Source organism: Roseibium sp. AS2, assembly GCF_038900065.1.
Lineage (GTDB): Bacteria > Pseudomonadota > Alphaproteobacteria > Rhizobiales > Stappiaceae > Roseibium.
Genome location: NZ_JBBMQN010000007.1, coordinates 284,743 through 342,413, shown reverse-complemented (window position 1 = coordinate 342,413; position 57,671 = coordinate 284,743). Strand labels below are relative to the sequence as shown.

Below are 57,671 nucleotides of genomic sequence, written 5' to 3'. Positions count from 1 at the left end.
ACCACAGAACCGGGTTGCGGTGCATCAGCCAGGGCACCACCATGACCAGCGACCCCTTCGGGACCGCTTTGCCGCCGATGGTCGTGTCTCCCGTTGCCTCCCGGGCAAGGATCGGAACCGGCGGGTAGAGGCGCAGGGTCTCTTCGATGACCGCCTTTGTGAAGGGCAGGCTGGCAACGTCCTTGAACGTTGGCGTGCGCCCGCCGAGCACCGTGTCGAGTTCGTCCTGCAACCGCTTGCGCGAGCGGGCGCAGTTGGACAGCAGAAACCAGGCCCAGGCGAGGGTGTTGGCGGTGGTCTCGTGGCCGGCCATGAAGATCACGGCGGCTTCGCTGCGGATCGCATCGCGGCTCAGGGGATTGCCCTCGTCGTCGCGCGCCTCAAGCAGGCCCCCGATCACGGATGCCTCGCCGTTTTCCTTTTGGGCTTCATAGCTGTCGATGATCTCGTCGAGCACGGACATGATACGCTGCACCGGCTGCTTGATGGCACGGCCCCGGATGCGGGGCAGCCATTCGGGCAGTCCGAACAGGGAAAACAGATCGATCTGGTCGATGTGGCGCTGGTATTCGGAGAATCCCTGAACGACTTCGGCGGCGTAATTCTTGCCGAGCTGGCGCCCGAAAATGGTTCTGCAAATGATTTCGGCGGTCAGATGCGCCATGTCGGCGAGTGCGTCGATCTCCGCGCCGTCGCCGAGCGCGGCCCATTCGGCGCGTTTCTCATCGATGGTGTCGATCATGATCGGCGCGAATCCCTTGACGCGCGAGCCGTGAATGATCGGTGCGACCACCTTGCGGCGTTTGGCCCAGGTTTCACTGTCGCTGATAAACAGGCCGTCGCCCAGAAGCGGCTCCAGCGCATGGCGCATTTGCGGGCTCTTGCGCTGAAGGACCTCGTGGTTGGACTGAAACGCCTCGCGGACGACATCCGGCCGGTTGCAGATGATCAACTCGCGCGTGAAAACCCGCTTGCTGCGCAAACGGCTTTGAAAGTCGTCAATTCCCCAGATGGAGAGAAAATTCCGCTTGGCCATGCCGATCAGGGTCCAGACCGGCGGCATTTTCTCGTGGCGAAACGGGTAGGGCGGGACAAAATCCTCGGCCGGGGCGATGTCCATCTCGCCGTCTTGCCGTGTGTCCTCGGGCTGCTGCGTGGGTAAGGTCACCAAAACAATCCAAATTCAGTCAAGTCACGCCGGAAGTATTTCATTTTCAGGCTTTTAATCACTTGGGCCGGACACGTAAAGCACCGATCGCGAGGGTCAGCCAGGACAAGATGACAAGCATGCCGCCGATGGGGGCGGACATGGCGAAAAGACGAGATCCGGCAAACGCGCGCATGAACAGATCGCCGCAGAAAAGGCCGAGGCCAACGGTCAGAAAGACCATGACAAGCGGAAGCAGCAGGACGCGCCGGATCTGCGAGAGAACGGCGAGCCCAAGAAAAAGCGAGGCGTGAAACAGAAGCATCTGGGCTGCTGTTTTCAAGGTGGAAGAGGCGTCCGCATGGGCCGACAGGGCAAGACTGACAACACCGGCCGCTCCGCAGAGCCCTGCGAGGACCATGCCGGCTCGAAGCAATCTTCCGGTCGGCTCGGCGGATGTTTGAATTTTCTTGTCGTACATGGTCATGCGCGGGCCTCGTGGACCGGCCGGCAGGGCCGACCGGCGGGATCAGGCGGCAAAGCCGCGTTTCTTGAGCAGAGCGTTGATTTTCGGTGCCCGGCCCCTGAAGGCGACATAGGCCTCTTCCGGGTCCTGACGGCCTCCCGCGGAATAGATATGCGTCAGAAGGTTCTTCGCCGTCCGGGGATCGAAGATGTCACGGGCTTCCTCGAACGCCTCGAACGCGTCGGCGTCCATCACCTCCGACCACATGTAGCTGTAGTAGCCGGCCGAATAGCCGTCGCCTGAAAACACATGCTGGAAATGCGGGATGCGGTGGCGCATGGTGATCGCCTCCGGCATGCCGATCCTGGAGAGGGCCTTCTTTTCGAAGTCGGCAACATCCAGGCTGCCGGGATCCTCCAGAAGATGCAGTTCCAGGTCGATCAACGCGGACGCGGTGTATTCGACCGTCGAGAACCCCTGATTGAAGTTCGCTGCGGCCAGGAGCTTGTCCAACAGATCGGTGGGCATCTGGGCACCGGTCTTGTAGTGGACGGCAAACTCGGACAGGATTTCAGGCTGAGACAGCCAGTGCTCGTAGAGCTGCGAGGGCAGTTCGACGAAATCGCGCGCAACGCTTGTTCCCGAAATCATCGGATAGGTCACGTCCGACAGAAGGCCGTGCAGCCCGTGCCCGAATTCATGGAACAGGGTCCTGGCATCGTCAAAGGTCAGCAAGGTCGCCTCACCGGGCGCACCCCTGGAGAAATTCATGACGTTGACGATAATCGGAGAGACATTGCCATCCAGCTTGTGCTGTGAGCGGAAGGCACTCATCCAGGCGCCTGAGCGTTTCGACGGGCGGGCAAAATAGTCCCCCAGAAACAGGCCGATATGCGTGCCGGACCGGTCGAGGGCCTCGAACACCCGGACATCGGGATGATACACCGGCATCCCTTCCAGTTCGCGGAAGGAAACACCGAACAGGCGCCCGGCGGTGTCGAACGCCGCCTTGATGATGTTCTCCAGCTGGAGATACGGTTTGAGTTCCGTCTCGTCGAGGTCGTGCTCGGCCTTGCGGACTTTTTCCGAGTAATGCCGCCAGTCCCACGCTTCGATGGGATGGTTTTCACCGCCGCTGCGCGCCATTTCGGCGAGCCTGGCCTCTTCCTCGCGGGCCTGGGCAACGGCTGGCTCCCAGACGGTCGTCAGGAGGTCGCGCACGTTGTCCGGAGTTTTCGCCATGGTGTCGTCGAGTTTGAACTCGGCGAATGTCTTGAAGCCGAGCAGGCGGGATTTTTCTGCGCGCAGCGCCAGCGTTTCCTGAATAATCGCGCGGTTATCAGTCTCTCCGCCGGTCTCGCCGCGTGACGTCCAGGCCCTGAAGGCTTCTTCGCGCAAAGCCCTGTTGGTCGAGAACTGCAGGAACGGCTCGATGGAGGAACGGGACAGCGTGATCACATGCTTGCCGTCCAGACCGCGTTCCCTGGCGGCTTCGGCTGCCGCCGTCAGAAGGAAGTCCGGCAGGCCGGCGCGGTCCTCTTCCGTTTCAAGAACGAGCTGGAAATCCGATTCGTCCTTCAGGACATGCTGGGAGAAATCCGTGCCCAACGTCGCCAGGCGTTGCGAAATCTCCGCCATGCGCGCCTTGCCCGCCGCGTCGAGGGAGGCTCCGGCACGCTGGAACATCTTGTGATAGCGCTCCAGCACGCGGGCCTCCTCGTCATTCAGGCCAAGCGTGTCCCGCTTGTCCCACAGGGCGGCGATCCTGTCGGAGAGACTTGCGTTCAAGAGGGTGTCCGAACCGTGCTTTGCAAGTTTCGGCGCCACGGCACGTTCTGTTTTCTGCAGGGCCTCACTGGTATGAGCTCCCGTGAGGTTGAAAAAAGTACGGGCCACGCGTGTGAGGGCTTCCCCGGACCGTTCCATGGCCACCACGGTGTTCTCGAACGTGGCCTCATCGTCCTGCGCGGCAATCAGGTCGATGTCCCGACGGGCCTGTGCCATCGCCACATCGAAGGCTTCTTCGAAATGGGCGGGCTCGATCTGTGCGAACGGTGGCAGTTGAAACGACGTGTCCCAGTCGGCAAGAAGCGGATTGGTTGTCATGGTGTCCTCGGCGGGAATGAATTGATCTGAGACAGATATGGCCCTAATTCCGGATGCTTCCAAGGCCGTTTCCTGAAATCGACCGGCAAACGGCGATCAGAAAAAGCGCAGTCGGGTTCCGGCGCCCGACGAATCCCGGGCGGGAAAGGGCGCGCCGCACCTGCTGTTTTCTACCACATCGAGGTTTTTGCGCGTTCCGGCCAGTCCTGATCATAGGACCGACCGTCGAAACCGTCCTCGATCTCCTGCATGATGTCACCTGGTGTCGGCAAGTCGCCGCTGGCGGTCTGCTGCTGCGCATTCCACAGATCCGCCCGCATGATTGCCCGGGCGCACTGAAAATAGATCGTGCCTGTGGTGATGACGATGACGCTGCGCGGAGGCTTCCCTTCCTTTTCAAAGGAAGCGAGCAGGTCGGGATCGACGGACAGGGCGGCTTCGCCGTTTATTCTGAGCACGTTGTTCCAGCCGGGCACCATGAACATGAGCGAAACCCGCGGGTCTCTCACGATATTGCGCAGGGAATCGATCCGGTTGTTGCCGCGCCTGTCGGGCAGGAGCAGGGTGCGTTCGTCGCGGATCCTGACGACGGCCTCGTCGTCTCCCCGGGGGGAGCAGTCCAGGCCTTCCGGGCCGCATGTGGACAGGGCGCAAAAGCGGGAGGTTTCGACGATCTTGCGATAGGCAGGGGTCAGGTGGGCGCTTTCCTTGATCAGGGAAGCCTTTCCCGGGGTTCCGTAGTGCGCGTGCAGCGCATCCAGCGTTGTCAGCAGGCTCATGAGTCGATGTCCGGATGTCGTGGTAAGGGCGTGGCCAATGCGAGGACTTTAGCTGTCGTGCCGGCTCATCGTCAATTTCCAGCTCACCGTCAGTTTAATGGCGAATCGCACACTTTGAAGGGTCTTGCACTTTGGTCTAAGATCTTGAAAGCCTATCGGTTTCTACCATTACGTAAACGGAACTTCGCAGTAGCGAAGCAAAGAATTATAAGTGTATGGAAACGAACGCGAAAGTTAATGGTGCGATGCGGTATCGAATAGTTTTCGCGGATTGAATTTAGCCGTGATTACTTCGAAAGTATAAGGACATGGCCAGGGGAGACGATCCGATAGTCGTATTGCTGATGTGCAGGTGAGTTTTTTACAGTCGGTACAGCTTGCAGTTTTGGAACAGAGGAGCCGGTCTTCCGGACGGGGTAAGGGCCAGAATTGCTTGCCGCTGTACAGCTACTGGCAGGTGGATCCAAGGTGGGTCCGCCATGCTTTTCTGGGAGGAAAGTATGAGCTTAATTCGCAAACCCCTTAATCGTCGTTCCATTCTGCGCGCAGGCGCAATGGGTGGCGCTGCACTGGCAACGCCGACGATTTTCACAAGCCGGGCATGGTCCGCAGGCTACCTGAACGAGCCGACCGGCGGTGAAGTGGTCCTGGGTTTCAACGTGCCGCAGACCGGCGCATACGCCGATGAAGGCGCCGACGAACTGCGCGCCTATCAGCTCGCCGTGAAACACATCAACGGTGAAGGCGACGGCGGCATGCTGAACACCTTCTCTTCCAAGGCCCTTGGCGGCAATGGTGTGAACGGCAAGAAGGTCGCTTTCGTGACCGGTGACACGCAGACCAAGTCCGATGCGGCCCGTGCATCCGCAAAGCGCATGATCGAAAAAGACGGTGCCGTGATGATCACCGGCGGTTCGTCCTCCGGCGTGGCAATCGCGGTTCAGTCGCTCTGCCAGGAAGCCGGCGTGATCTTCATGGCCGGTCTGACCCACTCCAACGACACCACCGGCAAGGACAAGCGCAAGAACGGCTTCCGTCACTTCTTCAACACGGAAATGTCCGGCGCGGCTCTGGCTCCGGTGCTCAAGAACGCCTTCGGAACCGACCGGACCGCGTATCACCTGACAGCGGACTACACCTGGGGCTGGTCCCAGGAAGGGTCCATCAAGAAGTACACCGAGAACATGGGCTGGAACACGGCTGCCGCCGTGCGCACGCCGCTCGGCGCAGGCGACTTCTCGCAGTACATCACACCGGTGCTGAACTCCGGTGCCGACGTGCTTGTCCTGAACCACTACGGCAAGGACATGGTCAACTCCCTGACCCAGGCGGTCCAGTTCGGTCTGCGCGACAAGCAGGTCAACGGCAAGGACTTCGCCATCGTCGTTCCGCTTTACTCCCGCCTGATGGCGCAGGGTGCCGGCGAAAACGTCAAGGGCATCTTCGGCTCCACCAACTGGCACTGGTCGCTGCAGGACGAAGGCTCCAAGGCCTTCGTGAAATCCTTCGGCCAGGAATACGGCTTCCCGCCGAGCCAGGCAGCGCACACCTGCTACGTGCAGACTCTGCTTTATGCGGATGCGGCGCAGCGTGCCGGTACCTTCGAACCCTGTGCCCTCGCAGCATCGCTGGAAGGCTTCGAGTTCGACGGCATGGGCAATGGTCCGACCCTCTATCGTGCAGACGATCACCAGTGCTTCAAGGATGTTCTGGTCGTGAAGGGTAAGGAAAATCCGAGCTCCCAGTTCGACGTTCTTGAAGTCGTCGAAGTCACCCCGCGCGCTCAGGTCGAATATCCGGCCGATTTGCTCGGCGGTGATCTCGGGGCGTGCAACAACGGCGTTTAAGGCCTTGAAAATCGCAGCCGCCGGGGCTTCAGGCTCCGGCGGCTGCTTTCGATCAAGAGGCACTTGGGCTTAGCAAAACAAGCGGCAAGACAATGGATGTGATAGTTCTACAATTGCTCAACGGGCTGGACAAGGGTGGCGCCTATGCGCTGATCGCCCTGGGACTGACCCTGATCTTCGGCACGCTCGGGGTCGTCAACTTCGCTCACGGTGCGTTGTTCATGCTCGGTGCGTTCTGTGCCGTGTCCTTCAACGCGTTGCTAAGCCTGGAAATTGTCGCGCTCGATCCGGACAAGACCACGGCCTGGGGCACGCCGCTCGAAATTCGCACGCCTTATATCGAGGCCTATTTCGGCGACTTCGGCGCCTGGATCCTCAATTATTCCGTGCCTGCATCCATCCTGCTTGCCATTCCGGTCATGCTGATCATCGGGTTCGTCATGGAACGGGGCCTGATCAAGCACTTCTATAACCGTCCGCATGCGGATCAGATCCTCGTGACGTTCGGCCTCGCGATCGTCCTGCAGGAGATCATCAAATCCATTTTCGGTGCCAATCCGATCCCCCAGGCCGCCCCCCAGGCGGTGCGTGGCGCGGCCGATATCGGCGCCGTGTTCGGCTTCGATCCCGGGGTGATTGTCTATCCCTACTGGCGCATGGTCTATCTCGGTTTTGCCGGAGCCATCATCGCTGCCGTCTTTGCGTTTCTTCAATTCACCACCTTCGGCATGGTCGTACGGGCGGGCATGGCGGACCGTCATACCGTCGGGCTGCTCGGCATCAACATCGAACGCCGGTTTACTGTGGTCTTCGCGCTCGCCGCGGTCGTTGCCGGGCTTGCCGGTGTCATGTACACGCCGATCCTGCCGCCGGATTATCACATGGGCATGGATTTCCTGGTGCTCAGCTTCGTGGTCGTCGTGGTCGGCGGCATGGGGTCGCTTCCGGGCGCTGTCGCCGCGGGCTTCCTGCTTGGCATCCTGCAGTCCTTCGCCTCCATGAACGAGGTCAAGGCAATTCTTCCGGGCATTGACCAGATCATCATCTACCTCGTTGCAGTGGTTATCCTCCTCGTGCGTCCGCGCGGGCTGATGGGCCGCAAAGGCGTCATGGAGAACTAAAATGAGTACAAGAATGTCTCCTGCACGCGACCTGATGTTTTTCGGTATCTTCGCCGTCGCAATCCTCACCATGCCGATATGGCTGGCGCCGGTCGGCGCGGGCTATCCGGATCTCCTGCAGAAATTCGCGATCTTCGGACTGTTCGCAACCGGCTTCAACCTGCTGTTCGGCCTGACCGGCTACCTGTCGTTCGGCCATGCCGCCTTCCTCGGGGTCGGGTCCTATACGGCCGTCTGGTCCTTCAAGCTGCTCGGCATGAACCCGGTTCCTGCCGCCGTGCTTGCGGTGGTCACGTCGGGCGTGTTCGCCCTGGGGATCGGCTATGTGTCGCTGCGCCGCTCAGGCATCTATTTCTCGATCCTGACGCTTGCCTTCGCGCAGATGTCCTACAACCTCGCCTATTCGGTGCTGACGCCGATCACGAACGGGGAGACCGGCCTGCGGGTCCTGCAATCCGATCCACGCATTTTCGACAGCTCGACAGCAAGCGACGGACCGCTGATCGCCAACCTGTTCGGAATTGAAATGACGGGATGGGGCGGGTTCTACTTCTGTGCCGTGGTGCTGCTGATCGGTTTCTTCATTGCGCAGCGGATCTTCCGTTCACCCTTCGGCATCATGCTGCGGGCCGTGAAGACCAACCAGAACCGGATGACGTATACCGGGCTCAATCCGCGCCCCTATACGCTGGCGGCCTTCGTCATATCGGGCATGTATGCCGGTCTTGCCGGCGCGCTGATGTGCATCACCGATCCGCTGGCCGGTGCGGAACGCATGCAGTGGACCGCGTCGGGTGAGGTGGTTCTCATGACCATTCTCGGCGGGGCGGGAACCCTGCTCGGGCCGATCTTCGGTGCGGCGCTGATCAAGTATTTCGAGAATATCTTCTCCGCGTTCAACGAGCAGACACTGCACGAGATCTTCGGGTTCCTGCCAGGCTTTCTGGAAGCGCCGGTGGTCTCTGTCGCGAGCCTGTTTGTCGGCGAGGGCTGGCATCTGACCCTTGGTGTGCTGTTCATGCTGATCGTGGTCTTCCTGCCGGGCGGGATCATGGAAGGTGTTTCCCGGATCGGCCGCCTGTTCAGGAGGAAATCCTCGAAATCGGATCAACGCGGCACGACGTCCCCTGCTGAGTAAGGAACACACAACATGGAAATCTTGCGCGTAGAGGGCGTTAACAAGTCGTTCGGCGGATTGAGAGCCCTCAACAATGTGAACTTCTCGGTGGAAGAGGGCGATGTGCACGCGATCATCGGGCCGAACGGGGCAGGGAAGTCGACCTTCCTGAATTGCCTCATCGGCCGACTGATCCCGGACACCGGCAGCGTGATGTTCGGCGATGTGTCGCTGACCGGCATGAAGCCCTACCAGATCAATCAGGTGGGCGTGTCGCGGGTGTTTCAGACCCCGGAGATCTTTGCCGAACTGACGCTTCTGGAAAACATCATGATCCCGACGATGGCAAAGCGGGACGGCACGTTTGCCCTGCATATCTTCAAGCGCCTCGACCAGGATGCGGAAGTTCAGGACAAGGCACTCCACATGCTTGAGGATGTCGGGCTGGCGGAAAAGAAGGACGACATTGCGGGATCCCTGTCCCGGGGTGACAAACGCCGCCTCGAACTGGCCATGTGCCTGACGCAGGACCCCAAGCTTCTGCTTCTGGATGAACCGACCGCGGGCATGTCGCGGGCCGATACCAACAACACCATCGATCTCCTGAAGCGCATCGGTGACCGCGGCATCACCAAGGTGGTCATCGAGCACGACATGCATGTCGTGTTCTCGCTGGCCGACAAGGTCACGGTGCTTGCTCAGGGAGCGATCATCGCGGAAGGCAAGCCGACGGACATAAAGGGCGATCCGCGCGTTCAGGAAGCCTATCTCGGAGGAGCGCACCTGTGACCATTGTCGAAGATCAGTTCAGCGGCCGGACCGCTCCGGGCGTCCAGCCAAAAAAGGCGGCGGGTGCCGCCCCCGCATTCTTCTCCGCTTGGGACATGCACGCCTATTACGGCGAAAGCTATATTGTCCAGGGTGTCAGTTTCGATATCCGGGAGGGCGAAATCCTGGCTCTGCTGGGCCGCAACGGTGCTGGCAAGACGTCCACGTTGCGCACCATAGCCCGCATGGACGACCCCCAGTTGACCCGCGGCGAAATCTGGCTGGATCACAAGCCGTTGCACGAAATGAAGAGCTACCAGGCCGCACGACTGGGTGTGGGGCTCGTTCCCGAGGATCGACGGATCATTCCAGGTCTGACGGTTCAGGAAAATCTGGAACTGTCCCAGATCGCCGAGCCCAAGGGCTGGTCGATCGAGCGCATTTACGATCATTTTCCACGTTTGGCGGAAAGACGCGCACAGGACGCCGTGACCATGTCCGGCGGCGAACAGCAGATGCTTGCCCTTGCCCGGATCCTTGCAAGGGACATCAAGCTGCTGCTGCTCGACGAGCCCTATGAAGGACTTGCGCCTGTCATCGTTCAGGAAATCGAGCGTATCCTCGAGGGTGTCAAGGAACTGGGCATCACCACCGTGATTGTCGAACAGAACGCGATTGCCGCGCTTCATCTTGCGGACCGTGCCGTCATCCTCGATATGGGCGAAGTGGTTTTCGACGGGTCGGCCCAGGATGTTCTCGACAATGCCGAGCTGCGCCAGGAATACCTTGCGATCTGAACAAGAGGTCGATCGGAATCAACCAGGCCGGCGCCCCGCGCCGGCTTTTGTTGTGGGAGGTCTGTAAAACGGAGACCTCCGGGTTGCTGGACCATGAAGCCGCAGCCTATACTTTGCCTGATTTTATTCCTCGCCAGGCCGGTGTCTTCTAGTGAAAAGTCTCAGATCCGAATTGCCCAGCCTCACTGGCTTCGCCATTTTTGCCGTTTTCTTTTATGCGGGGGACAGCCTGTCTCCGGACAGGGTGGGCATCGGCCCTTCGCTGCTCCTGCTGGGGGTTATTTTCGCCACTGTGATGTGGTGCGCCTTTTCGGTGGTGCGCCACGCGGAATGCCTTGCAACGCTGCTCGGAGAACCGTTCGGAACACTGATCCTGACACTGGCCGTCATCGGCATAGAGGTGGCGCTGATTGTCGCGATCATGCTCTCGGGTGATGCGAACCCGACCATGGCCCGCAACACCATGTTTTCGGTCGTGATGATCGTGCTCAACGGGCTGGTGGGTGTGTGTCTGCTCGCCGGAGGCTTGCGGCATCGCAATCAGACCTACAATCTTCAGGGCGCCAACGCGTTCCTGTCGGTTCTCGTTCCGCTGGCGATATTCGCGCTGGTGCTGCCCCGGTTCACGCAATCCGCGCCGGGCGGTGAACTGTCACCGATCCAGGCCGGCTTCGAAGTGGTCATGTCGGTCCTGCTCTACGGGGTCTTCCTTGCGATACAGATGGTCACCCACAGCGACATTTTCCGCCAACCCGACGCAACGGACGATGACCACGGCCATCACGACATCGTGGTTCGATCGATGCCGTTTCATGTGGTCGGCCTGTTCGGCGCGCTTCTGCCGATCATTCTGCTGTCGAAGAAACTGGCGCTTTACGTGGAATTCGGCATCGACGGGCTTGGGGCTCCCCTTGCCTTGAGCGGGTTCATCGTCGCGGCTCTGGTGCTGATGCCCGAGGGGCTGAGTGCGCTCCAGGCTGCCCGTGAGAACAAGCTGCAACGGGCGGTCAATATCTGCCTGGGGTCGGCGGTCGCAACCATCGGCCTGACCGTGCCCGGAGTGGTCATCGTGGCCTCCGTGATGGGACTGAATGTCGAACTCGGCCTCGAAACGCCGGAAATCATTCTTCTGATCCTGACCCTGTTCGTAAGTCTGCTCACGTTCGGGAACAGACAGACAAGTTATCTGCAAGGGGCTGTTCACCTGAGCCTGTTCGCCGCCTATGTGATGATGATTTTCGATTTGTCCTGAGACATCCGCAGCCTGAACAGATATTGCGGGCCCCGGCCTTGGAAGCCGGCATTGAATGTGGTTTGTATGCCTGCCGATTTCCCTGACCGCGGTTGACCCGAAATGCTTCTCCTGACTGAAAACCAGACCCGTGACGCCCTGCCGTTTCCCGAGCTGATAAATGCGCTTCGCGAAATGTTTCGCGACGGCTGCGTCATGCCCACCCGGCATCACCACGACATGGAGATACCGGGAGAGGCGGACGGCACCATGCTGTTGATGCCGGCCTGGGTTCCCGGCGGCTTTGCCGGCGTCAAGGTTGTCAACGTGATTCCGGGAAATTCAGCACGAAACATGCCAGCGGTTGCCGCGCAGTACCTGTTATCGGATGCCAGCACCGGTGAAATGCTGGCGCTGGTGGACGGCGGTGAACTGACGGCCCGGCGCACGGCCGCAGCTTCCGCGCTCGCCGCCGGATATCTGGCGCGCCCGGAAGCCCGCCATCTGCTGGTGCTCGGGACCGGGCGTCTGGCCGCGAACTTGATTGCCGCTCACATGGCGGTCCGGCCCATTGATACGATAACCATCTGGGGGCGGTCCGCAGACAAGGCCGAAGCGCTGGTTGACGCGCTCAAGGGGACCATTCCGGTCAGGATGGCGGTCGCCGGCCAACTGGAGGATGCGCTCCCAAAGGCCGACATCATCAGCTCCGCCACCATGTCGTCCGTGCCCCTGATCAAGGGAGATTTCGTATCACCTGGCACCCATGTCGATCTTGTCGGCGCCTTCAAGCCGAGCATGCGTGAAAGCGACGACACCCTGATTGGGCGCGCGGAGATCTATGTCGACACACGCGACGGCTGCCTGTCCGAGGGGGGCGACATCGTTCAGCCGATGCGCTCCGGAGTGATCACCGGTGAGGACATCAGGGCCGACCTGTATGACCTCTGCCGCGGCGACCATGCCGGTCGTTCGTCGGAGGATGCGGTCACGCTGTTCAAATCGGTCGGGGCAGCCCTGGAAGATCTGGCCGGCGCCATCCTGGCCTATCAGAGCATCCGCCGTTTGCCGGATGCGTGACGCATGGATGGCAGACGGACGGCATCGTGCGCCGCCTGAGGCGCCGTCAGGCCGCTGCAAAACGTCAGCCCAGCTCGAAGGTCGTGATCCCGTAGATCTGGTCCATCGGCAGATCGGGCACCGGGCCGCGGTACATGCGGAAGGTTTCGAACTCAGGTGACAGCTCGTATTTTTCAGCGAGCAACAGGGCGCCGGGATTTGGCTCAGGCGTATCCAGAACGACCATTTGCCCCTTTACCTGTCCCGCGAGTGCGCGAAACAGAGTGTCGGCAATTGCGGGGGTATCGGCAAACAGTGGACCGATCTTGTAACCCTCGGCGCACTGGCGGATCACACCGTAACCCTTGAGGCTCCCGTCTTCGACAAAAGCGAAGCCTCTGCGTGTTTCCAGCATCGGCGCGGTCCAGAGCTGGAGAAATCCGGTGCGCGGCGCCGGGAAGAAGGTCTGGTCGTAGTCGCGTACGGCGGGAAACAGGCCCTGGCCGAGCTGTGCCAGACGCGGGTCCATGGGCGTGTCGCAGAGCGACAGTCCCGCATGGCGCACGTTGCGGTAGACCGGCTTGAAGCCGTGTTCGGCATAACTGCCTGTCTGTTCCTTGACCGCGTCAAGGCCGATCAGGCGGGAACCCATGTAGGTCATGGCATGGCTCCAGATCCGGTGTCCGTAGCCATGTGCCCTGAATTCGGGTTTGCAGATATAAAAACCGATGAAACCGAATGCATCGCCGTAGCGAACGGCGGAAATCACGTTGACCAGCTTGCCGTCGATTTCGCCTGCGAGAAACCCGGTCGGATCCGCGGCGTGAAAAGCCGGTCCGTCCTCAAGACCCGGGTTCCAGCCTTCCTCCTTGGCCATTTCAATGGGGATATGGATTTCGTCTTGCCGCAGCGGGCGGACTTTGAGTTGTGCCGTCATGTCGATACCGGGTGTCCTGATTTTTTTCAGCCTAGGCCGACTCGCGCGGAATTGAAATGGCGGGCCCGGCGAGGTCCCGGACCGGCTTGCGTCCGGATGGTAAGTATGTATCACTTGACGTAAGGAAAAGGGAGCTGGGGGGCGCCGGATGCGATTGGGCCGGTCCGCCGATAGTGTGAGTTTCGTCACAGACAGGCAATGGCTCAGGCATGTAGGTTTGACAGCGTGATCCAGTGCTGAGGGCATTATGCAAAATTTTGATATTACACCTCTTGCTTACCGGCGGACTGAGAAGCCGAAGGCACCTTTTAACAAGCGCCTGAGGCGGGCGGTGCGCTTCGGTGTTCTTGCCGGTCCTCTCGGACTTGCACTGGCGACGGGGTCCGCCTTTGCTGCGGCTCAGTCGGAAGACGGGCGCCGCGTGGCGCTGGTGATCGGCAACCAGGACTACCAGTTTGTGGAACCCCTGGAGAATCCGGAGAACGATACCAAGGAGATCACCAAGGTCCTCCAGGAAGCGGATTTCGACGTAACGGTCGGGCTGAACCTGAGCAAGAAGGATCTGGAAAAGGTCGTGCGCCGTTTCCTGAGGGAGCTGAACGACGGCGACACGGCGTTGTTCTACTATTCGGGGCATGCGCTCCAGGTGGGCGACTCAAATTTCATTCTGCCGGTCGACGCCAAGCTGACGTCCCAATATGATCTGGAGTTCGAAAGCCTCAAGGTGTCGCATCTGCTGGATTACATGAAGGCCGCGTCCAGCCTGCAGATCGTGATGCTGGATGCCTGCCGGGACAATCCGTTCGAAATCGCCAGTCTGTTCTGGGGTGAGGAAGAATACGCGCTCGGCAAGACCAGAGGCCTGCGGCGCATTCCCAACAAGCTCGGCAGCTTCATTTCCTACGCGACCAGACCGGGGCAGGTGGCATTCGACGGCCAGGGCCCCATGAGCCCCTTCACCTCTTCGGTCGTCGGCAACGCACTGAACCCCACACTCGAGATCAAGGACCTGATGACGCGGGTGCGCGATGAGGTCGTGCGCAAGACCGGCGGCCAGCAGATTCCTTATGAGGATTCCACTCTGGTCACGAATTTCTATTTCGTGCCCCCGAAACCGGAACCGATCGTGACGGCCCATCACAGGGTAAGCGCTTCCGTTGACAGTCCTGCCGTGGCTCTCAATATTCCCGAGCCGGTGCAGCCGGAAGGCGGGACACTGCAGGCAATCCTCACGCTTTCGCCGGAGAACGGCGAACTCCGGCTGCCCGGCGGACGGACCGTGGCCGAGGGAACCGAGTTGACCGCAGCCGAACTCGCCAGCCTGGAATATGTCCCGACGGGTTCGAGTGCCGGCGATGTTGAGCTGATCGGTTACGACGTGAAGGACGAGTGGGGCGGATCCGCTTCCGCCATTGCGTCCGTGACCCTTGCCCAAGTTGTGGAACAGCCCGCACAAGACACACAGGCGGAAGATCGGGGCCAACGTCTCGGCGAACTTCTTGCCTGGATCGCGGACCAGAGCTCAGGTGCCGTGGAGGTCGATATCGGCGTTGGCCCCGTTCCGGTCTATCCGCAGGCTCCCGCCAACGGTCTGCCGCCGACGAGCGACTGGTTGAAAATCGTTTCCGTTGAAAGCGACCTGCAGCTGTCGTCCGATGGGCGGTTGCTGCAGGCCGGTGACCGGTTCCCGGCGAGTGCCCTGGCGTCCCTGACCGTTCGCCCGCAAATCGGCAGCCAGTCGACGGCGGGAAAATTCGTGATGGAATTGCCTGCGGTAAACGGCGTCCAGCCTGCCACGGTCACGCAAGTCGTACAGCCGCGGATTACCCAGTGCGATGCGCTGGCAACCCAGCCCTTCGATCTGCAGGCCGTCACGGAAGGCCGCCTGGCGAACCTTCTCGACAGCGGCGAAGTCGACAGCGCATGTGCGGCGGCAATGGCCGCCTATCCCGAAATCGGCCGCTTCGTGTTCCAGCGCGGCCGCGGTGCATTCGCGGCGGGAGATCTCGCCGGGGCGATCGCCTTCTTCGAACAGGCCTACCAGATGGGCCATGTGCGGGCGGGTCAGGTCTTGGGGCGCATGTATTTTCTCGGGGCCGGCATCGACCGGGACCGCGAGAAGGCTGTGGAACTTTATCGCAAGGCGGCCGAGCGCGGCGATGCCTATGCGATGCACTCCCTCGGAATTGCGGAAATCAAGGGCGACGGAACGCCTCAGGATGAAGCGGCGGGACTGAAAAGGCTCCTGCAATCCGTCGAGGCCGGGCATACGTTTTCCTACAACGCCATCGGCGGATTTTACCTGCAGGGCCAGCACGTCGATGAAAACGTCGACCGGGCCGTCTACTACTACAACAGGTCCGCTGCGCGTAATGACATCTATGGGTTCCTGAACATGGGCACGCTCTACCGGGATGGCAAAGGCGTTCCTGAGGACAATGAAGCCGCGCTGGGGTGGTTCCGCAAGGCGCATGACGGCGGCCACCCGGCGGCCGGCACCGCGATCGGGCTGCTCTATTTCAATGGCCAGGGGGTCGAGAAAAACGAACAGGAAGCCACGCGCTGGTTTCGCGAAAGCGCCCAGAGAGGCGATCCCTGGGGCGCATTCAACACAGCCTTCATGCTTGGCAGACAGTCCGGTGAGACGGCGGGCCGGGACCGGGTGCGCATGCTTGCCATGGCCGTGGCCATCGACCCCACATCGTCTGCGGCCGAACAGGCCAGAGACACATTGAGCAAGGCTCAAAGCGGCTACAAGGCGAAGGTTCTGCAGCAGGCCCTGACGGATCTCGGTTTCGAACCCGGTCCTGTCGATGGCCAGCCCGGGCGGAAAACGCGCGACGCCCTTGCGAATTTTTTCCAGCAATCCGGGCGCGAACCTGTTCAGGGGGACGAGGCCCTGGTCGCGCTTGTCAAGTATCAGTGGGAACAGGACCGTCCCCGCTACGACCTATTCTAGGGTACCAAGGAGATATTCAATGAAATCGTTTCAGTTCATTCTGCCGGTCGCCGGCGTCCTTGCCATGGGGCTCGCCGGGTGCCAGACACAGAACGCCGGCAACAGCGCGGCACCCGCGGCTACGCGGACGGCCAAGCCGGTCACCGCGACCACAACGCCGCGCACGCCCGCGCGGGTAATCGTGCCCAGGGAATCCGGCGGCAACAGCGGCGGTAGCGAAAGCGGTGGTGGCGGCGGCGGCGGCGGTGGCAGCCCCGGTGGCGGCGGCGGCGGTTCCTGGGGCTGATCGGCAACCGAGAGTAAACGTCATGTACAAGTCAATTGATCAACGCGTCCGGCGGCGCTTGCTTCCGCCGGTCTGCGGGGTGCTGCTCGCGCTGTTGTGCGTGTCGCCGACGGTGGCGGGCGAATGGCGCGCCCTTGTCATCGGGGTCGATGCCTACCGGAATGTGTCGCCGCTGAAAGGCGCCGTCAACGACGCCAAGGATATCGCGGCGACCCTCACGGCGGCCGGTGTCGGTGATCTGACCACCCTTTATGACGGGGAAGCCACCCGTGAGGCGGTGCTGACCTCCTGGCAGGCGCTCCTGTCCCGGTCGGCGCCCGACGATATTCTGGTTCTGTCTTATGCCGGGCACGGCGCGCAGGAAACCGAATGGGTCGCCGGGTCCGAAAAGGACGGGATGGACGAGGTCTTTCTGCTCGCCGATTTTAGCCTGACGGCACCGGGAAACCGGGAGCGGCTGCGCGATGACGACGTGGCGGCGATGCTGCGCGCGGCGGGTGGACGCAGCGTGCTCGTGCTGGCGGACAGTTGCCATTCCGGCACAATGACACGGTCGATCGATCCCAGAATCACGCGTCTTGGAACTCGCCTGGTGGGCCTGCCACCACTGGAAAACGACGTGTTGCGGTCACAAGAGCCGCATCCGGTCCTCGCCGATCCTGCGCCTGACGGGCAGGATGTGAAGTCACTGGCCAATGTGATCTACGTCGGCGCCACCGTCGACGGGCAGGTGATCCCCGAACTCGTGATTGCCGGTCAGCCAAGAGGTGCCCTGAGTTGGGCCTTCGCACGCGGTGTCGAGGGACGCGCCGACCTGGACAAGGACGGCGGCATTTCCATGGAGGAACTGAGCCGCTTTCTCCAGGAGACCGTCCGCGTCGCGACGGAAGGACGGCAATCGCCGAGCCTGAGCATCGGCGGCCAGACCCGTGCCGCCGTGCTTCCGAGGGTGGTGGACGACATTCTGGAACGCGATGACGGCACCCTGACAATCACCGCAAGCAGCCCGGCCGCGCTGCCTGTTCTCAAAAACCTGGCAGGCGACCACGGGGGACGGTTGCAGGTGATTGAAGAAGGGGCGGCCGATCTCTACTGGGACGTGGACGAAGGCGATGTCCTGACAAAATTCGGCGATGTCGTTCTGCGCGCCGGTGCGGCGAACGCGGACGGCTTCGGCGCGGTCGTCTCGAAATGGGTATTTCTCTCCGATCTCTATGCGCTTTCCCGGCAACGTCAGCCGATCGAAGGACGGCTGCAGCCGTCGGTCGGTCATATTCCGGAAGGGTCTCCCTTCAAGGTCGGCCTGACCTCGGACCGGGATGGATACATGGCCGTCTTCGGCGTCGAGGCCGACGGAACCCTGCGCCTTCTGGCCCCCGACAGGAGGGCTGACCCGCAAGGCACCGACACAACAGTCGGGGCCGATCTGCCCTATGTCCTGAACCTCAGGGCTGCCCTGCCATTCGGTGCCGACCATATTGTCATGGTGCGGTCTCAGGAACCCATGCCGCAACTGGTTGGCGTGCTCACGGCGCTGGACGGTCGCAAACTCAATACGGCGATCACACCCGGTCTGTTGAAGCTTGTCGGCAAATCGGCAGACGCGATCGGCGTTGCGGCGGTCTACACGCAACCGGCCGGCTAGCCGATTGAAATCGCTTTCGCACATGTGCCGCGGAATTCTTGTTTGTGTGACCATGGCCACACTCTTTTCGCCACGCTTTGCTAGTATCATCATTTGAAATCGCGGCGGACCAGGTTCTCGTCCGGGCCGTGGAGAGTTCACAGATCCAGGAGTTGGTCATGAAACAGGTGTCCAAGATCATTCGCATGAGACGATGTTCCCGGTCAGTTCACGCATTTGCCGCGTTTCTGCTGGGCATGGCCGCCGGCACGGGTGTTGCCTTTTCCGAGCCGGTTGCGCTTGTCCTGGACAGGTCGGAAGGCGTTCAGGTGCAGGCTTTCAGTGAACTTATGCCCGGAGATGTGGTCGATCTGGGAGCGACGGGTCACGTCGATCTTCTCGACTATGCGGCCTGCCAGGAAGTCCGGATCAAGTCCGGCACCCTATCCGTCACCACCGGCGCATATGCCATTTCCGGTGGTGAGGAAGAGGTTCTGCGGGCCGGCAACTGCCTGCAGGCGAACAGCGGATCGGACAGCCAGCAGCCGGACAAGGGGCTGACCGTCACATTGCGTGGCCTGGATCTGGAGACCAAGAAAGCGGCCTCGCTGATGCTTCGCTTCGACAACAAGCTGCGGGATGAATATGACACCGTATTCGTGTCCTTCGGCGGTGGTGCGCCGAAGCGTTTCGATGTTCTGGACAATATTCTGACCGAAATGCCGGACCGTGAAGCGGAAAACGAGGCCGTGGAGGTTGAACTCTTCCTTCAGGGCAAGGCGCCGGACTTCGGCGTCATCATGCGCAAGATCACCATTGATCCGGTCCAGGTCGGGCGGAAAACCGCGGTTGTCATTGTAAAATGATTTTCGGCGGCCGGTTTGCGGACGCAGTCTTCGGCCGGAAACAGCTCTTCGCTTTCATAGCATTGATTGCGACGGGGGCTGGTTTCGCCGTTGGGATGTCCTCTGAAAAGGCCATCTGGGAAGGGTGGGTGACGGACCGCCTCTTTCAGATACGTGCGCTGGTTGTCGGTGTGGAACGGCAGGAGCGCGCACCCGTTCTCGTGGTCGGACTGGACCAGACATCACTCGCTTCCGACAGGCTGGCTCCCATTCCGCGTGTCCTGATGACACCGGTGCTGGCGGAAGCCGGGCAGGCGGTGCTTGACGCCGGTGCGCTGGCACTCGGCTATGACTTTGTGTTCGCCTACAGCGCCGATGACTTTGTCGATCCGAGCACCGGCGACTCGCGCCTTTCGGGGTTCGATCTTCCCTTTCAGAGGTTCGTCTACCAAAACCGGGGCCGCGTGTTTATCGCGCATACCGAGGTGGGTGTTCCGCACCGGACCTTCTCGGCGGCGGCAGGGCAGGGCGGCGTGCGCTCCGTTATCGTCTCGACGGACAGCGACGGTGTCGTCCGCGAGCATACACCCAGCCTTCCGCTCTCCCAGTCGCCCCATCTCGTCGATGCGGTAATGGGCCTGGCCGAGGCGGATATCGGCAAGAAATACACCGCGATACCGTCTGCCAGACTGGCGACCTCGGTTCCCTATCTTTCGCTGATCGATGTGCTGGATCTTCTGGAAAGCGAACAGGGACGGGCGCAGCTCAAGCGCTTTGTTGAAGGGCGGGTCGTTCTGTTCGGCGGCTTGCTGCCCTATGAGGACGAGCACCTTTATTCAGACCGGTTTCTGCCGCCCCAGGTCGATGGAGCCGTCGAGACGGGCCCAAGCGGCCGCCCCCGGGTTCAGCCCCAGACCGCCGGGGTCTTTATTCTCGCCGACCTTGTCGCCTCGGCGCTGTCGGGCCGCGTCGCGTTCGAGCCACCTGCCGGATTTCAACCGGGCCTGGCGATCGTCTTCGCGTTGACCGGAGCGCTCGCCGGCCTGTTCCTGCCGCTGTCCCTGCTGCCGGTCGTTGCGGTGGGCGGTGTCATGTGCGGCCTGGGGATCGGTCTGGCGGGCCTCGAATTCGGTATTCTGCCGGCGCCGGGCGCGGCTCCCGTTGCCTTCGTCAGTTCACTGGTTCTGGCCGGGGTCGGCAAAGTGGGGCTTCTGCAACGCCGCCAAAGGTCCCTTGTCCGGCTTTTCGGGCACTATCTGGCACCGGACGTGATCAAGCATATGGCCCGATCGGAACAGCTGCCCGAACTGGGCGGCGATACACGAAACGTGGTCGTGGCCTTCATCGATATCGTCGGGTTCACAAAAATGTCGGAGAGACTGGCCGATACGGATGTGGTGCGGGTGGTCAACGCCTGTTTCGACGAAATAGGCAAGGTGATCACCACTCATGAAGGCTACATCGACAAATACATCGGTGATGCCATCATGGCGGTCTGGAACGCGCCCAATTCCGTTGAGGAACCCGAACGGGCCGCCGTCGATGCATCGATTGAAATCATCGAACTGCTGGACCATTTGCGCGTCATTACGGGGCAGGAGCAGCTCGACCTGCGCATCGCGCTCAATCAGGGCCCGGTTCTTGTTGGGGACATTGGCGGTGAACACAGGCGCTCTTTCACCGTCATGGGCACCACCGTCAACACGGCCAGCCGCATCGAGGCGGTCGCCAAGGACAAGAAGGTTCGCCTGGCGGTCAGTCAATCGGTTGCGGAAAAACTGCCTGGAACCTACCGGGCCTTGGAAATCTGGACAGGACAGTTGCGGGGCCTGAGCACAGGCATTTCGGTGTTCACGCTGGACCGGTCGGAGATGTTCATGGAGCCGACGGACAGTCTTCCGGCCCCCAACACCGGGGACAGCCGGTCCAGACTGGTCCGGTTCCCGAGTTAGAGTCAGGCGATGAGCATGCAGGTGATGGCTCAACGTGCTTCCGGCCAGTACCACGCCCCGGGGGAACGCTCCCGTCAAACCGGCTCGCCTTGACGAGGCATCCGTTTTTCGCCATCACATTAGGGTGTGAACTCATAAATGAAGACGAAATGGCATGGGAAATGGAGACCCCCCCGTTAGGAAGCGTGCGCGGAGCGGGCGTCATGCCCGGTCAAGCACGCTGACAACACGGGGTGAAGCCATTTCCACATCCTCCGGATTTGACCGAATTGGTCCTCCTCTGCGTCGCGAAAGGCATGAAAATGAAACACATTTCCTGCGCTTTTGCTCCTTGATGAAGACCAATTCGCCTCAAACCATTTCATCTTCATTTATGAGTTCACACCCTAGTCAACAGAATTCGTGACCCAAGGTCTCTGCATGGCTCAATGGCCTGACACCCAAAGCCCGGGTTCGTCTCGTCCTGAAAACGACCGGACCGTCATCCGCCGTCCCGGGCAAGGTGCCGCGCCGGCTGGTGCCGCTCCCATCGGGGCGCAAACGGGCGGTGGAAAGCCACCTCCGCCACCTCCGCCGCCACCACCACCGCAGAAGAAAGCACCCGGACGCAGTTCCAGGGCAGGGTTTCTGGCACTGGCTTTCGGGTGCCTCGTTCTGGGCGGGGCCGGCGGCTGGATCGCCCACCTGCTGGCGAGCGGTGCCATTTCCTTTTCGCCTCCGAAAGAGACCGCGCTTCCTGAAAGAGCCGAAGCCACGGCCACCGATGCTCCGGATGAACAAATCGCGGAGCTGCCGAGTGAGGAGGAATCGGAGGTCTCCGAGGCCGGGCAGCAGTCGCCTGCGGAGGCGGCCTTCGCGAACGAAGAAGAACTGAACATTCCAGCCGACCCGTTTTACGACATGGCCCTTTCCGCCGTCATTCCGCTTGCTGGCGATCCGGTTCTGCTGAAGGACAGCGCCGCGAGCCGGCGCGTCGATCTGTCGGCGCGGGCCGTGCCGATTGCCGCGGACGGAGAATTGAAATCGGGAATCCCGGCGGCCAGTGCATTTGTTCTCGACAGCCGGATGCTGGACGACGACGGCAAACTGGTCATCCGCGCGCCCGGCAGTGAAGCGGACTTTCAGTTCGGCAATTTCGGCGGTGGCGACGAGTCCGACGGCCTTGTTGTCGACGAGCAGGACGCCGCTTCCGATCAGCCGGCTGATCTGCCGGTGTTTCTGAAACCCTCCACGGACACGCTGGATCTCTATCTTTCGGAGCGGCCGATCGGGCAGGGACCGAGCCGGATCGAACTGCGGCAGGAAATCGCTGAAGCCGTGTCCCTGAAAGCCTACCTTTTGGAGAACGGTTTTGAGGAGGAGGCGATCAAGCCCCTGCTTGAGTTTGCCGGAACCGAATTCAACAAGAGCGATCTGGTCGCGGGCGACAAGATCGCGTTGCGCGGCATCAGGATGCCGAACAGGCTCGGTCGTGTCGGCGACTATTACCGGCCGGTACAGGTTTCCATCTACACCCCGGACGATTACCTGGGCACCGCCGCGCTGTCGAACGAGCGCGACGGGCCGGCCTATGTCCATGGGGCCGATCCCTGGTTCGGCAAGACAATCGCACAAGACAGGATCGATGACGATCGGAAGTCTGCCGACACAAGAAGCCATCGGCTGATTGACGGTCTTTATGCCACGGCGGTCCGCAACGCCGTGCCCGCCTCCATCGTCGGCGAGGCAATCGCCTATCTTGCTCCGATGACGGACCTGCAGCAGCCGATCAGGGAGGGCGAGCGCTTCACCCTGGTGTTTACCGACGTGCCGCGTGACGACAAGCGCGGCGGCGGCAAGGTTCTGTTCGCCGGCGTTCGGCAAGGCAATGACTGGTCAGTGCGTTGCTATGTCATGAAGGCGCCGGGAAACCGGGGGTTTGCCTGCGTGAGCGAGGGCGGCAAGGTCAGTCTGTCGGGGGCCATGCTTGTTCCGGTGAAAGGCGTGCTCACCTCGAAATTCGGAATGCGCTTCCACCCGATCAAGAAAACGGAAAGACTGCATGCAGGTGTGGACTGGGCGGCTCCGACAGGAACGCCGATCCGGGCGGCATTCTCCGGGAAGGTGTCCTACCGCGATGTGCGCGGCGGTTATGGCAACTTCATAGAGCTGAGCCACAAGGAAGGCACGACCAGCCGGTATGCCCACATGCATGAATATGCCGATGGCATTCAGCTTGGATCCGTGGTTCAGGCCGGTGATCTGATTGGGTATGTCGGAACCACGGGCCTGTCGACAGGCCCGCATCTTCACTTCGAAATCAGAATGCGTGGCGAGCCGACCGATCCGCTTTCATTTGAAATGGAGGCCGGTTCGGATGCGCCGCAATCCGTTGCCGGCAGCGATATCAGAGACTATCAGAAGTCCATCACCGAGATCCTGACAGTCCACTAGGCGGAATACCAGGCTCGACGAACAAGACGCTGTCTGATGGCTTGATCCGGTCCGTCGGCAATGAGCGCCGCGCGTCCTGGCCGATGCCCCGCATGGCCCCGCGACACGCGTCTGGCCGAAGGACCTCCAGGCGCGGTCAGATGGCGCGGAATCAACACGCCCTGGTAGAATGCGCCATGGACCGTCAGAAGTGTGACGCAGATCCCATCGCTCCGGATTTGTGATGTATAGTCTGCGGGGGACGCAACAAGCTCCGAGGCAAAGATGTCACAACCGGCAGCCCGACTGGGTGATTTTCATATGTGCGCGATGACGCCCGTACCGCCCGGTCTTCCGATTGCGCCGCCATGCAAGGTGAATGTGCTGATTGGCAAGCGCCCGGCGGCCCGTCAGACAGACCTGTGTGTATGCGTCGGTCCGCCTCCGGCAAATGTGGATCCGATCGTTTTCGGGTCACCGACCGTGCTGATCGGCAAGTTGCCGGCCGCGCGCATGGGAGACCCCACCGCGAAGGGCGGTGTCATAACGACCGGAGAATTCACCGTTCTGATCGGTATCTGAGACCCGCTTCAGTCCCGGCTGGAGACCTGGAATCGAGAACCCCGGCCTGTCAGCAGGCCGGGGTTCGTTTTTGCGTTCCGTTCAGTCCGGGGAACCGGTTTCAATCTCGATTCCGTCTTCACCCGCTTTCAGCGTGGCCTGCGTGATCTCTTCCCCGTTCATCTGCGCGGTCAGGAAGGCCCGCGACAGTTTGGGCAGGAGATCATTGGTGATGATGTTGTCGATCATGCGCCCGCCGCTGTCCGGATCGCGGCACAGCGAAACGATATGGGCGACGACATCGTCGCCAAAGACGAGCTCCGCGTTCCGGTTCTGCCGGACCCGTTTGACGATGCGGTTGAGCTGCAGCCGGATGATGAACCCGAGCATGGATGGCGACAGCGGAAAATACGGGATCGTGACGATGCGGCCGAGCAAGGCAGGCGGGAAGACGTCCAGCAGGGCGGGGCGCAGAGCTTCCGCCAGCTGTTCGGGATCCGGTGCGTTCGGGTCCGTCGCGGCCAGGTCGGGATCGCTGGACACCGGAGAATCGAGCATGTGGCTGGCCGCGTTCATGATGATCTCTGTGCCGACATTCGAAGTCAGCAGGATCAGTGTGTTGCGGAAATCGATTTTCCGGCCCATGCCGTCTTCCATCCAGCCCTTGTCGAAGACCTGGAAGAAGATTTCGTGGACATCGGGATGGGCTTTTTCAACTTCGTCCAGGAGAACCACGGAATAGGGCTTGCGGCGGACGGCTTCCGTCAGACGGCCCCCCTCGCCATAGCCGACATAGCCGGGAGGCGCCCCTTTCAGTCCGGAAACGGAATGGGCTTCCTGGAATTCCGACATGTTGATGGTGATCATGCTCTCTTCACCGCCATAGAGCGTTTCGGCGAGCGCCAGCGCGGTTTCGGTCTTGCCGACGCCGGACGGGCCGCACAGCATGAACACGCCGATCGGCTTTTCCGGATTGCCGAGCTGGGCACGGCTGGTCTCGATCCGCTTGGCGATCATGCCGAGACCGTGGGCCTGTCCGATCACGCGCTTGGTGAGGTTTTCTGTCAGGCTCAGGATGGTCTGCATTTCGTCCTGCACCATCCGGCCGACCGGAATTCCGGTCCAGTCGGAGATGATGCTGGCAACGGCCTCGTCATCGACATAGGCATAGACCATGCGGTCGTCCTCCGGGATGTCCGACAATTCCGCCCGTTTGGCATTCAGGGCATCGCGAATGGCGTCCTCACTGGTCAGATCCACGTCCAGATCGAGCTTGATCTCGTCGATCGGCACCAGGGCCGGACCTTCGCTCCCGGGATCCTCGATGGCACCGCCTTCCGGATGCGGTGCCGGCTCGCCGCCCCGCAATTGTATGAGCGCCGAGTTCAGCCTGCGGATCTCCGCGACAAGCTTGCGTTCACGCTCCCATTCCGACCGGACTGTCTCGATGCTCTTTTCGGTGTCCTCGATTGCCGTGTTCAGCGTGTCGAGTTTTTCGTCCTGGTCCATGCCGAGTTCGGCGTCGTTGGTCAGGGCCCGTTTCTCGGTTTCCAGGAAGCCCTTCTTGGCCACAAGATCGAGCAGCCTGGCCGGTTGGGCGGCCTGGGAGATGTTCACCCGTGCCGATGCCGTGTCCAGGACGCTGACGGCCTTGTCTGGGAGTTGGCGGGCCGGAATATAGCGATGGGACAGGGTAACCGCACTGCGCACGGCACTGTCGAGAATACGCACCTGGTGATGGTCTTCCATCGGGCCGAGCAGTCCGCGCACCATGGCAAAACACTTTTCCTCGTCCGGCTCGTCAACCTGCACCGGCTGGAAACGCCGGGTAAGGGCCGGGTCCTTCTCGAAATGCTGGCGGTATTCCGACCATGTGGTGGCGGCGACGGTGCGCAGCGTGCCGCGTGCCAGCGCCGGCTTGAGAAGATTGGCGGCATCCCCGGTTCCCGCCGCTCCGCCGGCGCCGACCAGGGTGTGGGCCTCGTCGATGAACAGGATGGTCGGGATCAGGGACCCGTGCACGGCATCGATCACCGCGCGCAAGCGCTTCTCGAACTCGCCTTTCATCGAGGCCCCGGCCTGCAGCAGGCCCAGGTCGAGCGCACACAGCCGTGTGCCCAGCAGGGCGGGCGGAACATCGCCGGCAACGATCTTCTGGGCGAAACCTTCGACGATGGCCGTTTTGCCGACGCCGGCTTCCCCGGTCAGGATAGGATTGTTCTGGCGGCGGCGCATCAGCACATCGATGACCTGCCGGATTTCCTCGTCGCGCCCGACGATGGGGTCGAATTCCTCGGCCCGGGCCCGGGCCGTGAAATCCACCGTGAACTGGGACAGGGCATCCTCGCCGGGGCCTCCTGCCGCGAGGGCTTCGGCCGGCCGCTCGCCGTCTGCCGCGGTCTTGGGCCCGGAACCGTCAATCGGGCGAGAGCGGGCCTCGCCGGAGGCGTCGACGATTGCGTCCAGATTGTTCGCGATTTCATCGCGCTTGAGCTTGTTGAACGCAGACGACAGCCGGAACAATTGTGTCCGCGATGTATCGTCGTCCAGCACCGCGATCAGCACATGGCCCGAGCGGATCTTGTAGTCGCCGAAGCTGAGCGTGCTCACGAACCAGGCGCCTCGCAGCGCTTCGAGGAAAGGTTTGGACATGGACGGCAGTTCGGTCTGATTGATCTTGAGATCAGAGATCGCACTCTGCAGGTCCTTGTCGAGAGCACTCAGATCGACATCGAAATGGCGCAGTATCTGGTAAAGGTCCGATTTCTCGTTCCGCAGCAGATAGTAGAACCAGTGCATCAGCTCCACATGCCGATGGCCGGTGTCCTTGGTCAGCCGCATTGCCTTGTCGAGGCTCTCGTAGGCTATCGTGGTGATCTTGTACGCAACGTCTTCTACTGAAATGTCACTCATGGTACCGGTCCTTCAGACTTGAGACCTATTGATAAACGGTGGTGTGTCGGCGGACGGGACGGAAACGCGTATCGGTCAGCATTTCCTCGTCTTCGAGCGGTTCTTCCGCTCCTGTTTCCGCCGGCGCGGGCGGCTTCAGCCAGCCGATATGGCCCAGCGTTGCCGAATTGCGTCGGTCCATGCCGATGGCGGAGGCGCAGCGTTTCGGCAAGGCAAGTTCGATTTCGTACTCGATCTCCAGTCCCAGATAGGAATCGATGAGATCGAAGAGCTTCTCGGTCCATGGATTGGGCCGCGCACGTGTCGGCGGCAGGAATTTCCGGTATTCCTCGAGAGTACGTGTGAAGATCCGGATGCGGATCTTGTCGCTGACACTGTAGACCTTGGCACCCACGATCGTGTCGGCGCCGAGTTGTCCCGCGCCACCGGGACCGAAACCGCCAAGTTGCAACTGATCGTCCTTGTCGAGATGCAGCCAGGTGCCGACGCACTGGTCAATATCCACCTTCACGCCGAACACGCCGGTTATCAGTGCTTTCAGGCGCGGGGCGCTTTTTGTCTTGGAGGACGTCAGTCCGGCATAAAGAAGTTTCAGGCGGTCGTCGATGCGGTCGAGATCGCGGTAGATCGGCGTGCCGATGCCGATTGACGACCCGATATACGCCAGGAACCGGTCGTCGTCGGGTCTGTCGTGCTGCACGATCGGGCGGGCATCCGCCCAGGCCCTGAAAAACAGCTGCACGAAGCGGTTGTTGAACACATCCAGAAAGCGCGGGAAGCTGTCGTCGCCGCGCAGGCCGCGCATGATCGCCTCGTCCGTGTAGGACGCGGGCAGGGCGCCCTGAGGGCCGAGCATGCCCAGGAATCGTTCCAGCAGCACCAGGCCACCGTCGGCGTCTCGCGTCGCCCGCTCGATGGTCGAAGGCGCGAATTCACTGGACGGATCCTGGCCGAAACGGACGATGTCTTCCAGCATGCGCCGGCTCTTGCCGATCCGTGGCGGTGCGGGTTCCCCGGATTGCTTCGGGCCCATCCCCGTCAGGTTGGCTCCCGAGGCGCTGGCTCCCGGTGCATTGGCTTCCGGCGAAGTCTGACCTTCCAGCATGCGCAGGACGGCAAGAAGATCGTGACCACCGGGGTGTTTCTCGATCCGTTCACTCAGGGCAGCCAGGAGCGAGGCATATTGCTGCTGGACCGGCAATTCGATCCTGGGAGCCTCGGGAGGCTCTTCCTCCTCATCGCTGGCCAGGGTTTCGGGAGGGTCTTGCGGTCCCCCGGTCTGAAGCGCCGTGAGATCTTTGTCCCCATCCGGTGTCTCGTCGCCGGCAGAAGGTTCCGCAGTGCCGTCGCCGTGCATCGCAGATGCCGGCCAAGGTTCGCCCGGCTCTGTTTCCGGTTCGGGTGTTTCACCCGCGTCCGGCAACGGCGCCACCGAACTTTCCGAAACCTCCGGGGCCTCCGAAGTCGCCAAATCGCCGGTTTCACCGGCTTGGTCGACCGAGGCGACGTCGGTGGGGGGCGCTTTTTCGGTATCGGATGGATCCGGCTCGGGCCACGCGGCCCGGTCCGTGCCGCCGAATTGAACGATCGTCTTGTCCGCTGCCTTTGGGCGCCTGGTCAGGTCGTCGTCTTCGGGACCTGTCATAGGATCCCCTTCGCGCCGATCCTGGGTGGCCACTTCATGATGATGCCGCGTTCCGTCGTTGCGATCACGCACTGGGTAAAGTGGTTGATGGACGCGTATTCCGCGACGAACCGGTCCAGCACCGCTCCCAGAAGAAATGCGCTCGCACCCTCGAATGCCTTGTCATCAAGCGTAATCGTGACTTCAAGACCGCGCGCAACGCCGGTCCCCGACTTCTGCTGGAGCCTGCGCACCACCGGGCGTGTGGAAACGGACCGGACCGATTGCGCCTGGCGGTCGGCGGCATTGTCCGAAAGCGGCGCGAACACGCTCAGGATGTCGCGAAACGAACGTCCGTCCTCGCCGGCGGCCGAATGAACCAGCCCGGTATGATTGAGCGCAAGAATGTTGATCAGCCGCCAGGCGATGGCACCGGCATGGCCCTCTTCGCCGAGGCGCTCGTTGTAGGACAGGAGCGGAGGCCTGGGAGCGGTCGGCCCAGCGACACAATCGACCTTGAGGCCGACATCCTCCAGAATGCGGAAATCGCCGGTCGGGGCCTTGTCCTGACCGGCGCCCACAGGAAGATCCGCGGCCAGTGCGCGGTTGGATGCCATCACTTTCAGCGACAGCTCCGCGAGGCGTTTCTTGCCGCTTTGAAGCAGGGCAGACGCCTGCGCGCCGCTGGAGATGGATATGAAGGTTTCGGTGCCGATGTAGGAACTTGGCTGCTGCCGGCGAACTTCACTGGAAGACTGGCGGCGCGGCAGCCGCCGGATCGTGTAGAACCATTCGTGTCCGGCTTTTTCCGTGTCCGGAGCAACGCTGTAGAGCGGCTCGATCGCACGTTTCTCACCGCCGGAGAAATGCGCGTTGACCTCGGTCACCGAATGGACCTCGTAGTCGAGCGGCCGGGTCCGGTCGGCAATGACCGCGAACTCGTGCTGCCCCTTCTTGATCGGGACCCGGTCCGTCTGACGCTCGAACAGGTTCACGGCGGGTGTCGTGTGCAGGGCGAAGATCTTGTCTTCGACATGAGCGGGAAGACGGGAATCGGCCTCGTCGAACACGAATATAATGTCGAAGGACTTGGCCTTTATCCGGTCGAGATAGCGGCGCAGCCCGGTCAGTTGAAAACCCAGGTAGCTGCGCGGAAAATTGAAATAGTCGCGCAGGTGGTCGAACCCGGTGAACAGCCTCAGGTCGTTTCCGAGCAGCGCGTCGTCCTCGTCGAAGCCGAGCTGCCTGATCGCGTTTGCCGGGAGGCGCTGCAGGCTTGCCTGACCGAAGGCGTCCTCGGTTCTCAGATAAAGCGCGATGGTGTGACCGAAGATCTGCTCGTAGACTTTCGCTGCCAGGTCGATCGGGCCGATCAGCCGGACGGGAAGATCGTCGATACGGCAGCCGGCAACCTGGTACTCTGGCTTTTTCAGCGCCTCTTCCGCCGAGACCTCGTTCTCGCGGTCTTCCGCCATGCGGTGGGTGAGCGTGATCGCAAGCCCCGCCCGCGTGCGGCGATCCTCCGCCATGTCTGCGCCAAGGCCGGAAACCTGGGCCGCGGAACTGAGGTATTTCGCGGCCGTGAGTTCAAGCGGCGTCAGTGTGATCGGCGACGTCAGCGTGAAGCGGCAGCGGACTTCACCCTGTCTTTCGCGAAAGACGGCTTCCATCGGCGCATGCCGGCTGATCTTGATGCCGTTGCGCAGGTTTGAATCGCCGTATTTCGGGACCACCCGCGCCAGCACCATCGAGGGGATCGGGGCAAGGGCGGTCGGATAGAGCTGCTCGAAGAGATTGGATGTGAATTCGGCGAATTCATGTTTCATCTTGAGCTGAACACGCGCCGACAGGAATGCGGTGCCTTCCAGCAAACCGGACAGCATCGGATCCGAGCGGTCCTCCAGCAGGCCTCCCAGCCGCTCGGCCACCGCGGGATAGGCTTCCGCGAAGGCGGCACCTTGTTCACGCAGGTAGATGAGTTCCTGATTGTAGAGGTCCAGAAATTCGCGATTCATGAAGTTGCCCCGATGATCTTGATCCTGCCAAAGGCCGGATCGACGTCCGCGATGAATTCGCTCGAGACCCGGATCGGATCGCAACGGATTTCCGCCTTGATGATGAAACGGACCTTGAACGTGTCGCCGTCCGTGCTGTCGTCGCGCGTCACCTGCAGGTTGCGCGGGTCCATGCGAGGCTCGAAGCGCGTCAGAGCCACGCGAATGTCCTCAGCCAGCCGGTCGATGCGCACGGTGTCGACGATGTGAACCGAGAGATCCGGAAGGCCGAAATTCAGGACGGAAGACGCGACTTCCGGAAAATCGGACAGATCCTGTGTCGAATTGAGATTGACCGTGTTGAGCAGGGCCTGGAGATCGCGGCGGACTTCCGCGAGCAGCGTGTGTTCCGAAACGCCGTAGGCTCTGGAGAGGCGTCTGCCGGAGCGGAGGCTTCCGACGGTCTTGTCTTCCTTCTGCCTGGCCTGGGAGTCCCTGTAGTCCCGGTCTTCCATGGCCCGGAAGGCCCACATCAACGGGGAGTGCATTTTCACGGTTGATTTAGCCATCGGCCATGCCCACGCTGACTGCTTCCCCTGGAACTGATTGTCGTTTTGTCGGCGGTACGCTCTGGTCCGCAAGTCGGCCACCGGCCAGCACTTAAAAAACAGGCTGCCGCGCGAGAGCGCGGCAGCCATGCAGGCCGAAGCCTTATTTCTTTTCGTTTGCCGCAATGTCCCAGGCAAACTCCGGAGCGGCGCCCTTGGAACCGTCGTTCTTCTGTTCGGTGTAGATGTACTTGTACTCACCGAAATTCAGGGTGCAGCTTTCGGTGATCCGGTCATCGGACCCGCTGCCGCCGGTCGAGACGTTGGTGACAATGATGTCCTTCATCTCGATCTTGATGTATTCCAGCGGTGTATCGCCGGCCGCCTTGCGCACGAAAAGAGTGCCCTTGGTGATGTGCTTGCCGGTCGAGACGTGCTGAAGCAGCACCGGTGTCGACTTGTCGACGAATTTGGTGATGCTCAGGTCCTGAAAATGAGCCTTGCCGGAGCCGGAGCCGCCGCCCATGTGGGTGGTTCCCGACTGGGAGGCGCCCCAGGACCAGGACAGGACGTCAATCTTGTCCTTGTGGGCCTTGTCCTGAGCTTCGCCTTTGATGCCTTCAAGTTCCAGAAAAAAATCGACAGCCATTTGAATAGATCCTTTTGGGTGTTGACGGCCAGGTGAAAAATCCTGGCACAACGTCTGCTAAATCTGACAACTACCTCGGACCTCACGGTCCAAACCCCTAGACGCTTGCGCGACTTGTTTGTACCTCCGCCCGGCTGAGCCGGACCGCATCCTTTGGGGATGCATGCCGGAGGGGCGGACCCCGCCTCTCCGGCAATTCGTAAAATCAGGTGCCGTCCTGCGGGATGCGGGACGCCAGGCTCATGCCGATGTCCATGCCTTCCAGCTGGTAGTGCGGACGCAGGAAGAACTGGGCACGGTAGTAGCCGGGGTTCTCCTCGTCGGGGACGATGGTGACCTTGGCTTCACGGAGCGGCTTGCGCGCTTTCGTTTCCTCGGTCGAGTTGTCCGGATCCCCGTCGACATAATCCATGATCCAGTCGTTCAGCCAGCGCTGCAGCTGAGCCGATTCCTTGGTCGACCCGATCTTGTTGCGCACCATCACCTTGAGGTAATGGGCAAAACGCGTGGTCGCGAACATGTACGGCAGGCGTGCGGACAGATTGTCGGACGCGGTGGCGTCCTTGCCGTCCTTGCCGGAAAATTCGCGCGGCTTGAAGACCGACTGGGCCCCCAGGAATGCCGCCTGATCGGTGTTCTTGCGGTGGATCAGCGGGATCAGGCCGAGGCGGGAGATTTCATGCTCGCGCCGGTCCGAAACCGCGATCTCCGCGGGACATTTCTGGTCGACGCCGCCGTCGTCCGTCTCGAAGACATGCGTCGGCAGTTCCTCGACCAGTCCGCCGCTTTCCACGCCGCGGATCCGCACGGTCCAGCCATATTCCTTGTACGCCCGGTTGATGTTGGCGGCCATTGCATAGGCGGAGTTCATCCAGGCGTAATTGTTGTGGCTGTCCTCACCGAATTCCTCTTCGAAGGCGAACTCCTCGACCGGATCGGACTTGGCGCCATAGGGCTGACGGGCGAGCACACGCGGCATCGTCAGGCCCAGGTAGCGGGCATCCTCGGATTCGCGCAGGGTCCGCCACTGTGCGTGGATCTCCGTGTCGAAGATCTTCGACAGGTCGCGTTTGGCCGGCAGTTCGGTCCAGCTGTCCATCTGCATCAGCTGCGGATTGGCCGCGGCGAGGAAGGGCGCGTGAGCCGCAGACGAGATTTTCGCCATGCCGCGCAGGATGGTGATGTCCTGGGGTTCGTAGGAGAATTCGTAGTCCCCGACGAGACAGCCGTAGGGCTGGCCGCCGAGCTGACCGAATTCGGCCTCGTAGATCTGCTTGAACAGCGGGCTCTGGTCCCACTTGGCACCCCGGTAGCTCTTGAAGACGCCGGCAAGCTCGTTCTTGGAGATGTTCAGGAACTGCAGCTTCAGCGACGCATCCGTTTCGGATTGGTGAACCAGGTAGTCAAGTCCGCGCCATGCGCTTTCCAGCGTCTGGAACTGCGGCGCGTGAATGATCTCGTTGACCTGTTCCGACAGTTTCTCGTCCAGCTTGGCGATCATCTCGTCGATGGTGTCGTAGACATCATCCTTGATCAGTCCCTGGTCGGAAAGCGCTTCCGCGAGAAACGTCGACATGGCGGTGTCAACCAGCTGGTTGGCCGTTTCGTTCTCGTTCTTGATGCGGAAATTCTGTTTCAGGATCGAGGCAAATTCCTCGGGGCTCTGTTCGCTGGTGGCTTCGCCGGCAGCTGCGCCGCCTGACTGGGCGCTCGTATCCGTGTTGCTCATTTACGCCTCCTCCGTGCCGTCGCCGTCTGCCGAATTGTCGGAAGACTGGGATTTTTCAGCTTCGATTTTCTGTGCCAGGGCCTGCATCAAAGCCGGGTCCCTCGTCAGTTCTTCCAGTTGCGAGATCGCCTGGACACGACCGTCCATCATCGTGCGCAATGCGGCAAGGCTTCGGCGGGCATCCAGCAGTTTCTTCAGGGCCGGGACCTGTTCGGCGACCTTGCCCGGTGTGAAATCGTCCATGCTCTTGAAACGGAGCTGAACGCTCATCTTGGTGTCGTCCTCGCCGGACAGCTTGTCCTTCACCGTGAAAGCGGTGCCGGGCTCGATGGCTTCCATGCGCTTGGAGAAATTGTCCATGTCGATATCGAGAAGCTTGCGGTCGTCAATGTCGGCTTTCTCGACACCGGGGCTGTCTCCGGAAAGGTCCGACATGATGCCCATGACGAAGGGCAGTTCGACCTTCTGCTCCGCATCGAACGGATCTTCATAGAAGATGTGGACCCGGGGAGGCCGGTTGCGCTTGATAAAACCTTGCCCACTATTGGAAGCCATTTTACTCGCCTTTCATCTTCGTGATCCGAAAAAACAGGGATCGTTATTTAGTCAAATACGGACGCAGAAAACTTATTTGTTCGGTTAGTCAGTGAACCTGCGTTTCGTCTCTTGAATATCTATGTACTGCGATTGTTCGAAACAGGAAGTGATCGCAGTCACACCATCGACGGTTTGGATTTTTCTTTCAAATATTGAGGACCTGTTGTTCGAATGAGTCAAGAAAGAAGCTTGGAGTTCGCGGAAATGGCGAAAAGCGGTCTCATCGCCGGGATCAGTCGTCTTCCGGCCGCAGGAACAGATTGAGCAGACCGGTGAAGGAGCCGGAACTCATGTTCTGGGCCTCGTCGAGAAGCATGGGGATCGGGCTGGTCGGTTCGTTGGCGGAGAAATAGCCCTTGACCGAAGCGATGCCTTTCATTGCGTCGGCCCGGTTCTCGATCACCATGACGGAAAAGCCGTCGATGTCGCCCAGATCCCGGTCGTCGCCGTCATTGAGATCGTTCAGTCTGTCATTCGACAATTGCAGGCCGCTTGTGCCCAGCAGCAGCGCAACGTCGTCAAACCGCCTCGGCATGAGCACCTTCAGGGCGTCGAGATAGGACTTGCCGACCAGACCGCGGGCCTCTCGCACCAGAAACAGCGCCGGGTGGGAGGGTTCCCTCGAGGCGAAATAGTCCTCGACCGCATCCAGGATGAGTTTTGCCTGCGCCGCGTTCTTTATGTCCGCCTGGTTGTCGGTGGAAGGCGCCCGTCCATCGGTGTCTTGCTCCGGATCGTCCACGGGCTCTTCCGTGTCGTCCGAATTCCGGCCAAGCCTCCGGTTCAGGTCGGCGCCCATCTCCTTGAGGAGAGACGTCAGGGCCTCGAAATCGGGAGGAGCCGCCTTTGCATTGCTTTCCTTGAGCCGGGTCGTACAGATTTCGGCAATGGCCTCGAGTTCGCCCGGCAGGTCGGAAAGATCCTGCAGAACTTCCTCTATGGCATCCTGTTCGATCTCTCCGGACGTCAGTGCCGCTTCGATGGCACCGAGCGAAATCGTGTGTTCGTCGGGCCGCGCCGTCGCGTTGCCGGCGGCGATCTGTATCGCGCGGTAACTGATCGGGCCGGTCCGGCGCGTCTTCAAAAGAGCAGCCGCCTCGAGCGGCAGGAACACCGACGGCCTGCTGTTCAGCGCCTCGAGCGTACCGACCCGTTCCATGAAGCCGAAGTCCGCGTCGGACGGGTGGACGCCGTCCCAATAGTTTTCCAGCAGCTTGCGGATAATGCGAACCGCATTGGCAAACGTGTTGAGCTGACCGCTCAGCACGCTGAATTGCGCCAGGGCGACGAGCAGCCTGAGGTCCCTGGATTGCTTCAGGAACCCGTCCATTTGCTTGAAGAGGTCGGAAAAGTCGATTTCGGCGCGGTCGAATTCGCTGAACCGTTCCGGCAGCAGTTCTTCGCAAGAATCGAGAAGCGCGGCAAAGGCCGGCTCGGTATCGTAAAGGTCCGGTCCACAGCCGGCGCCTGGCGCGACTTCGGTGCCGTATTTTTCCGGATCAAAACTCATTGCTGCCCCCCAGCCCGGACAAATGCTCCGGGTCCGGCCCCATGTCTGCTGCAGGCCAGGCCGGATTTCAGCCGACCGGGCCTGACTTGTTCGGTGACTACTGTTCGAGGATCAGCTTGCTTTCGACGCGCCGGTTCGAGGGATCGTTGAGATCGGCGACCTTGGGTCTCGACTTCCCGTAGCCGACTGTCTTCAGCCGGTCACGGCCAACGCCCAGTCCCACGAGAAACTCGCTCACCGCCCGCGCGCGGTCTTCGGACAGACGCTGGTTGTAGGACGTCGAGCCGATCCCGTCCGTATGGCCTTCGATCACGAAGGTTGCACCGGCAAGATCCGGATCCCTGATGCCTTTCGCGAACTCGCTCAAATTGACCTTCGCGGAAGGGCTCAGTTTTGCCGAAGCGTATTCGAAGGACACCAGAAGATTGAATGCGACATCGATCGCCTGGGTTTCCGGGTCGACGACAAGCGGCTCGGCGGGGCCTGATGCGGTCGCTTCGGTTGGCGCGTCCGGATTTTCCTGGGTGACGGCAACCTGTCCACCAGCTTCCGCCGCCGCATTCGGATTGCACTCGTCACGCGTGCCGATGCACAGCGCCCGGGTCCTTCCGGTGGGCTTCAGGGAACGCGTCTTGAGCTGCTTGAAGTGACGGGTCACCTCATCGGCGGAATAGGTCGGGTCCTGTGCGGCGGCCGGCAGGACCGGAGTGAATACAACGCCGATCAGGAGAGCTGCCGCGGTCGCGGACAGAACGCGGCGGCGAGCGCCTGGGACAGGCTTTTTGAGTATGGAAAAATCAATAATTCGGGTCACGGCTTCAATCCTCCCTTGTGGAGTGGTCGAATGCGTTTTCGCATCGGGCTTCGAAATACATCGTGCCATATCTTGACAATAATAGTGTGGCGAAAGTCACTAAAGTGCGATTTGATGTCAGTATGTCGGTTTGTAGCGATTTGGCAAGGGGCGGAGCTGCGGGATTGATGTTGATGAGCAGGCTAAGTAGTAATCTATAGTGGCCGAATTAGTAGGCTCGAAATCAGTTCACGGGCAGGGCGCCCTTGGATCGGCACGAAATATAGCGTTTAAAGTATTTGCAACAATTGTGTTCTTGAGCACATTATTTTTGACGGAAACGCAATAGGCACTGGAGGACGGCAGCTGACCGGCTGCCCCTGTCAGAACCAAAGTTTTTCCGAGGAGATCTTTCGTGGCCTTAGGACAACTCAAACAACAGCAGCGGATGGCCGAACTGACGTCGGTCTTCGGCGCGGATGAGCTCTCCATCGTCACCGTCGAGTGTGATGAGGGTCTGAGCGACGATTTCGAAATCCGTCTTGAGGTTGTCAGCCAGAAGGAAGATCTGGACTTCGACCAGGCGATCGCGACGCACATGACGGTCAAGGTGCTCACCAACAATGGCGACACCCGGTACTTTGACGGCTTGCTGACTGATGCCAGATGGCTCGGGCACCGTGATTCCTATTACATCTACAGGTTGGTTCTCCGGCCCTGGTTCTGGTTGCTCACCAAGAACTCGAATTGCCGTATTTTCAAGGACATGACAGCGCCGGATATCATTTCCCAGGTTCTCGGCGAACATGATTTCGCCGACCACAGAAAGAAGCTGACCGAAAGCTACGATCCGATCCACTACTGCGTCCAGTACCGGGAATCGGACTATGGTTTCTGCCGCCGCCTGATGGAGGAAAACGGGATTTCGTATTTCTTCGAGCATGAAGACGGCAAGCACACGATGATACTGGCCGATGCGAAATCCTCCTACAGCCCGATCATGGGGGATCCGGCGATTCCGTTTATCCCTCTGGGCGGGGACAACCAGCGCAAAGAAGAGCATCTGTATCACTGGATCCCGACGCGCCGGTTCCGGACCGGAAAATTTGCGGTCAACGACTACGATTTCGAGAAACCGAGCGCCTCGCTCGAGGCGGACCGCGATGCGGGATCGTCCTACCGCGCCGGGTCACTGGAGCGCTACGACTATCCCGGCCGCTATACGGAAAAGGACAAGGGCACGAATTTCTCCAAGATCCGGCTGGAGGCCGAACAGGCCGCCGACAAGCGGATCGAGACCGCAGGCGAAGTGCCGCGGATCCATGCCGGAGGCCTGTTCACGCTGAAGGAGCATCCCCACGGGCCGCAGAACAAGGAATACCTTGTGGTGCGCGCAAGTCACCAGATCATCGCCGAACAGTACAGGACAGGCGCCGGCGGTGCCCAGGGAGAGGCCTACACCGGCACATATGATGTTCTGGCCTCCGATATTCCCTTCCGGACGCCCGCCGTGACGGGCAAGCCCCGTATTCCAGGCCCGCAGACCGCGAAAGTCGTGGGGCAAGGCGAAATCGATGTGGACGAATACGGTCAGATCATGGTCGAATTTCACTGGGATCGCGACAAGACGCAGTCCCGGCGGGTGCGTGTGGCCCAGGTCTGGTCCGGCAAGAACTGGGGCGGCATCTACATTCCGCGTGTCGGCCAGGAGGTCATCGTTCAGTTCCTGGAAGGGGACCCGGACCAGCCGATCATTGTCGGGACAGTCTACAATGCGGAAAACATGCCGCCGTATTCCCTGCCGGGGGAGAAGAACAAGGCCGGGATCAAGTCCGACTCGACACAGGGCGGCGGCGGCTACAACGAGTTCGTGTTCGACGATTCGAAAGGACAGGAACTCATCGGCATGCACGCCGAGAAGGACATGGAGACCGTCATCGAGAATGACGAGATGCTGCATGTCAAGAATTGCCGGGAAACGCGGATCGACGTCAACCGGACCGAGGATGTCGGCAACAACACGACCGAGACGATCGGAATGAAATGGAAGGTGACGGCCGGCTCGAAGATCGAGTTCATCTGCGGCGCCAGCAAGATCACCATGACACCGGCGTCGATCAAGATCGAGTCCGCCAAGATCGACGTGATTGCCTCGGGCGTGCTGAACACCAAGGGCACGATGCACAATGTGACCGGCAGTGCGTTGTTGAAGCTGAAGGGCGGACTTGTGATGATCAATTGACGGCGCGGTGCTGAGACTGCGGCAACAGAAAAAGAACAGGAGTAGAGCTGATGGGATCACGTATCCGCTTTACAAGGGCCAAACAGGTATTTGAAGCTTATCCGGAGCTCTCTGATATTGTCAGCGAACCATCGGGCGAACTGGCGCCGGAAGACTATGCGATGGAACTGCAGGAAGGCGAGGAGCCGTTGACGGCACTTGCCTATTTTGCCCATGTCCTGCCGAAACGGGAGTCCGTCTGGTGGGGTATGAATTGCGTCGCCGGACTTGACGGGACCAGAAGCGAGGACGACCGTCAGGTGCTGGCGTTGAGCGAAACCTGGGTGCGCGAAGGCGACGAGGACGCGCGCGCTGCGGTGCATGCCGCAGCGGAAGCCTCGCGCGCGGACAGTGCGTCCGTCTGGATCGGATTTGCTGCGGGCTGGTCCGGCGGGTCGCTGTCTCCGAACCAGGAACACCGGGTCGAGATGCCTGACGATCTGACCGCAAAGGCCGTCAACACCGCGCTTCTGATCGCGCTCGGGACACTGCCCGCCTCCGAACGCGACGAAGCCCTGAAATCATGCCTCTCCGCCGGCCTGTCTTTCGCCGGAGGAGGGGCCATGCCGGTGGTGAGCGTCAAGGCACCCGCACCGGCCATGTCGTAGTCGAAAGAAGGAACGCCGCTAATATGCGCATTACGCTCCAGATCGAAAATTTCGACCGGTTGGAAACCGGCGGTCAGCTGTCCTACAGCTGCACCGCGCGCGGTTTCGACATCGGCCGGCATGAGCATCTCGACTGGAGCCTGCCCGACCCGAATCGTGTGATCTCGGGCAAGCATTGCGAGGTTCGGTTCGAAGGCGGCCAGTTTGTCCTTTATGACTTTTCCACCAACGGCACGTTCCTGAACGGTGGCCAGACGCGGATGGACAAGGCGCATGTGCTGAGGTCCGGCGACCGCGTGATGATCGGGGACTACATTATCCTCGTTTCCCTCGAAGCCGCGTCCGGACAGGAACATCCCGCATTCGCTCATGCCGCCTCCGCGCCGCCTGCCGCCGAGAGCTGGAGCGCGGCTCCGGCCGGCGCGGGCCCGGCCTGGCCGTCAACACCCGCGCCCGCTCCGCACGCACCAGGTCCCCACGCATCAGGGCCGCACCAGCCGGCACCATACCCGTCGGAACCAGCCGCCGGCCCGTGGGCGTCTCCGGGACCGGGCATGGAAGGGCGCCACGCGCCGCCGACATCCGATCCGGGCATCGGTACGCCTGCCGATGATGTCTGGAGCCAGCAGGGGCATGGCTGGGGCAGCGCCGATCCGGCGCTCTACGATCCCCAGGTGCATCAGCCGGATAGGGAACCGGCAAGACCTGTGCAGGCCGACCCGCTCGATCATCTGGCGCAACAGCCCCATCTGTTTCAGGACCCGGTGGCGGCGCCGCCTTCCGGTCTGTCCGCCGCTGCACCCGATACGCCGTTCCCGCCCGTTTCCGGGGAAACCGCCGGTGGGGCCGCGGAACCGATGTTCCAGATGCCTGATCTGGTTCCACCGGAAGGAAACCCGGCCCCGCAATCGTTCGCGGAACCGGCGATCGCCGCGCTCCCCGAGCAGCCTGCCGCGTCACCGTTTCCCGAAGCGCCCGCTTGGCCGGCTCCCGAGCCGGAGGTCGCCGCGGTACCGGCGCCCCGGCCCGATGCGGAACCGGTTCCGGACGCGGCCGGGAATGAGGCCGTGACCGCTCCCGTGCAGGCGCCTGTGGCTGCCGCCGAGAAAACCCAGGCGGCCGCTGTCGGGGTGCCTGTGGAGGTGGAGCAGCCGGCCGAAAGCACCGGACAGGCGCAGATCAATGCCGATGCCGTGGATTTCATTGCCGCTTTCGCGGAAGGTGCGGGCATACCCGTCGAGGCGCTAAAAGGCAGGGACCAGGAAGAATTCGCCCGCGAACTGGGCGGCATCCTTCAGGGCATTACCGGCGATCTGATGGGACTGCTCCAGGCGCGCAGCCAGGTCAAGGCGATGACCCGGAATGTCAATCGCACACTGATCATGCGCAGCGGCAACAACGCCTTGAAGTTCTCGCCCACGCCCCAGGTGGCTTTGCAGACAATGCTGTCGCACAGTGCCGAGGAAACGGGCTATCTGCCGATCACGAAAGCCATGTCCGAGGCCTTCAAGGACATTCAGAAGCACCATGTGTGGACCTACGCGGCCATGCAGAAGGCTGCCGCCCGTTTCGATGAGACCCTGTCGCCGAAGGCGGTCGAAGCGGAGGGGCAGGTCTCCAAGAGCGCGTTCGGCGGCCAGAAAGCCAAGCATTGGGACCGGTTGCAGGAACGGTGGACGTCTTTGACACAATCATATGACGATGGTCTGGTAGGTGTTTTCACGCAATATTTCACCGAAAGCTACGAAGAAATGAGTGATGACGAACCGGGGCAGATGTCCGGACGATTTGAATAAGTATTTTTTGCAGTTCAGGTGCGCAATCGCGCCGGCAGCGTTTAGGGAGCAGTGCCTTTATGTCGTGGTATAGCAAGGTTGCATGGACCGAAGGCCTGTTTTTGCGGCCACACCACCTGCAGCAGAGCGACCGTTACGCGGAACACCTGCTGGATGAAAGGGTGCGGCTGGCGTCTCCCTATCCCTGGGGCTTTTCCGACCTGGAAATCGATCAGGATGTCGGCCAGCAATGCCGTTTCGCCCTGCGTTACGGACGTGGCATCTTCCCGGACGGCACGGTGTTCAATTTCCCTGCGGACGGCACGCCGCCGCCCGCGATCGACGTTCCGGAAGATGCGGCCGGCCAGATCGTCTGGCTCGGCGTCCCCGAAACGACGGTCAACGCGGTAGAAGTGGCCAACGGCCGGGACGATGCGGCCACGCGATACGTTCAGGATCGCGAGACCATCATCGATTCGACCTCGACCGTCCGGCAGGAAGAGGAAATCGACGTCGCTCATCCGCGGCTCATCTATTCCATCCGCTCGACACCGCATCCCGGACAGGTCTGTCTGCCCGTCGCGCGGATCACGGAGATCAAGGACCGGATCGTCATCACCGACGGTGCCTTCGCCCCACCGGTCCTGGCCTGTCATGTGCATCCGGTCATTACCGGCTGGATCGATTCCGTCATCGGCTGGGTGGAACGCAAGCTCAGCGAACTGGCCCGTTACGCCGCCGATACGTCGGCCGGCGGCGGGCTGCAGAATTTCGACTACCTGACGCTGCAGCTTCTCAACCGAACCTATCCCTTGCTGATGCACCTGAGAAAATCCGCCTATGTGCATCCCGAGCGGGTCTATTCGGAATTTCTGCAGCTCGCCGGGGAACTGGCGACCTTCGCGACCGAGGAGCGCCGGGCGCGCAACTATCCGGTCTACGATCACGACAAGCTGCATGATATCTTCAAGCCCCTTCTGGCGGACATTCAGGCCTTCCTGTCGGCCGGGTACGACCGGCGTGCGATCCGGCTGCCGATCGAGCAGCTCGCACCGAATGCCTTCAAGTCGACCGTGGTCGACCGGAACCTGTTCTCGCAGGCAAGTTTTGTGATCGAAGTGGCGGCCCGCCGCCCGCTGACCGAAATCCAGAACGAATTTCCCCGCCTGTTCAAGGTCGGCCCGTTCGGCCAGATGCGCCAGATCGTCTATTCGAACCTGCCGGGCATTCCGCTGATTCACATGCCGGTGCCGCCGGCGCAAATCCGGGCTCTGACGGACCGGGTCTATTTCAGGCTCGACAAGACGACGCCGCTGTGGCGCGAATTCAGCCAGGATTCGGCGGTTGGATTGCAGTTTTCCGGCAACTGGCCGGAATTGCAGCTTGAATTTTACGCGATCCGGGAGGGCCGCTGATGTCTGACAAGGACGACCCTTTCGGCGTTTCGAAACGCAAGGGCAAGACCATTGTCATGCCGAACCCCGGCGGCCGCTGGAGCGAAGACCAGTCCGCGGGGGCTCCTCAGCAGCCTGGCCAGCAACCGGGCCAACCGCCACAGCAACCGGCGCATCCTCAAGCCGGCCCGGGCCAGCCACCTCATCAGCCACCTCATCAGCCGCCGCAACAGCCGCCCCAGCAGGGCCGCGGCGGGTCCGCCGATCCCTGGCAGGGAGGCGGCGCGGGCAGGGACCCCTATGCCGCCACGCCGGCAGGTTACGAATACGGACAGCAACAGGCTCCCGACCTCAGAACACCGCCGGCAGGACCTCACGGAGCCGCGCCGGCGCAGGGACCTGGACATCCGCAGGGGCAGCCCTCCGCGCAAGGTGCGGGGCAGTTGGCGCACACGCCGGACATCAAGCAGATCCGCGTGGCCAACCGAAATCCCATTTCCCGTGCGGCCGCACCGTTGCTGCTGCTGCTTGGACGCCTGCATCTGACAATGACCGATGCGCAATTCGATCAGTTGATGCGCGACGTCTACACGTCGATCAAGACCTTCGAAACGGACCTGCGCAGTGCGGGGATCACGGATGAGCAGATCCGCTCCGCGGCCTACGCGTTGTGCGCCACATCCGACGATATCGTTCAGAATCTGCCGTCTGCCGGTCGCCACCAGTGGACCCAATACTCGATGCTGACCCAGTTTTTCGGTCAGGCAACGGGCGGTGTGGAGTTCTTTCAGCTCCTGGAAAAGGCGAAACAGGATCCGGGCCGCAATTACGGCGTTCTGGAGGTCATGCACGCCTGCCTGTCGCTCGGCTTTTACGGCAAGTACCGGGCCATCCAGGGAGGGCAGCAGGGTCTTGAACGTGAACGCCGGGACCTGCATGAAATCTTGCGCCGGGTGCGCCCGCGTCCGGGCGATGACCTGTCCCCGCACTGGCGGGGTCTTGAGCTCCTGCAGAGGCGCACCGGCTTCTCCATCCCGATCTGGTCGGTCGCGGCGGTTGCGGCCGCTCTCCTGCTCGGTGGCTATGTGACCTTGATGCTGCTTCTGGCCAGCGGCAGCGAAGTCGTTGCGGGCCGGGCGGCGTCGATCTACCCGACGGGGCCGATCGAACTGGCCCGCGAAGGCTACCAGCCCAAACCGCCGCCCGCGCCGCCACCGCCCGAGGATCCGCCGATCGACTCGGTCTCCGACCAGCTTGCCGGTCTCGACGGCGTGGAAGTCATTCCGTCCGGACCCTCGATCATGTTGCGCATGCGCGCGCAGTTCGACGTGGCAGCGTCGACCCTGCGTCCCGAGTTCAAGTTACTGGTTGAAGAGGTCAGCCGGACCCTGGACAGGATCGACGGCGATATTCTCGTGGTCGGTCACACGGACAGCGATCCGATCCGCAACAATCCGCGTTTTCCGACCAACTGGCACTTGTCCGTGGAACGGGCCCAGTCGGTTGCCGATGTCATGCAGGCGGTCTTGCAGACGTCCGATCGCGTCCAGGTGGAAGGACGCGGCGCGGATGAGCCGATCGCGCCCAATACCAGCCGCGACGGCAAGGCGCTGAACCGGCGTGTGGAGGTTTTCCTGAAACCGTCGGGAGGCGTGAAACCGCCGGCCGGTGGATTGGTGATTAACAATTAGATCCCGGGCAACCGCGGAACAAGGTTTTATCGATGAAATTCTGGCTCGGCATAACGGCAATCCTTATCGGCATTCTCGCCCTGGTTGCCCTGATCTGGTTCGGCGGCCCGTTTCTGGCGATCGCGGGTGTGCGGCCGTTCGAACCATTGTGGGTGCGTCTGGTCCTCTCCCTCCTGATCCTTTTGTCCCTGGGAGGATGGCAAGCCTGGCGTGTCTACAGGCGCATCGCTGCCAACAAGGCCCTGGAGAGGGAAATTCTTCAGCCCAAGGCAAGCGAAGAGGACCTTCAGATCCTGTCGGAACGCATGAAGGATGCGCTCAAGACGCTGAAGACCTCGAGCGGCAGCGCGCGGACCTATCTCTACGATTTGCCGTGGTACCTGATGATCGGCCCTCCCGGAGCCGGCAAGACGACGGCCCTGATGCACTCCGGCCTGAAATTCGCAGCTTCCAGGGGCAAGGGGGAAGCACAGAAGCTGGAAGGCCTCGGCGGAACCCGATACTGTGACTGGTGGTTTGCAGAGACCGCGGTTCTGATCGATACGGCCGGACGCTACACAACGCAGGATTCGGACGAGGAGCACGACCGGGAATCCTGGCTCGGGTTCCTCAATCTTCTGCGCAAGGCGCGGCCGCGGCAGCCGGTCAACGGCGTCATGATCTCGATCAGCCTGGAAGATCTGATGACCCTTCCGGACGACGAGCTCAAGAAGCATTCGGATGCAATCCGCGCCCGCCTCATCGAGCTCTACAAGACCTTGAAAATCGATTTCCCGGTCTATGTGATCTTCACCAAGGCGGACACGGTCGCCGGGTTCATGGAGTTCTTCGGATCCTATCCGGAAAGCCGCCGAAATCTCGTTTGGGGCGCGACCTTCCAGACACGGGAAAAGACCAAGAACATGGTCTCCGAGACGCCGACGGAGTTCGACCTGCTGGTCGAGCGGCTCAACGAGGAGATGGCGGACCGTCTTCAGGAGGAGCCCGATCCGCGTGCCCGGCTGATGCTCTACGGATTTCCGACTCAGGTCGCCGCGCTCAAGGACAGGGTGACCGGTTTCCTGAATGCCATTTTCGAACCGAGCCGCTACTATCCCAATGCGGTGCTGCGCGGGTTTTATTTCACCTCGGGTACGCAAACGGGAACCGCCATCGACCGTGTCATCGGCTCGATGAGTCAGGCCTTCGGAACGGCCTATCAGGCGGCCGCGCTGTCGGGGCAGGGCAAAAGTTATTTCCTGCGTGATCTTCTGACCAAGGTGATCATCGGTGAAGCGGGCTGGGTGACCCATAATCGCCAGGCCGTGCGCGTTGCCACCGCGACACGCATCGCCGCCTATGCCGCCATCGCATTGGTGACGATCGGGCTGGGGAGCCTCTGGACGATCAGTTACCTCAACAACAAGGCGCTGATCGACGAGACCGCGAGGGCGGTGGACAGTATCCGCAGCTCGGGTGAATCCGTCCTGTCGGAACGGATCGTGCGCGACGACGACCTGCTCAGAACGGTTGATGTCCTCAACAAGCTGCGGACACTGCCTGCCGGCTATGACAGCCGGAACAATCCGACACCGTTCATGGAACAGTTCGGCCTCGGTCAGCGCGCGCGTCTGGAAGCCGCGGGTGTCACATCTTACCAGAGCGGGCTGGAAAGGCTGTTGCGGCCGCGTCTTCTCCTGAGGATCGAGGACCAGATGGCCGAGGTCCTTGACAACCGGACCGGACCCGGCGGTGAGGATATCGACCGGTTGTACAATCTTGCGAAGCTCTACCGGATGGTGGCGCGCGATGCGCCGGAGATCGACGAGGATCAGATCAAGAACTCCTTCCGCGCGGATTTTGTGCAGAGTTACCCCGGTCCCCAGGGCGAGATCTTCCGTCAGCCCCTGAACCAGCATGTCGCCTCGATGCTGGAACTCGATTTCAGCGGCCGTCCGCTGACCGATCAGCTCGACGGTGTTCTGGTCGCCGAAGTTCAGCGCGAACTTGCAAGGGTCAGCCTCGCGGAGCGCGGCTATGCTCTGCTCAAGTCACGCGCGAACGGACTGGCGAGTGAAGACTGGATTGCCGAACAGCGCGGTGGTCCCGACATGGAAATCGTCTTCGAAACGGAGAACGGCGACACCCTGGACACGGTTGTCGTGAACAAGTTTTACACCTATCCGGGCTTTCACCTGTCGGTCCTGCCCAATCTGGCCGGCATCCGCCAGGAACTTGAACGCGACAAATGGGTGTTCGGAGAAGTCGGCGAGGTCAATGCCTTCAACGACCAATACCAGTCGCTTCCCGGTGAAATTCTCGCGCTTTACACCCAGGACTTCATCGAAGCATGGGAAAGTGAGCTCGGGAACCTGAAATTCAAGTCGATGAGCGAGGACAAGCCGCTCTATACGACCCTTCAGGCGGTCTCCGCCCGCGCCTCTCCGGTTGTCCAGCTTCTGGAAAGCCTGCGCCGCGAAACCATGCTGACCCAGGAACAGACAAGTGAGGGTGTCGCCGGCGCGCTCGCCGGAGGCAGTGCGCAGAATGCGGGCTCGGAAGCCGCCGGCAAGATCTTCCAGCGCTATGTGCTGGATTCGTCCGGCGGCCTGAAACGCATCGGTCTGGAAGCAGGTCTGAAGGCGCTTGCGCCGAACGGCGTGACGGGGGCGATCGGATCGGCTGCCGGAGGCGGCGGGCCGGCCATCATTCCGGGCAAGGCGATCGAGGATCATTTCCGCCGCTACCATGAACTGGTCGAAGGCGAGAACAGCCGCAAGATCGATGCCCTGTTGCTCAACTTCAAGAACATTCTCGACAACCTTCTGATCGTTGCCAACAATCCGCTGCAGAGCGAGACCGCCAATTCCAACGTGCAGATCCAGGCCTCTCTGCTGCGCAGCAACGCGACCCGGTTTCCAAATCCGTTCGACAAGCTGATCCTGCAGGCGGCCAAGGAATTCGACGAGGAATTCAAGGAAACCTCGATCACCCAGCTGAACGAGAAGCTCAAGTCCCAGGTGGTCGATCAGTGCCGTCAGATCGTCGGCCGGAACTATCCGTTTGAAAACGGCCGGTCCGAAGTGCCCATGACGGAGTTCGCGAAACTGTTTTCCCCTGCCGGCCTCATGCAACGCTTCTTCGACGAAAACCTGAAGCCGCTTGTCGACACGTCGGCCAGGCCCTGGACCTGGAAGCCGGAGGTCTCGCAGTCCGACCGTCTGTCGAATGCCACGTTGCGGCAGTTCGAGCGGGCGGACCTGATCAGGCAGGCCTTCTTCCCGACCGGCAACGCGTTTCCCTCGGTTGGCCTCCAGGTGGTTCCGCGCGCGCTGTCGCAACAGGCGGAAGCGGCAAGCCTCGAGGTCAATGGCAACGTCGTGTTTATTACGCGGGGCCCTGGTTTCAATGCGGAAATACAACCCGTTCCGGCCAATTTCGACTGGCCCAGCAACACGGCGACACCCCGTGTCGTCCTGGTGCTCCAGCCGGATGTGCCGGGGTACCGGTCCCGTCAGGAAATTCACGGCGACTGGGCCTTCTACCGCTTCATCAAGGCCAACCGGGTCAGTTCAGGTCAGAACAAGTTCGTCGTGCGCAAAACTCTTGGCGGGCGCCAGGTGGCCTTCACCGTCACCTTGCGCACCAAGCCGAACCCGTTCTTCCTGTCCGCGGTCGGCGATTTCAGCTGCCCGTCGAGTTTCTAGCAATGGGCTGCTGTTATTTCGGCAAGTTGCCGGCCCGTTCGGATTTCGTGATCGGCCAGTGTCCGAAGGGCTTTTTGAAGTTGTGGGAGCCGTTTGTGATGCAGGGACTTGCGCAGTCCAGACTGGATCTCGGGGGCGCCTGGAGACAGGCCTATATGACAATGCCGGTCTGGCGGTTCGAGATCATGCCCGACCCGGCCGAGGGCAACGCGCCGGAAGCTGTCCTGGGGGCGTTCATGCCGAGCGTGGACGGTGTCGGACGCGAATACCCGCTCATGCTGGCAGCCAGCCCCGGCCCGGTGGCCGGTATCGACACGCAGGGCTGGTTCGAGCAGGCCGAAATCGTCCTGAGGAGCGCATTGCTGGAGGAAACCGACCTGTCCGATTTTCAGAAGGCTGTCGAAAGCCTGGACTTGCCGGATGCTCGGAGTGTCATGGAGAAACCCAAACCGGGCTGCAGGCTCGCCGCGGCGCCGGACACCCGGGGTAAGGTCTCCTCCCGTTTCTGGTGCCGGGGCGGGGAAACGGAATTCGCGTTCGGCTGTGGTGGGCTGCCGGATGCGACGGAATTCCGGTGGCTTCTGCTGCCGGAACGGTTTTCGGCCGCTGAAGAGCCGGACGGGCTGGCAGGGGAAAATCATGGGCGATACTATCCGGAGGATCATCGAACATGACGGAGAGTACTGAGGAAACCTTGCGCGGATTTGCGGTTGGTCTGACGGATGTGGGCCGGGTCCGCGATCACAATGAGGATACGTTCCTGGTAGATGAGGCCAAGGGCGTGTTTGCGGTGATGGATGGCGCGGGGGGATTGTGCAACGGCGCCATGGCATCGGGTCTGGTGCGCGAAGCGCTTACCGGCATCTCGACGCCGAAAAGCGCCGAAGATCTTCTCGAGCAGTTCGAAAGCAGTCTGATCGTTGCCAAGGACCGGATCGAAGGGGCTTCGGCAAAGGCGGATGGCGCGGCGATGGGCACGACCATAGTCGCCCTATTGACCTATCAATCGGATTTCGCCTGCCTCTGGGCCGGAGACAGCCGGGTCTACCGGCTGCGCAACGGCAAGCTTGAACAATTGACGACGGATCACACCGAAGTTCAGGAACTGGTGGATCAGAAGGTTCTGACGCCGGAAGAGGCCCGAAACTTCGCACGACGGCACGTCATCACCCGCGCAATCGGGTCCAGCCTGGATCTGGAACTGGAGCTGGTGTCCGGAAACCTGCAAAAAGGTGACCGGTTCCTGCTATGCTCGGATGGCCTGACAGGGCACCTCGATGATCCTGTCATCGGGACCTTCATGATGAATGGCGCCGCCAGGATGACGGCCCAGAGCCTGATCAACGGGGCGCTTGAAAACGGAGGGTCGGACAACGTGACCGCGGTGATTGTGGATATTGACCGGATGCCCGCGGGCGAGGGAGCAAGCAACTTATGAGCCCATCCGACCAGCTGTTGCCGACTGGCACGCGGCTCAACAGTCTCTACGAGATTGAGGAACATATCGCCGATGGCGGCATAGGCACCGTGTACCGGGCCAGGGACGTTGAAAGCGGGGATCCGGTCGCGATCAAGGTTCTTCTGGCAAGGTTCGCCAAGGACCCCATGATCCTCGACCTGTTCAAGCGTGAAGCCAAGATCCTGCGCAAACTCAAGCATGACGCGCTGACGCAGTATTTCGTCTTTGCCAAGGAACCGACGCTCGAGGTCTACTACCTCGCGATGGAATTCGTCGCCGGTCCGTCGCTCAGTACCCGTCTGGAATCCGGGCCCCTGGAGCCCGAGGCCGTCTTCCGGCTGGTCCATCGGCTGGCATCGGCATTGCAGGCGGTTCATGACCGGGAGGTGATCCACCGGGATCTGTCCCCCGACAACATCATTCTTCAGAACGACGATGTCGGTCAGGCCAAGATCATCGATTTCGGCATTTCGCGGGCGAATGCAGCCGGACCCACGATCATCGGAGACGGCTTCGCGGGCAAGGTGAACTACGTCTCGCCCGAACAGGTGGGTATTTTCGACGGCAAGGTCACCGCCCGCAGTGACATCTATTCGCTGGGGCTGGTCATTGCGGAATCGCTGCTCGGCCGGCAGGTCGACATGGGCGGCACGCAGGTCCAGATGGTTGACAAGCGGCGCCAGTTGCCGTCGCTCGAAGGTGTCGACAACCGGTTTCGTCCTCTCCTGGAAGCCATGCTGCAGCCCGATCCGGAAAATCGGCCCGGCAGCATGGCGGAGATCGCGGACTGGTCCCTGGGAGCTCCGATGCAAAGCCAGGCGGACGACCGGACGGTCATCATGCCGGCGTCCCCACCGCCCGAACAGACCTCGCTGGACACGCCGCCGCCGGCTGCCAACTGGGGCCGGCGCGTGCTGGTGGCGGTGTCGCTTCTCGGGTTTACGGCTGTGGGCGCCGCCGGGGTCTATTTCCTGGTCGGTCAAACGGTTCCGGAACAGGACCAGAAACCGGTTCTGGTGGCGACACCGCGCGACGATGCGCCCACGGCACCGGTCATTCCGGTTCCCGAGGCTCCGGAGACGCAGACGTCCGCGACTGATAACGGCGCGCAGCCGGAAACCGGCGCAACTGTTCCACCGCCGGAACCTATCGATATCGCACCTGAAAGACCTGCCGATCCGCCGCCGGACATTGCCGTTCAGCCTGTCGAGCAGCCGGTGCAGGAGGCGCCCGTCGCCCCGCTGCCCCCAGAGGACAAGGTCCAGAAGTTCCTGAGCAGCTATCAGGCCGGGGATTGCATGTACCTGCAGCCGATCCGGATAGACGGCCGGTCGGCCGAGATCGAGGGGTTTGCTTCCCGGACGCCGCCCTTCATCAGTTTTGACCGTGATTTCACCCGGAGCCAGGGGTTCGAGGCAAAAATTCAGGTGAACCTGGTTGCTGACGCCCAGTGCCCTGCGATCGCGTTTCTCAGGGGGACGCCGCAGGGCAATGTCGACACGGGATTGCGGCTGGACATGCAAAGGACCGTTGTTCCCAACGGTTCGAACCTTGCCGGGCGTATTTCGGGATACGAACCGTCGACCGGCGGTCTCGGGCTGATCTTCGTCAACAGCAAGGGCGAGGTGTCCAACCTGTCGCCCTATCTGCAGTCCGATGATGGTGGCGCGGGCTTTGTGGTCCCGTTGACCTTGAAGACGGTGGCCGAGGAAACCGGTCTGATCATCGCAATGGTCGGCCCGGACGTGACCGGTAATCTTTCCAGTCAGGCCGGAAAAGGTTCTGAAACCTTCTTCGACAATCTGATGCAGGGCTCCCCGATCTTGCGAGCCACGGCAACCACGGTCAAAGTGGTTCCCTGACGGACGACGATCGGTCTTGAGAACCAGGGTTTCGGATTGGCCATGAAACGCTACACAAAACCTATCCATCTTCAGGAACTTTCGCCCCACCGCAGGGCGGACAGTTCGTTACCCCTGATCAATGTCGTGTTTCTCCTGCTGTTGTTCCTGCTTGTGTCCGGAACACTGAGACCGCCGCTGCCTGACGAATTCGCCTGGGCCGAGACTTCCCGCGACGAGGGCGCCGGCAACATTCGTGGTGGTCTGGTCCTGACCCGGGAGGGCCGGGTGTGGTCCGAGGGACAGGCGCTGGAAAGCGGAGAACTCGCCGATTTCCTGATCCGGACCGCCGAGACGAGCGATCTTCTGACGGTACAGGTCGACAAACGGACCAGGATGGAATCAGTCGCCACGCTTGCCGCGCAGGCCAGGTCGAGCGGTATCGCCCGGCTTACGCTCGTGACCGTCGAGGCGGATGGGCCTTGAGCGCGGCGGCCTCCAGTACCGAACAGGGATGGGCCATTCCGGCCTATGTCTGGCCGCCGGTGCTTGGAGCCTCGGTTGCGCTGCATCTGTCCGTTCTGGTCTTCGGACTGGCGGAGATGCGCCTGCCGCAACAGGATCCGGCTGAACTGACCGAGACCGAGATCATCATCGAAAGCGGAGGGGTGGCTTTTGAGGACGTGGTCGCGGCTCCCTCCCTGCAGCCGGAGGCGGCCGCAGTCGAGGCCGTGGATGTCTCTGCTTCGGAAGTTGCTGAAACCACACCTGCCTCCGGCGAGGTGAACGAATTGCAGCCTGTTGCGAGCGACGTGCTCGCAGCCTCCGTGCCGGCCTCCGACATCGTCGAAAGTGTGGAAGTGCTGACCGTTCCAGACACCAACCCGGTGGAGGCCGTTACCGCCGAGGTTCCCCCGGCTGCTCCGGAAACTGCGATCCTGTCACAGGTCGAGGCGACAGAGACGATAGAGGTGATAGAGGCTGGGCCGGCGGGAGTGGCGCAGGTGCTTGAGCCCGGCGGAGACATCCCGCTTGCACCGGTAACCGACAGTCTTCCGGCGGATCCGTCCACGCTTGCGCCTTCCGACGTGGCGGACGTGGTGCCGTCGCCTGTCACGCCGGCGGTTTCCCCCACTGCCGCCGAAAGTGCCGTGATCGAACCCGTCACGGTCAGCCAGGGCACGGACGGGCTGATCAGCGAGGACGTGTTGACGATCGTGGCCTCTGCGAGTGAGGCGGAGCCGATCGCGTCCGTCGGTGTTGAACCGGTTGCCCCGGCAGCGGTCCCGGTGTTCAGCGTCACCGAGCCAGAGCCAGAGCCAGAGACCGTGATTGCCGCCAACGCCGGGATCACACCCGTTTCGAGCGTGGAGATCGAGGCCGTGTCACCCGCGCAGGAGGTTACCGCTGTGCAGCCTGCGGAAACCGTCGTGGCGGCGATATCGCCGAGCGAACCGGACGCATCGGCTGTGCCGACGGTGGCACCGCCATCGGAACCGGCCGAGAGCGTCCCGCCCGTGGAAATCGCCACGATCGATCCGCTCGCCAGAATAACGAACTATGTCGAGACCTACGATTTCGGAGACTGTGCGCACCTCTCCGTGCTGGCAGCGGGGTCGGACAGCGCATCGGTCACGGCATTCGGGTCGGGCATCGACCCCTTTGTCAGGTTCGACAAGCGGTTCTCTGCTGATCAGGGCTATGAAGCGGCCATTGAATTGCGTCTCGTGACCTCAAGCCAGTGCGGCCTGTTGAATGCACTTGGCTTGTCCGAAGGCATCGAGGCGGCCGGCCTGGTCGAGCTTGACGGCACGGTGGTCCGGAGCGGTACGCATGTGACAGGGGTGATCCGGCGGGATCTGCCGCTGGAGCGCATCGCCGCCGCTGAACAGACCGGGCTGGATCTGAGCGGGAAGGGGCCGCCGGAACTTTACCTGATTGACGACGCGGGACAGATCCACGACGGCCGCGAGTTCCTGCTCCCGGTTTCCAGCGCCAGGACAGCCGGGGCGTGGCGTTTCAAGGTGCCGGTCACGCTTATGGCGAGCCAGAGCGAGGAAACGGCGCTTGTGCTCGCCATCTGGAACCGGCCCGCCTCACGTCAGCCGCCGCGCTTCAGGGTACAGCCGTCCGCACGCATCACGGATATACTCGCCCAGCCGGGGGTCTATTCCCTGTCTGCATTCAAGGTCTCACCCTGAAGCTTGCGGGACACCGGCGCCTGCCGTGAACACGCCGGTCAGGAGCACCTCCAGGGCGGCGCGTTCTTTTTCGAGACGCGTTTCGAACCAGGTCACCGCGACCGAAACGGGGATCGCGACAGCGAGACCGCAGGCCGTCGTCAGCAACGCCACCCAGATCCCGCCGGCAAGCGTGGCCGGGCTTGCAGCGGCGCCTGAATCCTGCAGGGTCTGAAAGGTATCGATCATGCCGATGACGGTGCCGAGAAGACCGAGCAGGGGGGCGATCTGAGTCACGAGGTCAAGCGCCTTCAGCCAGCTTGCAAGAGCGAACAGGCGATCGGCGGCGCGCGCGGAGATCTCTTCGCGCAATCGTTCTTCGCGGATGTCGCGTTCCTGGGATGACAGGGGCTGCTGATCCAGCATCTGGATGGCATCCATAGCGCCGCGTACCAGCGACGCGGACAGAGACCGGTCCTTGAGGAGGTTTTGCGCTGCCTTGGCCCGATCGCCGGACCGCCACAAGGCGACGGCCTGACGGGCCTGGTTGTTGCGCCCAACCCTGGCGCTCGAGAACTGAAAGACCTTCGCGAAGATCACGGCCAGCGCCGCCATGGAAATGACGAGCAGGATCAGGACGACCGGTCCGCCCAGTTCCAGCAGGGAGGTGGAGGTTTCAACCATGCGAGCGACGTTTCCTCAGATGGATCATGATTGACGCAAGATGACGTCAGTCGCCAAATTGAACGGGCGTGCGATTGCCCAGATCCATGAGATCGGGACAGTAGACGTCCGTGATACTGGGCGGAACGCAGTTCATGACGTTGTTGACATGCAGGCGCGAAATGCCGTCGCATGGTTTCCCGGCCAGGTCGAACTGCAGGATCTTGGTCTTTCCGGCGGAAATGCGCGAGAATTTCAGGCGCAGGAACTGTTCGACAAGCCCGTCCTTGTCGAAGGCGACCATCTCCAGACCGAGCTGATCGATCGGACGTTCGAGCCCGTTGGTCGCGATGATCGAGAGCCGGCAGCCACCGTCGGCGATCGGCTGCAACTGGTTGAGCTCAAGACTGATCTTGCCGGACACGGCCTCGGCCTGAACGCCCGTGGCATTCGCGACGCCAAAAACGGCAGCAAAAACCCAATGAACAAAAAAACGCATCGATACCCCCAAGTGTCCCTGAAAATCACGTGTCGTTGTTGAAATCAAATGTCAGGCCATGACCTGAAGCCCGTGAACCGGTTCAGTCATAAGACAGAAGAACCGTCCAGTCTTGCGCGCCCTCGGTTTCGATCTGAAAGAAATCGGCTTCAATAAGCCCCCGTTGCCAGCATTGATCCCCATCATACAGAACGAATTTTTCTTCCCGAATGCAAAGGGTAATGTCCCCAGCGAGCCGGCTTTCGCCAAAACCGTCGGCGACGTGAAGGTAGTAGCGCGCATTCCTGAGCGGTTCCTGCAGCACCTGGCTGCAGGCATTTGCGGTGATGGTCCACCAGCCTTCGCTTCTCAGACCGTCGTCGGTCTCGTATCCGACAGCCACATTGACCAGATCGACCGACCCGTTGCACACACGCAAGCCCGCTTCGGCTGTCTGCGGCAGCAGGGACGCTCCTGCAGCCAGGCCGATGGTAACGAGGAGGCTGCGGGCCGGGCGAAATACGGCCGTCGCATAGCCGGACCTTTTATTCATCTGAACGGTTCCGGTTCGGTCAATTGAACAGGCACGCTACGGAAATGATTCTCGGCGGTCAATTTCGCAATTGCGATTGAGCTCCGGAGAAATCTGGGTGACACTCGGCGGCCACTTTCATCACACACCATTTCGTGCCTCGGTCCTGACGATGATCCTGATACAGACGCCGGTAGCCAGACGCAGGCGCATTCCGTTGACGCCTCTCATCGATGTGATCTTCATTCTGATCATGTTCTTCCTGCTGTCCTCGACCTTCGGCATCTGGCGGCCCCTGTCCGTTTCACTGGAACGGCCGGTTCCCGAGGCAGGCACGCAGCAGGCGTCATCGCCCCGTGGTCCCGCCGTATTCATCGTGGTCCGAACAGGGGATCGCGCCGGACTGACTGTCAATGGCGTCGAACTGTCCTTTGGTGAACTGGCGGCGGAACTGGACCGGTTGGCGGACCTCGGCGCAGAAACGGCGCTGCTGGTGCCGGACAAGGGCATCGATTTCCAGCGGGTCGTGCATGTTCTGGACGAGGCACGGGCATCGCGGCTGAAACGGGTAAGCCTGCATCTGGACTGACCGCCAGGCGCGATTGCGCGGCGGTGCCACAGATAGCTCATGAAACAAATAGGTGCACATTAAAAATCTGGCGCATGAAAAAGGCGGCCCGGCACAACCGGACCGCCTGTTCTGTTTTCCTGGCCTTCTATCAGCGGCCGATGGCGCCACCGATGATCCCGCCGACCACACCGCCGAGAAAGGCGGCTCCGGCCGGATTCATGCTACCACCGGAGTTTCTATTGGTGGTCCGGCGCTTGTTGGTATTGCGGCTTCCGGCACTGCGCGACGCGGCAGCGGCCTGCTGCTTGCGGTTCACTTCGGCGATATACGCCGAATACTGCGTCGCGGTTTGCGAGGTCAGCAGGGCATATTGGGCCGCGGTGAAATAGCCGGTCGCGACAATGCCGTTGACGGTCTGCCAGGAGGCAACGCCCGCGCGGGTTTTCGGACCGAAGGCACCGTCCGGGCGGCCGACGTCATGACCGGAGAGATTCAGGCGGGCCTGAACTTCCCGGCGCGCCGTCCGGTTCCAGCCAAGTGTCGATTCCGTGATCTGCGTTCCCGGAATGGCTTTCTGCGGGTCCGGAAGCGTTGCCACAGCAGCGCCCGCCGGTGCGGCTCCGGGGACCACCCCGGGATTGATCGCGGCCACCTGGTTCTGGCTGCCCAGACGCTTGATGGAGTTGCGCGCGAAATCCGCGAACAGGCCGTTGGGGTAGGCAGCGAGATACGCCTCGTAGTCGGCTGCGGTGTTGCTGGCCTTCGCGGTTTCCCAGATCAGCTTTTCGCGTTCCCAGGCAATGGTGGACTGGGTCGCCGACGGCGACGCCGCGACCGCTGGCGCGGGCTGCTGGGCGGCGGCGGTCGGCGCGGTGCCGAGGGCGGCGACTTGCGTTGCCGGAGCTGCGGCCGCTGTCTCCTGCTTGTTGAGGAAAACCTCACCGATCAGGGACGCGTTCACCCAGGGACGCTGGCGTCTCTCGGTTTCTTCGAAGACGTCTCCGGTCACGCGGGTCATCACCGTCTGAATGGAGGCATTGGGTGTATCGATGTGCCGGATGAGCGCCGAGGTGAACGGGGAATTGGTGCCTTCACCGTCAAGCGCGACATCGCCGGGGCTGGTGGCGAATGCAATCACCGAGCCTTCGCCACCGGTCTCCTGGATCTTGATTTCCGCCAGACCGGAGCCGACGCTGCCGGACCGGCTGGGGCCCATGCGCCGCGCCAGCGTACGTGCCAGCGGATTGTCGCGGCAGGCATCCAGGAACACCATCTGAACCTTAACGTCCTTCGACATCTGCCGCAGGATGAAATCGACCGTGATGGTTTCGAAGTCGAGCGAGGTTTCGTCCTCGATCGTCGCGTCGATCGGTACGAGGTGATTCTGCTCGCCAACCTGCAGACCATGGCCTGCATAGAAGAGGATCGCGATCTCCGCGCCATAGGCCTTCTTGGAAAAATTCATCACGGACCTGCGCATGTCAGCGTAGGTCTGGTCCTGCCCGGCGACAACGTCAAAACCCAGGCCACGCAGCTTGGCTGCCATTTCCTGGGCGTCATTCGCCGGATTGGGAAGAGCTACCGTGTGCTCGTAGGCGCCGTTGCCGATCACAAGGGCAACGCGCTTCGCAAGTGCCGGCGCGGTTCCTGCAAGTATCATTGCCAGCACGGCGATCAGTCGTTTGAACATGTCCTGTCCTCTCGTAGATCAATGTTGCCTGTCGGTTGGACCGATCTTGAAACGAGGTTTGTGTCCTCTTGAGAACAGGCGTACCCCGATTGGCGATATGGTTCTGTAATACGCGTCACAGGAACTTGAAATTGGAAATGCTGCCCCTGATGACCCCGAGGAACCCCGCCAGCCCTGTCCGGCGACGCTCCCACTCAAATCAGAAGCCGACTATATCCAATTGTTTCCGAAAACACCACTTTCGAGGGCATGAATAGTGGCATTTTCTCCGATTGCCTGAAGGGAAGGTAAAATCGGCTGAATTGCCGATTGCCCGTTGTTTCCGCTCGGTGTCTCGACCCGTCGGGCTACGGCGCGGGTGACGGCGGCTGACAATGGATTCAGACGGGAGCTTCCGGGCGGGCCGTCCCGGTTGGAGCGACGATACGGCACAGCGGTTCGCGCGTGTCCG

Annotated in this window: 44 protein-coding genes (1 of these 44 running past the window's edge); 26 read left to right on the top strand and 18 right to left on the bottom strand. The window is 61.5% G+C overall.

Annotated elements, in window-relative coordinates:
- The 4 genes from WNZ15_RS21065 to WNZ15_RS21050 all read right to left on the bottom strand — a co-directional run.
- On the bottom strand, positions 1–1,168 hold the 5' portion of the coding sequence (locus WNZ15_RS21065; RefSeq protein ID WP_342894988.1) for a cytochrome P450. The gene continues 266 nt to the left of window position 1, outside the view; the window shows 1,168 of its 1,434 coding nt (coding positions 1–1,168); the start codon lies at positions 1,166–1,168; its stop codon lies beyond the left edge, outside the window.
- 58 nt (positions 1,169–1,226) lie between these two features.
- Positions 1,227–1,634, bottom strand: a complete 408-nt coding sequence (locus WNZ15_RS21060; protein WP_342894987.1) for a DUF423 domain-containing protein — start codon at positions 1,632–1,634, stop codon at positions 1,227–1,229.
- 42 nt (positions 1,635–1,676) lie between these two features.
- Complete coding sequence (locus tag WNZ15_RS21055; RefSeq protein ID WP_342894986.1) at positions 1,677–3,719, bottom strand: M3 family metallopeptidase; 2,043 nt, start codon at positions 3,717–3,719, stop codon at positions 1,677–1,679.
- A gap of 170 nt (positions 3,720–3,889) precedes the next feature.
- Positions 3,890–4,498, bottom strand: a complete 609-nt coding sequence (locus WNZ15_RS21050) for a pyridoxamine 5'-phosphate oxidase family protein (RefSeq protein ID WP_342894985.1) — start codon at positions 4,496–4,498, stop codon at positions 3,890–3,892.
- Positions 4,499–4,998: 500 nt separating this feature from the next.
- Here WNZ15_RS21050 and WNZ15_RS21045 point away from each other — a divergent pair, with 500 nt between their 5' ends.
- The 7 genes from WNZ15_RS21045 to WNZ15_RS21015 all read left to right on the top strand — a co-directional run bounded on the left by WNZ15_RS21045 (position 4,999) and on the right by WNZ15_RS21015 (position 12,459).
- Positions 4,999–6,345 carry a substrate-binding protein gene (locus tag WNZ15_RS21045; protein ID WP_342894984.1) on the top strand — a complete coding sequence of 449 codons (1,347 nt, stop codon included), beginning with the start codon at positions 4,999–5,001 and terminating at the stop codon, positions 6,343–6,345.
- Between the two features lie 92 nt (positions 6,346–6,437).
- Positions 6,438–7,466 carry a branched-chain amino acid ABC transporter permease gene (locus tag WNZ15_RS21040; RefSeq protein WP_342894983.1) on the top strand — a complete coding sequence of 343 codons (1,029 nt, stop codon included), beginning with the start codon at positions 6,438–6,440 and terminating at the stop codon, positions 7,464–7,466.
- Between the two features lies 1 nt (position 7,467).
- A complete protein-coding gene (locus WNZ15_RS21035; RefSeq protein ID WP_342894982.1) occupies positions 7,468–8,604 on the top strand; it encodes a branched-chain amino acid ABC transporter permease in 1,137 nt (378 codons plus the stop codon).
- A 12-nt stretch (positions 8,605–8,616) separates the two neighbouring features.
- The gene (locus WNZ15_RS21030) at positions 8,617–9,372 is read left to right on the top strand and encodes an ABC transporter ATP-binding protein (RefSeq protein ID WP_342894981.1); all 756 of its coding nucleotides are present in this window, start codon (positions 8,617–8,619) and stop codon (positions 9,370–9,372) included.
- Positions 9,369–10,148 carry an ABC transporter ATP-binding protein gene (locus WNZ15_RS21025; RefSeq protein ID WP_342894980.1) on the top strand — a complete coding sequence of 260 codons (780 nt, stop codon included), beginning with the start codon at positions 9,369–9,371 and terminating at the stop codon, positions 10,146–10,148. Before WNZ15_RS21030 ends, WNZ15_RS21025 begins: the two co-directional genes overlap by 4 nt.
- Positions 10,149–10,299: 151 nt before the next feature.
- Positions 10,300–11,400, top strand: coding sequence for a calcium:proton antiporter (locus WNZ15_RS21020; RefSeq protein WP_342894979.1), 1,101 nt, complete (start codon positions 10,300–10,302; stop codon positions 11,398–11,400).
- Positions 11,401–11,502: 102 nt separating this feature from the next.
- A complete protein-coding gene (locus WNZ15_RS21015) occupies positions 11,503–12,459 on the top strand; it encodes an ornithine cyclodeaminase family protein (RefSeq protein WP_342894978.1) in 957 nt (318 codons plus the stop codon).
- A gap of 64 nt (positions 12,460–12,523) precedes the next feature.
- Here the strand turns inward: WNZ15_RS21015 and WNZ15_RS21010 are convergent, their stop codons facing one another.
- On the bottom strand, positions 12,524–13,375 hold the full coding sequence (locus tag WNZ15_RS21010) for a GNAT family N-acetyltransferase (protein WP_342894977.1): 852 nt from the start codon (positions 13,373–13,375) through the stop codon (positions 12,524–12,526).
- Between the two features lie 331 nt (positions 13,376–13,706).
- Here WNZ15_RS21010 and WNZ15_RS21005 point away from each other — a divergent pair, with 331 nt between their 5' ends.
- From WNZ15_RS21005 to WNZ15_RS20975, 7 genes are all read left to right on the top strand, one after another.
- A complete protein-coding gene (locus tag WNZ15_RS21005; protein ID WP_342894976.1) occupies positions 13,707–16,334 on the top strand; it encodes a caspase family protein in 2,628 nt (875 codons plus the stop codon).
- Between the two features lie 19 nt (positions 16,335–16,353).
- Complete coding sequence (locus WNZ15_RS21000; RefSeq protein WP_342894975.1) at positions 16,354–16,620, top strand: hypothetical protein; 267 nt, start codon at positions 16,354–16,356, stop codon at positions 16,618–16,620.
- Between the two features lie 22 nt (positions 16,621–16,642).
- The gene (locus tag WNZ15_RS20995) at positions 16,643–18,265 is read left to right on the top strand and encodes a caspase family protein (RefSeq protein ID WP_342894974.1); all 1,623 of its coding nucleotides are present in this window, start codon (positions 16,643–16,645) and stop codon (positions 18,263–18,265) included.
- A gap of 158 nt (positions 18,266–18,423) precedes the next feature.
- Positions 18,424–19,110: a hypothetical protein gene (locus WNZ15_RS20990; protein ID WP_342894973.1), complete on the top strand. Its 687-nt coding sequence runs from the start codon at positions 18,424–18,426 to the stop codon at positions 19,108–19,110.
- The gene (locus WNZ15_RS20985) at positions 19,107–21,041 is read left to right on the top strand and encodes an adenylate/guanylate cyclase domain-containing protein (RefSeq protein ID WP_342894972.1); all 1,935 of its coding nucleotides are present in this window, start codon (positions 19,107–19,109) and stop codon (positions 21,039–21,041) included. The genes WNZ15_RS20990 and WNZ15_RS20985 overlap by 4 nt, the downstream gene beginning before the upstream one ends.
- Positions 21,042–21,461: 420 nt before the next feature.
- Positions 21,462–23,474 carry a M23 family metallopeptidase gene (locus WNZ15_RS20980; protein WP_342894971.1) on the top strand — a complete coding sequence of 671 codons (2,013 nt, stop codon included), beginning with the start codon at positions 21,462–21,464 and terminating at the stop codon, positions 23,472–23,474.
- Positions 23,475–23,774: 300 nt separating this feature from the next.
- Positions 23,775–24,035, top strand: coding sequence for a PAAR domain-containing protein (locus WNZ15_RS20975; RefSeq protein WP_342894970.1), 261 nt, complete (start codon positions 23,775–23,777; stop codon positions 24,033–24,035).
- Between the two features lie 81 nt (positions 24,036–24,116).
- On the opposite strand, the gene tssH is transcribed toward WNZ15_RS20975, so the two are convergent.
- The 9 genes from tssH to WNZ15_RS20930 all read right to left on the bottom strand — a co-directional run bounded on the left by tssH (position 24,117) and on the right by WNZ15_RS20930 (position 36,392).
- Positions 24,117–26,927 (bottom strand): type VI secretion system ATPase TssH, encoded by a 2,811-nt coding sequence (gene tssH, locus WNZ15_RS20970; RefSeq protein WP_342894969.1) that lies wholly within the window; start codon positions 26,925–26,927, stop codon positions 24,117–24,119.
- Between the two features lie 25 nt (positions 26,928–26,952).
- Positions 26,953–28,572, bottom strand: a complete 1,620-nt coding sequence (tssG, locus tag WNZ15_RS20965) for a type VI secretion system baseplate subunit TssG (RefSeq protein WP_342894968.1) — start codon at positions 28,570–28,572, stop codon at positions 26,953–26,955.
- Positions 28,569–30,566, bottom strand: a complete 1,998-nt coding sequence (gene tssF, locus WNZ15_RS20960; protein ID WP_342894967.1) for a type VI secretion system baseplate subunit TssF — start codon at positions 30,564–30,566, stop codon at positions 28,569–28,571. Before tssF ends, tssG begins: the two co-directional genes overlap by 4 nt.
- On the bottom strand, positions 30,563–31,114 hold the full coding sequence (gene tssE / locus WNZ15_RS20955; RefSeq protein WP_342894966.1) for a type VI secretion system baseplate subunit TssE: 552 nt from the start codon (positions 31,112–31,114) through the stop codon (positions 30,563–30,565). Before tssE ends, tssF begins: the two co-directional genes overlap by 4 nt.
- Before the next feature lie 142 nt (positions 31,115–31,256).
- Positions 31,257–31,742 (bottom strand): type VI secretion system tube protein Hcp, encoded by a 486-nt coding sequence (locus WNZ15_RS20950; protein ID WP_342894965.1) that lies wholly within the window; start codon positions 31,740–31,742, stop codon positions 31,257–31,259.
- A gap of 205 nt (positions 31,743–31,947) precedes the next feature.
- The gene (gene tssC, locus WNZ15_RS20945; protein ID WP_342894964.1) at positions 31,948–33,471 is read right to left on the bottom strand and encodes a type VI secretion system contractile sheath large subunit; all 1,524 of its coding nucleotides are present in this window, start codon (positions 33,469–33,471) and stop codon (positions 31,948–31,950) included.
- Positions 33,472–34,026 carry a type VI secretion system contractile sheath small subunit gene (tssB, locus tag WNZ15_RS20940; RefSeq protein WP_342894963.1) on the bottom strand — a complete coding sequence of 185 codons (555 nt, stop codon included), beginning with the start codon at positions 34,024–34,026 and terminating at the stop codon, positions 33,472–33,474.
- 274 nt (positions 34,027–34,300) lie between these two features.
- Complete coding sequence (locus tag WNZ15_RS20935; protein ID WP_342894962.1) at positions 34,301–35,578, bottom strand: type VI secretion system ImpA family N-terminal domain-containing protein; 1,278 nt, start codon at positions 35,576–35,578, stop codon at positions 34,301–34,303.
- A 97-nt stretch (positions 35,579–35,675) separates the two neighbouring features.
- On the bottom strand, positions 35,676–36,392 hold the full coding sequence (locus tag WNZ15_RS20930; protein WP_342894961.1) for an OmpA family protein: 717 nt from the start codon (positions 36,390–36,392) through the stop codon (positions 35,676–35,678).
- 394 nt (positions 36,393–36,786) lie between these two features.
- Between WNZ15_RS20930 and tssI the strand changes: the two genes are divergently transcribed.
- The 11 genes from tssI to WNZ15_RS20875 are packed head-to-tail and all read left to right on the top strand — an operon-like array spanning position 36,787 to position 53,307.
- Positions 36,787–38,613: a type VI secretion system tip protein TssI/VgrG gene (gene tssI / locus WNZ15_RS20925; RefSeq protein ID WP_342894960.1), complete on the top strand. Its 1,827-nt coding sequence runs from the start codon at positions 36,787–36,789 to the stop codon at positions 38,611–38,613.
- A gap of 50 nt (positions 38,614–38,663) precedes the next feature.
- On the top strand, positions 38,664–39,260 hold the full coding sequence (locus tag WNZ15_RS20920; RefSeq protein ID WP_342894959.1) for a hypothetical protein: 597 nt from the start codon (positions 38,664–38,666) through the stop codon (positions 39,258–39,260).
- A gap of 23 nt (positions 39,261–39,283) precedes the next feature.
- Complete coding sequence (gene tagH, locus WNZ15_RS20915; RefSeq protein ID WP_342894958.1) at positions 39,284–41,056, top strand: type VI secretion system-associated FHA domain protein TagH; 1,773 nt, start codon at positions 39,284–39,286, stop codon at positions 41,054–41,056.
- Positions 41,057–41,115: 59 nt separating this feature from the next.
- The gene (gene tssK / locus WNZ15_RS20910; RefSeq protein ID WP_342894957.1) at positions 41,116–42,450 is read left to right on the top strand and encodes a type VI secretion system baseplate subunit TssK; all 1,335 of its coding nucleotides are present in this window, start codon (positions 41,116–41,118) and stop codon (positions 42,448–42,450) included.
- Positions 42,450–44,120: a type IVB secretion system protein IcmH/DotU gene (gene icmH, locus WNZ15_RS20905; RefSeq protein WP_342894956.1), complete on the top strand. Its 1,671-nt coding sequence runs from the start codon at positions 42,450–42,452 to the stop codon at positions 44,118–44,120. The genes tssK and icmH overlap by 1 nt, the downstream gene beginning before the upstream one ends.
- A gap of 32 nt (positions 44,121–44,152) precedes the next feature.
- The gene (gene tssM / locus WNZ15_RS20900; protein ID WP_342894955.1) at positions 44,153–47,806 is read left to right on the top strand and encodes a type VI secretion system membrane subunit TssM; all 3,654 of its coding nucleotides are present in this window, start codon (positions 44,153–44,155) and stop codon (positions 47,804–47,806) included.
- 2 nt (positions 47,807–47,808) lie between these two features.
- Entirely contained in the window at positions 47,809–48,480 is a 672-nt protein-coding gene (tagF, locus tag WNZ15_RS20895; protein ID WP_342894954.1) for a type VI secretion system-associated protein TagF, read from the top strand.
- Positions 48,477–49,244, top strand: a complete 768-nt coding sequence (locus WNZ15_RS20890; protein ID WP_342894953.1) for a protein phosphatase 2C domain-containing protein — start codon at positions 48,477–48,479, stop codon at positions 49,242–49,244. The genes tagF and WNZ15_RS20890 overlap by 4 nt, the downstream gene beginning before the upstream one ends.
- Positions 49,241–51,127 carry a protein kinase gene (locus WNZ15_RS20885; RefSeq protein ID WP_342894952.1) on the top strand — a complete coding sequence of 629 codons (1,887 nt, stop codon included), beginning with the start codon at positions 49,241–49,243 and terminating at the stop codon, positions 51,125–51,127. The genes WNZ15_RS20890 and WNZ15_RS20885 overlap by 4 nt, the downstream gene beginning before the upstream one ends.
- A 42-nt stretch (positions 51,128–51,169) precedes the next feature.
- Positions 51,170–51,592 carry a biopolymer transporter ExbD gene (locus WNZ15_RS20880; protein ID WP_342894951.1) on the top strand — a complete coding sequence of 141 codons (423 nt, stop codon included), beginning with the start codon at positions 51,170–51,172 and terminating at the stop codon, positions 51,590–51,592.
- Entirely contained in the window at positions 51,589–53,307 is a 1,719-nt protein-coding gene (locus WNZ15_RS20875) for a hypothetical protein (RefSeq protein ID WP_342894950.1), read from the top strand. Before WNZ15_RS20880 ends, WNZ15_RS20875 begins: the two co-directional genes overlap by 4 nt.
- Here WNZ15_RS20875 and WNZ15_RS20870 read toward each other — a convergent pair.
- The 3 genes from WNZ15_RS20870 to WNZ15_RS20860 form a co-directional block, all read right to left on the bottom strand.
- Positions 53,299–53,970, bottom strand: coding sequence for a MotA/TolQ/ExbB proton channel family protein (locus WNZ15_RS20870; RefSeq protein WP_342894949.1), 672 nt, complete (start codon positions 53,968–53,970; stop codon positions 53,299–53,301). The two genes, WNZ15_RS20875 and WNZ15_RS20870, sit on opposite strands and share 9 nt — an antisense overlap.
- A gap of 46 nt (positions 53,971–54,016) precedes the next feature.
- Positions 54,017–54,448, bottom strand: a complete 432-nt coding sequence (locus tag WNZ15_RS20865) for a hypothetical protein (RefSeq protein WP_342894948.1) — start codon at positions 54,446–54,448, stop codon at positions 54,017–54,019.
- An 82-nt stretch (positions 54,449–54,530) separates the two neighbouring features.
- On the bottom strand, positions 54,531–54,980 hold the full coding sequence (locus tag WNZ15_RS20860; protein WP_342894947.1) for a DUF1036 domain-containing protein: 450 nt from the start codon (positions 54,978–54,980) through the stop codon (positions 54,531–54,533).
- A gap of 97 nt (positions 54,981–55,077) precedes the next feature.
- Between WNZ15_RS20860 and WNZ15_RS20855 the strand changes: the two genes are divergently transcribed.
- The gene (locus WNZ15_RS20855) at positions 55,078–55,548 is read left to right on the top strand and encodes a biopolymer transporter ExbD (RefSeq protein WP_342894946.1); all 471 of its coding nucleotides are present in this window, start codon (positions 55,078–55,080) and stop codon (positions 55,546–55,548) included.
- A gap of 130 nt (positions 55,549–55,678) precedes the next feature.
- Here the strand turns inward: WNZ15_RS20855 and WNZ15_RS20850 are convergent, their stop codons facing one another.
- Entirely contained in the window at positions 55,679–57,220 is a 1,542-nt protein-coding gene (locus tag WNZ15_RS20850; protein WP_342894945.1) for a caspase family protein, read from the bottom strand.
- Between the last annotated feature and the right edge of the window lie 451 nt (positions 57,221–57,671).

Excerpts from the sequence above, each read along its gene's own strand:
- WNZ15_RS21060 (WP_342894987.1), bottom strand. The coding sequence starts at position 1,634 with ATGACCATGTACGACAAGAAAATTCAAACATCCGCCGAGCCGACCGGA.
- WNZ15_RS21055 (WP_342894986.1), bottom strand. The coding sequence starts at position 3,719 with ATGACAACCAATCCGCTTCTTGCCGACTGGGACACGTCGTTTCAACTG.
- WNZ15_RS21050 (WP_342894985.1), bottom strand. The coding sequence starts at position 4,498 with ATGAGCCTGCTGACAACGCTGGATGCGCTGCACGCGCACTACGGAACC.
- WNZ15_RS21045 (WP_342894984.1), top strand. The coding sequence starts at position 4,999 with ATGAGCTTAATTCGCAAACCCCTTAATCGTCGTTCCATTCTGCGCGCA.
- WNZ15_RS21040 (WP_342894983.1), top strand. The coding sequence starts at position 6,438 with ATGGATGTGATAGTTCTACAATTGCTCAACGGGCTGGACAAGGGTGGC.
- WNZ15_RS21035 (WP_342894982.1), top strand. The coding sequence starts at position 7,468 with ATGAGTACAAGAATGTCTCCTGCACGCGACCTGATGTTTTTCGGTATC.
- WNZ15_RS21030 (WP_342894981.1), top strand. The coding sequence starts at position 8,617 with ATGGAAATCTTGCGCGTAGAGGGCGTTAACAAGTCGTTCGGCGGATTG.
- WNZ15_RS21015 (WP_342894978.1), top strand. The coding sequence starts at position 11,503 with ATGCTTCTCCTGACTGAAAACCAGACCCGTGACGCCCTGCCGTTTCCC.
- WNZ15_RS21010 (WP_342894977.1), bottom strand. The coding sequence starts at position 13,375 with ATGACGGCACAACTCAAAGTCCGCCCGCTGCGGCAAGACGAAATCCAT.
- WNZ15_RS21000 (WP_342894975.1), top strand. The coding sequence starts at position 16,354 with ATGAAATCGTTTCAGTTCATTCTGCCGGTCGCCGGCGTCCTTGCCATG.
- WNZ15_RS20995 (WP_342894974.1), top strand. The coding sequence starts at position 16,643 with ATGTACAAGTCAATTGATCAACGCGTCCGGCGGCGCTTGCTTCCGCCG.
- WNZ15_RS20990 (WP_342894973.1), top strand. The coding sequence starts at position 18,424 with ATGAAACAGGTGTCCAAGATCATTCGCATGAGACGATGTTCCCGGTCA.
- WNZ15_RS20985 (WP_342894972.1), top strand. The coding sequence starts at position 19,107 with ATGATTTTCGGCGGCCGGTTTGCGGACGCAGTCTTCGGCCGGAAACAG.
- WNZ15_RS20980 (WP_342894971.1), top strand. The coding sequence starts at position 21,462 with ATGGCTCAATGGCCTGACACCCAAAGCCCGGGTTCGTCTCGTCCTGAA.
- WNZ15_RS20975 (WP_342894970.1), top strand. The coding sequence starts at position 23,775 with ATGTGCGCGATGACGCCCGTACCGCCCGGTCTTCCGATTGCGCCGCCA.
- tssH (WP_342894969.1), bottom strand. The coding sequence starts at position 26,927 with ATGAGTGACATTTCAGTAGAAGACGTTGCGTACAAGATCACCACGATA.
- tssG (WP_342894968.1), bottom strand. The coding sequence starts at position 28,572 with ATGACAGGTCCCGAAGACGACGACCTGACCAGGCGCCCAAAGGCAGCG.
- tssF (WP_342894967.1), bottom strand. The coding sequence starts at position 30,566 with ATGAATCGCGAATTTCTGGACCTCTACAATCAGGAACTCATCTACCTG.
- tssE (WP_342894966.1), bottom strand. The coding sequence starts at position 31,114 with ATGGCTAAATCAACCGTGAAAATGCACTCCCCGTTGATGTGGGCCTTC.
- WNZ15_RS20950 (WP_342894965.1), bottom strand. The coding sequence starts at position 31,742 with ATGGCTGTCGATTTTTTTCTGGAACTTGAAGGCATCAAAGGCGAAGCT.
- tssC (WP_342894964.1), bottom strand. The coding sequence starts at position 33,471 with ATGAGCAACACGGATACGAGCGCCCAGTCAGGCGGCGCAGCTGCCGGC.
- tssB (WP_342894963.1), bottom strand. The coding sequence starts at position 34,026 with ATGGCTTCCAATAGTGGGCAAGGTTTTATCAAGCGCAACCGGCCTCCC.
- WNZ15_RS20935 (WP_342894962.1), bottom strand. The coding sequence starts at position 35,578 with ATGAGTTTTGATCCGGAAAAATACGGCACCGAAGTCGCGCCAGGCGCC.
- WNZ15_RS20920 (WP_342894959.1), top strand. The coding sequence starts at position 38,664 with ATGGGATCACGTATCCGCTTTACAAGGGCCAAACAGGTATTTGAAGCT.
- tagH (WP_342894958.1), top strand. The coding sequence starts at position 39,284 with ATGCGCATTACGCTCCAGATCGAAAATTTCGACCGGTTGGAAACCGGC.
- tssK (WP_342894957.1), top strand. The coding sequence starts at position 41,116 with ATGTCGTGGTATAGCAAGGTTGCATGGACCGAAGGCCTGTTTTTGCGG.
- icmH (WP_342894956.1), top strand. The coding sequence starts at position 42,450 with ATGTCTGACAAGGACGACCCTTTCGGCGTTTCGAAACGCAAGGGCAAG.
- tssM (WP_342894955.1), top strand. The coding sequence starts at position 44,153 with ATGAAATTCTGGCTCGGCATAACGGCAATCCTTATCGGCATTCTCGCC.
- tagF (WP_342894954.1), top strand. The coding sequence starts at position 47,809 with ATGGGCTGCTGTTATTTCGGCAAGTTGCCGGCCCGTTCGGATTTCGTG.
- WNZ15_RS20890 (WP_342894953.1), top strand. The coding sequence starts at position 48,477 with ATGACGGAGAGTACTGAGGAAACCTTGCGCGGATTTGCGGTTGGTCTG.
- WNZ15_RS20885 (WP_342894952.1), top strand. The coding sequence starts at position 49,241 with ATGAGCCCATCCGACCAGCTGTTGCCGACTGGCACGCGGCTCAACAGT.
- WNZ15_RS20880 (WP_342894951.1), top strand. The coding sequence starts at position 51,170 with ATGAAACGCTACACAAAACCTATCCATCTTCAGGAACTTTCGCCCCAC.
- WNZ15_RS20870 (WP_342894949.1), bottom strand. The coding sequence starts at position 53,970 with ATGGTTGAAACCTCCACCTCCCTGCTGGAACTGGGCGGACCGGTCGTC.
- WNZ15_RS20865 (WP_342894948.1), bottom strand. The coding sequence starts at position 54,448 with ATGCGTTTTTTTGTTCATTGGGTTTTTGCTGCCGTTTTTGGCGTCGCG.
- WNZ15_RS20860 (WP_342894947.1), bottom strand. The coding sequence starts at position 54,980 with ATGAATAAAAGGTCCGGCTATGCGACGGCCGTATTTCGCCCGGCCCGC.
- WNZ15_RS20850 (WP_342894945.1), bottom strand. The coding sequence starts at position 57,220 with ATGTTCAAACGACTGATCGCCGTGCTGGCAATGATACTTGCAGGAACC.